This window comes from Actinomadura graeca (assembly GCF_019175365.1).
GTDB lineage: Bacteria > Actinomycetota > Actinomycetes > Streptosporangiales > Streptosporangiaceae > Spirillospora > Spirillospora graeca.
The window spans coordinates 330,664-387,920 of sequence record NZ_CP059572.1 but is presented as its reverse complement, the minus strand read 5'-3'; the positions used below and the strand labels follow the sequence as shown (position 1 = coordinate 387,920).

Sequence of the window (57,257 nt, the reverse complement as noted above, 5' to 3'; positions counted from 1 at the left end):
CGCCCTGCACCACCCGCACCCGGCGCCGCTCCCGGCCCCGCGCGCCCTCTGCCGGGGGGCACGCGCCACCAGCGGCGTGCGCCCTGCCTTCGGGGTCCGGGCACGCCGCGGACGCCACCCCGCCGCCAGGACGGTCAGGACGGTCAGGACGGTCAAGGCCGCCGCGGCGCGGGCCGTCCGGCGGCCGGCTCACGCGGCGCTCCGGGCGGGGCCGGGAGGCTCCCGGCCATCGGCCGCGTCCGCGGGGACGTCCGCGCGGACCACCACCAGGTCCTCGTGCCGCTGGCCCGGGCGCAGCAGCCCCCGCGCCTCCAGCGCCGCCGCCCGGGCCAGCATCACCGGCCCGAACGGCTCGCGGGCACGCGCGGCCACCGACACCCGCAGCCCCGCCCCCTCCAGCGCCTCCAGCGTCCGCTCCACCCCGCACAGCGACGACTGCATCAGCAGCAGCGTCCCGCGCCGCGTCAGGTGCTCCGGCGCCGCGGCGCAGATCCGGTCCAGCAGCCACCGGCCGTCCCGCCCGGCCTCCCACGCCCGCGCGCGGCCCCGCAGGCGCGCCGGGTCGGCGTCGCCCACCACGTACGGGGGGTTGGCGACGATCACATCGAAGCGCTCGCCCGCCACCGGATCGAACAGGTCACCGCGCCGCACCTGGACCGGCAGCCCCCGCACCCGGGTGTTCAGCCGTGCCGCCAGCACCGACCCGGCCGCCACATCGACCGCCACGACCTGCCGGGCCCCGCCCCGCGCGGCGGCCACCGCCACCGCGCCCGTCCCGGTCCCCAGCTCCAGTACCCGCGCCCCGGGTGCGACCGCCGAGCGCCGTAGCTCCCGTACGAGCATCGCGGTGTCTGATTGCGGCCGGTACACCCCGGGTGGCCTCACAAGAAACATGTCGCACATGTACCGCTATTACGACATTAGAAACACAGATCAGGCGGTATGTGCCGCCCGCACCGGGACCCCCGCCGGGGCGCCCGCGAGGCCGCCCGCGGGGCCGTCGTGAGAATCACCGCCGGGACCGCCCGCGGGGCCGTCGTGAGAATCACCGCCGGGACCGCCCGCGGGGCCGTCCTCCAGGGGGCGCCGCAGCGCCGACCGCGCCGGGTCCGCGCCCCAGCAGCCCAGCACGTGCGCCTCCAGCCGGTCCTCCAGCAGCACGGTCGCCCGCACCCCCAGCACCACGTCCCCCGCCAGGCCCGGCTCCCCGGCCAGCAGCCCCCCGATCACGTCCCGGCGCAGCACCTGCTCGTGGACGGCGTCGGCCTCGATGTGCTCGGTGTAGAACAGCACCGCCCGCGGCCCCGCCCCCGCCCGCTCCAGCGCCTGCGCCATCCGCCGCGCCGCCGGGGCCGTGGTGATCTCCGCCGCCGCGAAATGCCCCACCAGCGCGCCCCGCAGCGACCGCCGCAGCCCGAACAGCGACATCATGTTCACCGTCGCCAGCATCACCGCCGGCGCCGCGTCCACATGCGCGCCGTAGGAGGCGTCCACGCCCAGATCCTCCAGCAGCCCCGCGAACAGCGCCGAGTGCAGCATCTGCGGGCGCCCGCCGCCGAACTCGTCGTACTCCACCGCCACCAGCGCCGCCTTCGCCGCCCCACGCAGCCGGGGGATCACCCATGCGTGCGGGTCGGCCTCCTTCAGGTGGTACACCGAACGCAGCGCCGCGTGCTCGCGCAGCTGCCACCAGCGGCCCGCGTCGCGCAGATGATGGGTGACACCGGCGGCGCCCACCGGCTCGACCAGCAGCTCCTCCAGCACGCCCGCCACATCGGCCCCGCCCGCCCCGGTGACCGCACCTGTGCCGGTGTCGGCGCGCAGCGCGGCCAGGAACGCCGCCTCCATCGCGCCGCGCAGGGCCAGCAGCCCCGGATCCCACTCCCAGTCCGGATCCACCCCCGCGAACCCCCGGTAGTGCAGCTCGAAACACGTGTGCAGCGCCAGCTGCAGATCCTCCCCGTACGGATCGGCGGAGGCCACCGCCCCCGCCGGCACCGGCACCGGCTCCCCCGCGGGCGGCCCCGCGCGCAGCGCCTCCACCACGGCCCGCGACAGCGGGCCCCGCGGCCGCGGCAGCACCGGCTCCTGCCACACCGGCCCCGCCGGTCCCCGGCGTGCCGGTCCCGGCCGCCCGGCCTCCGCCCGCGCACCGGGCCCCGTCCGCGCACCGGCCCGCGCCTCCGGCGGCACCGGCCCGCTACCACGCTCAACGATCATGTCTCCTCCGTGCTCAGGCGGGCATCCGGCCGCGATACCCGCTCGCGCGCGCCCCACACCCCGTCGCGCAGCCCGTCCCACAGCCCGTGCCCGGCCGGACCGGCCGCGGGGGCCGCGAACCCGGCCCCCGGCGGCGCCGGGGGCGCGGGGACCGGGAGCGTCCCCGACTCGGTCTGCCGGGCCAGCGCCTCCACCAGCGAACGCCTGCCCCGCCGCGCCGCGCGGCGCTGCCGCCGCGCCCCGGTCCCCGCCAGCCGGACCCCCTCCACCAGCGCCGACACCTCCGCCAGGTCCCCGGTCTCCTCCAGCGCCGGCGCCAGCCGGGCGAGCAGGCCCTCCAGCAGCCGCCACGCCGGCACCGCGCGCCCGGCGGAGGGGTCCACCAGCGCGCCGTCCATCCCGTACCGGGCCGCGCTCCACAGCCCGGCCGCGCACAGCTGCGCGTCCACCGGCGGCGCCTCCCGGCCCGCCGCCAGATCCGCCAGCGCCACCCGCACCAGCGCCCGCACCAGCGCCGCCTGCAGCACCGCCTCGTCCGCGGTCGCCGCCGCGTCGGCCGCCCGCACCTCCACCGTCGGCCACCGCGGCGACGGCCGCGCCAGCCAGAACGTCATCGAGGCGTCCACCAGCACCCCCGACTCCACCAGCATCGCCACCCGCCGGTCGTACTCGGCCGCCGACGCCGCCCACGGCGGCGTCCCCGCGCCCGGGAACCGCGACACCTCCACCAGCCGCCGGCTGGCATAGCCGGAGTCGCGGCCGTGGTCGAAGGGGGAGTTGGCCGACAGCGCCAGCAGGACCCCCAGCCACGGCCGCAGGTGGTTCACCACCGCCACCGCCGTCTCCCGGTCGGCGACCCCGACGTGCACGTGGCAGCCGCACGCCTGGTAGTCCTCGATCAGCCCCCGGTACAGCGCCGCGATCCGCGTGAACCGCCCGCCCCGCGCCGGCGGCGGCGCGGCGCCGTCCATCACCGGCGTGCCCGAGGACACCAGCCGCAGCCCGCACGCGCGCGCCGCCTCCGCCAGCCGCGCCCGCGCGAACCGCACCTGCGCCCGCAGCCCCGCCAGGTCCCCGCACACCCCCGTCGCCGCCTCCACCTGGGAGGCCAGCAGCTCGTCCTGGAACGACCCGCCCGACCCCTCCCACCGGTGCCCGCCCGCCCGCGCCAGCACGGCCTCGGCCGCCGGGACGCACTCCCCCGACACCCCGTCGACCAGCAGGAACTCCTCCTCCACCCCCAGGGACACCCCGGAGACGGCGGCGCCCGCGCCCACCGCGGCACCGTCCATGGCCACCCCCCTCACCCAAACAAGCCCGTCATTTCCGGACATGCCCGAACGCGGGCCGCCCTCCCGTCCCAAACCAAGATCCTTTATGGGCGGGGCGGCCACGGCGGCGCCCGGCCCCGCCCGCCCCGCGCGTCGGCTGACCGGATCGTTCCGCTCCGCGCCGCGATGAGCCCTCCCGCGCACCCGCCCGGCCCGCCATCATCGACGCCATGAGCCGAGCGCTACTCGTCATCGACGTCCAGGAGTCCTTCCGCCGCCTGCCCCTGTGGCCGGCCGTCTCCGCCCCCGACATCGCCGCCCGCACCGCACGCCTCGCCGACGCCGCCCGCGACGCCGGCGACCTGGTCGTGTGGGTCCTGCACGCCGAGCACGGCAGCGGCGGCCCCTTCGACCCCGCCGGCGGGCACGTCCGCCTCATGGAGGGCCTGCGGGCCCGCGACGGCGAGCCCGTCCTGACCAAGACCTCCCGCAACGCCTTCACCACCACCAACCTCCAGCAGCTGCTCACCGCCCGCGGCATCGGCGAGGTGACCGTCTGCGGCATCCAGACCGAGCAGTGCTGCGAGACCACCGCCCGCCTGGCCGCCGACCTCGGCCTCACCGTCACCTTCGTCACCGACGCCACCGCCACCTTCCCCATCCCCCACCGCGACGCCCCCGCCGGCCGGTCCCTGGCCGACACCCTCGCCGACCCCGCCACCCTGCCCGCCGACCAGGTCATCGCCCGCACCGAATACGCCCTCGCCGGGCGCTTCGCCACCATCGCCACCCTCGCCTCCCTCACCGGGTAGGCTGACCGGATCGTGAACCAGATCGTCTTCCTGCTCGTCCCCGGCGTGCACCTGCTCGACCTCGCCGGACCCGCCCAGGTGTTCTCCACCGCCGCCGAGGCCGGCCACCCCTACCGCCTCGCCTACATCGCCGAGCAGGAGGACGTCCCCACCGCCCAGGGCCTGACCCTGCGCGCCGCCACCACCTGGCCCGCCCTCACCCCCGCCGACATCGTCCTGGTCCCCGGCTGGCACTGCGACCCCGCCGGCCCCCGCACCGCCCCCGTCAACGCCGGCACCGCCGCCCGCATCGCCCGCCACCACGCCACCGGCGGCCTGGTCGCCAGCGTCTGCGCCGGCGCGTTCGCCCTCGGCCACGCCGGGCTGCTCGACGGCCGCCGCTGCACCACCCACCACCGCCTCCAGGACGCCCTCGCCCGCCGCCACCGCCGCGCCACCGTCGTCCGCGACGTCCTCTACGTCACCGACGACCGCGTCATCACCTCCGCCGGCATCGCCAGCGGCATCGACCTCGCCCTGCACCTGACCGCCACCCGCCACGGCCCCGGCACCGCCGCCCGCATCGCCCGCGCCATGGTCGTCTACGCCCGCCGCAACGGCGACGAACCCCAGGCCAGCGCCATGCTCCGCCACCGCGCCCACCTCAGCGACGCCGTCCACCGCGCCCAGAACCTCATCGACACCGGCTACGCCCGCCCCCTGCCCCTGGCCGGCCTCGCCGCCGCCACCGGCGTCAGCGAACGCACCCTCACCCGCCGCTTCACCGCCGCCACCGGCCTCACCCCCCTGCGCTACCAGCAGGAACTGCGCCTGGAACGCGCCGAGCACCTCATCGGCCAGGGCGCCACCGCGCAGGCCGCCGCCCACGCCGTCGGCTTCACCGACGCCCGCATGCTCCGCCGCCTCCGCGCCGCCACACCCCCCGCCCGCCCCCCCGGCCCTGACACCGGCCCCGACACCGACCGGCAGCGCGACCGGCGGCGTGACCGGGAGCACCCCCTGGGACACATCCCCGGCCAGAGCCGACCGTCATCGGGCGGGACGGGCCACCTGACCTGAACCGGCGCCACAGGGCAACCAGGCGGAGGCGGGGACGGCCCCGGTCAGGGGACCGGCACCTCGACGAAACCCCGGGCGCCGCGGCTGACCCGCGCCCGGCCCGCGGTGACCCCCGCCGCCCACGCCTCGAACGCCTCCGCCTCCCCCACCGGCACCACCACGTCGGCCTCCACCCCCGCCCCGTACCGCACGTCCACCGGCGCCGGGCCCCGCCCGTGCAGGTCCCCCAGGAAACGTCCCGCCAGCGCGTGCTCCACCCCCACCGTCACCCGCACCACCGGCCGCAGCTCCACCAGCCCCACCGCGTCGAGCGTCTCGGCCACCACCTGCCCGTACGCGCGCACCAGCCCGCCCGCGCCCAGCTTCACACCACCGAAATGGCGCGTCACCACCGCCGCCGTCCCCGTCACCCCGCGCCGCAGCAGCACCTCCAGCATCGGGATCCCCGCCGTCCCCGCAGGCTCCCCGTCATCACTGCTCTTGGCGATCTCGCCGCGCTCACCCACCACATACGCGGTGCAGTTGTGCGACGCGTCCCGGTGCGCCCGCCGATGCGCACCCAGGAACTCCACCGCCTCCGCCTCACCGCCCACCCGCGCGAGCGTGCACACGAACCGCGACCGGCGGACCTCCAGCTCACCCGAGCCACCACGCCTGATCATCCGCACCGTCGCCCCTCCAGGAACCTCGACGGAGCCTCACCGTCCGCCGCCCGCACTCCGGCGTCCGGCGTCCCACGAGCCCGGCCCCAGCGTAGAGCGCGGCCGACACCCGGAACGGCCCGCACCGTCATCGGATAACGCCCGCCGAGCCTCAGGCATTGGCCATCACCAACGGCGCCTCCCGGCCCGCGTCCCCGCAGGGCGCCGTCACCGGCCGATCGCACACGCTCGTCCGACCGCATCACCGCCGTGTCGCCGGTCACCCTCCGAGCTGGCCTGGACGTCCGGCACCCGCCCTCGGCAGCGGCACGAGCGGCGCCGGGCGGACCCGCCCTCATCACCCACCTCGACAGCCCCCCGCCGCCCGCAGGGTCAGCCTCCCGGCCCGCCCCGGGACCGTCCGGACGGCCATGGCCGCGAGGCGGCGCGCGCGACCGCCCTCCACGGGCGCTTCCGCCGCACGCGCATCCGCGACGCGGACGTCTCCCCGGCTCGCCGGCACCCCGGCGGCCCGCCGCTCAGCGGCCCGGGAACGGCCACGGATTCGGACGGCACCCCTCCAGCGACTTGGTCTGCTGCACCATCACCGGCGCCGCCCGCCCCGCCCCCGGGCACCGCTCGTGCCCGTGCCCCAGCACGTGCCCCACCTCATGGTTGATCACATACTCCCGGTAGGACGCCAGATCCCCGCCATAGGTGACGGCGCCCTCCCCGTACCGGCGCGCGTTGATCACCGAGCGGTCGCCGCTGCGGCACGACAGCCCCCCGCCCGTCACCAGCGGCGCGCACATCCGGTCGGTCAGCGCCGGGCTCGACAGCGACACCCGGAACCGCACCGGCCCCCCGCCCACCCGCACGAACCGCAGCGAACCCCCGCGCCCCCAGCCGCGCGGATCGTTCAGCACCCGGTGCACCTCCGCGGCGAACCCCGCGCCCGGCACCGGCAGCCCCCGCTCCACCTCCACCGCGTACCGGACGAGGACACCGCCCGCCCCGCCGGCGGCCGCCGCCGTCCCCGGCACGCGCTCGTACCGCCCGCCCGCCCACTCCGGGACCGGGATCCGCGCCGGCTGCCGCCGCCCGTTCACCAGCGGCCCTCCGGCGGCCCGGGGACCCGCCCGGCCGGGCGCCGCCAGCGCCGCCGCCGGCCGCCCGCCCTGCGTCCCGCCCTGGCCGCCGCCGTCCCGGCCAGACCCCTCCGCCATCAGCGTCGCCGCGACCCCGCCCGCCCCCAGCGAGACCACGGCCGCGACCAGCGCCCCCGACGCCCGGCCGCGGCCGCGGCGCGGACCACCCCGCAGGGCCAGCCACAGGACGAGCCAGAGCCGGCACCGGGCGCGCCACGAACCGCGCCACGGCGGACGCGGCGCGGCGCAGGGATCGTCGGGCTCGTGCACGGCGCTCCGGATCGGCCTCGGGCACCGCAACCGCGCAGCGGGGCACGGCGCGGCCGCCCGCCGGCGCCCCGCGCCGCCCCGCCACGCCCTCCGGCCCCCGATGCGCCGCCGGTGCGATTGGATGAACTGCCGGGTTCGTAGCCGACCGGCGACCCCCCAAACATCCCCGAATCGCCCGGTGCCCCCGTAGCGGTCAGGCGCCCACCAGGCCGATCAGGTCGGCGATCGAGGGGACCACCCGCGACGGGCGGAACGGGAACCGCCCGATCTCCTCCTCGCGCGTCACCCCGGTCAGCACCAGGAACGTCTCCAGCCCCGCCTCCACGCCCGCGACGATGTCGGTGTCCATCCGGTCGCCGACCATCGCGGTGCGCTCGCTGTGCCCGCCCACCACGTTCAGCGCCGTCCGCATCATCAGCGGGTTCGGCTTGCCGACGAAGTACGGCTCCACCCCCGTCGCCCGCGTGATCATCGCGGCGACCGCGCCGCACGCCGGCAGCGACCCCTCCGGCGACGGCCCGACCGGGTCGGGGTTGGTCGCCACGAACCGCGCGCCGCCCTCCACCAGCCGGATCGCCCGCGTGATCTGCGAGAAGCTGTAGGTGCGGGTCTCGCCCAGCACCACATAGTCCGGGTCGATGTCGGTGAGCACGTAGTCGGCCTCGTGCAGCGCCGTCGTCAGCCCCGCCTCCCCGATCACATACGCCGCGCCCCCCGGCCGCTGGTCGGCCAGGAACCGCGCCGTCGCCAGCGCCGACGTCCAGATCGACGCGGCCGGGACCACCAGCCCCAGCGCCGCCAGCCGCGCCGACAGGTCCCGCCGCGTGTAGATCGAGTTGTTGGTCAGCACCAGGAACGGCCTGCCCGACGCCGACAGCGCCCGCACGAAGTCCTCCGCGCCCGGGACGGGCCGCCCCTCGTGCACCAGGACCCCGTCCATGTCGGTCAGCCAGTACTCGATCGGCCCGCGGTCGCTCATGCCCCCATTGTCGCAGCCCGGGATCATGACGGGCGCCGGCGTCCCCGCCCGCCCGGCCCGGTAGCGTGATCTTGTGACCGAACCCAGCACCCCGCGCGCCGGCACCGGCATCCGCGAGATCGACGCGCCCGCCGTCCCGCCCGGCCCCGGCTACAGCCACGCCGTCACCGCCGACCTGCCCGGGCGGCTCATCGTCCTCAGCGGCCAGATCGCCCTGGACGCCGCCGGGAACCTCGTCGGCCCCGGCGACCTGGAGGCCCAGGCCCGCCAGGTGTTCGCCAACCTGCACGCCGCGCTCAGCGCCGCCGGCGCCGGATGGGAGCACGTCGTGCGCCTCGGCTACTTCCTGCGCGACGCCCGCCAGGCCGGCGTCGTCCGCGCCGTCCGCGCCCAGATGCTGCCCGAGGGCCTGGCCCCCGCCGCCTCCCTGGTCGAGGTGTCCCGGCTCGTCCGCGACGACCTGCTCATCGAGATCGAGGCCATGGCCGTCGTCCCCGCCTGACCCCGCCCCCGGGGGCGCCCCCGCCGGACGTCCCCGCCCCGGCGCGCATCGCCCCGGCACACGCGGCGGGGCGCCCTGGACCACCGGTCCGGGACGCCCCGCGCACACGCCGCGCCCGCGCCCGCGGGCGTGCCCTCAGACGTTCACGCCGAAGTCAGACGTTCACGCCGAAGTCGGAGGCGATGCCCGCCAGACCCGAGGCGTAGCCCTGCCCCACCGCGCGGAACTTCCACTCCGCGCCGTTGCGGTACAGCTCGCCGAACACCATCGCCGTCTCGGTGGAGGCGTCCTCCGACAGGTCGTAGCGCGCGATCTCGTTGCCGTCGGCCTGGTTCACCACGCGGATGAACGCGTTGCGGACCTGCCCGAAGCTCTGCTGGCGGCCGTCGGCGTCATAGATGGAGACCGGGAAAACGATCTTGGATACCTCGGCCGGGACGCTCGACAGGCCCACCTTGATCTGCTCGTCGTCGCCCTCGCCCTCACCGGTGAGGTTGTCCCCGGTGTGCTCGACCGAGCCGTCGGGGCTCTTGAGGTTGTTGAAGAACACGAAGTGCTGGTCCGACAGCACCTTGTTCTCCGCCGAGCACAGCAGGGCACTGGCGTCGAGGTCGAAGTCGGTCCCGGTCGTGGTCCGCACGTCCCAGCCCAGACCCACCACGACGGCGGTCAGTCCGGGAGCCTCCTTCGTCAACGAGACGTTGCCGCCCTTGCTCAGACTGACTCCCACTGTGTCTACCTCCGTATCGGCCGGTGCGGATGCCTGTCACCCGCGCGGTCTGTAACGAGAACGGTAGCCACCCGGCGCGGGTTCCCCCGCATCCTCCGCCAACTCGCGGCGTGGCGTGGCCTTTTCCCCCGCATCAGGCCCCCGTGACCCGCCCTCCCGCCGGCCCCCGGGGGCGCCGGGGGCGCCGGGGGGATCCGCGGGGCCGGGAGGCGCGCCGGTGAAGGACGCCGGCGGCGCGGTGACCGCCGCGGGCAGCTCGAACGCCGCCGCCAGCTCCGCCGCGCGCGGCGCCAGCGCGTCGCACGCCCGCCGCCGCAGCGCCCACACCTCCTCCAGCACCCCCGGCGCCAGCACTCCCTCGTTCAGCAGGTCCCCCGCGCGGCGGTCCACCCAGTTCAGCGCGTGCAGCCCCAGCAGCCGGCGCAGCACCGCCGGGCCCGGCTCCGCCGCCGCCGCCAGGATCTCCAGTGTCATCCGGTCCGCACACGCCGCCGCCGCCCGCTCCGCCAGCACCAGGTTGTCGTTCCAGGCGGTGAAGGCGTCCGCGCCCGCCTCCAGCGCCGCCTGCACCCGGCCCGCGAGCCGGTCGCGCATCCGCAGCTCGGCCGTGCGCGCCAGCCACAGCCACATCCGCGGCGACGCCAGGTCCCCGCCGTCCGGGGGGACCGCCGCCGCGTCCGGCGGGACGTAGCCGTCCAGGCCCGCCATCGCCCGCGCCGTGTCGAACAGGATCAGCTGGTTGTCCCCGCCGGCGCTGGTGTAGGCGTGCGTCAGGCCCCGGTAGGCGTTCAGCCGCTCCACCGCCGCGAACCCCGGCGCGCCGCTGTGCGCCCGGCACAGCGACACCGTCTCCTGCGCCTGCGCGGTCGCCGCCGCCTTCAGCAGCGCCAGGTCCCGGTCGACCGCCGACCACGGCGCCCACGCCCCCGCCCCGCCCGGCCCGCCCGGATCCGGGGCGCCCGGCCCCCGTCCCGCGCCCGGCGGGCCCTGCCGCGCCTTGACGTGCGCGGCGACGGCCGTCAGCGCGTACGCCGACGCCAGCGCCCCCAGCACCGCCTCCCGCTGGTTGCGGTAGTCGGTCAGCGGACGGTGCGGCGCCAGCCGCCCCAGCGTGCCGCGGCCCGCCGAATGCGCCAGCAGCACCCCCGCCGACGCCCGGCACACCGCCGCCGACGCCGACACCACCGCCCGCCACACCGGCGGCGCGATCCCCATCGACCGCGTCAGCCGCGCCGCCGCCGACCCCGCCGGATCGTGGAACAACCCCCCGGCGTCGATGCGGGCGCCGTCGCGCAGCCACGACTCGTAGGGCACCCGCACGCCGTCCAGCATCACCGCCGCGTAGTCGACCGGCAGGCCCGAGGTCTCCGGCGCCGCGACCACCCGCACCCCCTCCGGGACGTCCCCGCCCGCGTCGCGCAGCGGCACCACGAACACGAACACCCCCCGCTCCGCGCCGCCGTGCACCAGCGTCGCGTACACCGCGGCCGTCTTGGGGACATCCGGATGCGCGGTGCTGGTGGGGAACTTGGCGGCCGCCGCGTCGGGGGTGACCAGCACGAACCCGCCGCCTACGGGATCGTGGCGCGCCACGGTCCGCGGCGACAGATGACTGTTGCTGCGCCCCGCCTCGGTCATCAGCAGCGTCCCGAACGACTCCATCGACTCCAGCGCCGCGCGCTCGGCCCGCGGGCCCTCCTGCCCCGCCCCGAACCGCACGATCGGCCCCAGCGCCAGCGTGTAGTGCAGCAGCATGAGGTGGAACAGCGCCGGATCGGCGACCGCCGCGCGCTCCAGCAGCCCGCACAGCGCCGCCGGATCCTCCAGCAGCACCGCCGCGGGCGGCGCCGCCCGCCCCGCCCGCCGCAGCCGCGCGTAGGTGAGCGCCTGCCGCTCCCGCGCGGTCAGCCCGCCGGGATAGCCGAAGCAGTCCTGCGGGACGGCCTCGGCCAGCCACGCCCGCGCACGGCCGTCCAGGCCGGGACCGCGCACGAAATCCAGCAGCCCCTCCTCCACCACCACCCCGGGGCCGCCCGCCGGACCGGCTCCGGAACCGGTCTCCGGACCGGAGCCGGGGGCGGGGCCGGGGCGGCGGGCTCGTCCCGCCCGCGATCCCCTCCGCCGCCGTCGCGCCCGCCGTCGCGCCCGCTGTCACCGGCGGGGTCAGTGGCCATCATGGTCCTCCTGTTCACCAGCGGTGTCCGGGGCGATGCCCGCCGCGGACTTCCCGGGCACCGGCGCGTCCCCCGCGCCCTGCGGCGCATCTCCCCGCGCGTCCCCCGGCGCGTCCCCCGGTGCCTCCCGCCGCGGACGGGACCGCAGCGGCGCCAGCGTCCGCGCGCCGGGCACCGACAGCCGCGCGCACTCGCACAGCGCGGTGCCCGGCCCGGCCTCGGTGAACACCGTCACGCCCGCCGCGCGGACGGCCCGCAGCGCCTGCGGCAGCCGCACCGGCTTGACGATGCAGTCGGCCAGCGCCCGGTGCAGGTCGTCGCCGTCGGCGTAGGCGCCGCCGCGCACCGGCGAGTGCACCCGCACCTCCAGCGCCCGCCGGGGGAACCCGCGGATCATCTCGTACCACTCCTGGTCGGCGCCGGCCATCGCCGGATGGTGCGACAGGTAGGGCACCGCGAGCCGCGCGGCCCGCACCCCCCGGCGCCCGGCCTCGGCCAGCACCGCCTCCAGCGGCCCCGACGGCCCGCTGACCACCGTCGCCGACGGCGCGTTCAGGCACGCCACCACCACCTCGGGCGCACCGGCCGCCGCGATGCACGCGCGCGCGCCGTCCTCACCGGCCTCCAGCATCCCCATCCCGCCGCCCGCGCCGCGGCGCGCCAGCACCCCCACCAGCCCGGCCGCCATCCGCGCGCCGTCGGCGACCGTGAACGCGCCCGCGCACACCAGCGCGGCGATCTCCCCGAAACTCTGCCCGACCGCGTGGGCCGGATGGACCCCCGACGCCCGCAGCGCCCGGTCGACCGCGACCGACGCCGCGTACCCGCACAGCTGCGCGACGCCGGGGACACGGGCCGCCTCGCGGTACCCGCCCGGATCGTCCAGCAGCACCGCGCGCAGCGACGGCCAGCGGGCAGGCAGGCCCTCCTGCACCGCGTCCAGGACGTCGGCGACGGCGCGCGCGGCCGCCGGACCCCACCGCGACGCCGACGCCAGGTCGGGCACCCCCGCCGAGCCGGTGCCCGCGAACAGGAAGGCACAGACGTCGTCGGGCTTGAGCTCCTCGGCCGGACGGAACGATAAGAACACGCCGGGACTCCTTACCTGGACGGAAGGCTCTCTTTTCTTTTCGGCAGAAGGCCGTTGAACACGCAGTTATAGAACAAAAACATCGAAATGGGATTATTCATTCAAGGGATCGGTCCGGCAACCACCGGCCGCGCGAGCAGCGGCCGAGCGGCGCGGACCACGACCACCGGCCCCCGCGCCGGCGGAGGGAGCGACCCATGACCTGGCGACCGGCGGACCGGCGGCGGACGGCGCGGACCACGGCGCGCCGCACGGCGCCGCACCGGGCCCCGCACCCGCGGACCGGCTGGGCGATCACGGGCACCGGCTCCTACCTGCCGTCCCGGCGCGTGCCGAGCAGCGACCTCGCCCGCTCGATGGGCCTGGACCCCGGCTGGATCGAGGACCGCACCGGCATCCGCGGCCGGCACGTCGCCGCCGAGGAGGAGGCCGCCTCCGACCTCGCCGCGGCCGCCGGCCGGCGCGCGCTGGAGCGGGCCGGGCTCACCCCCGCCGACCTCGGCCTCATCGTGCTCGGCACCTCCACGCCCGACGAGCTCGGCCCCGCCACCGCCTGCCGCGTCCAGGCGCTGCTGGGCGCCGCCGGCGCCGCCGCGTTCGACGTCGCCGCCGCCTGCACCGGGTTCCTGTTCGGGCTGCAGGCCGCGGTGGGCTGGCTGGCCACCCAGCGCGGCGCCGCCCCCTACGCGCTGGTCATCGGCGTCGAGGTGTACTCCAGGTTCCTGGACCCCGGCGACCGCGCGACCGCCGCCCTGTTCGGCGACGGCGCCGCCGCGGCGGTCGTCGGGCCCGTCACGGGACCCTACGGGATCGGCCCGGTCACGCTCGGCTCGGACGGCACGCGCGCCGGCGACGTCCTCATCCCCGCCGGCGGCAGCCGCGCGCCCGCAGGCCCCGGCACGCTGTCGGCGCTCGGCCACACCATCCACATGGACGCGCGGGCCGTCCGCGACTTCATCGCCCGCATCTTCCCCCGGCTGGTCGCCGACGCCTCCGACGCCGCCGGGATCAAACCCGCCGACCTGGCGCTGGTGGTCCCCCACCAGCCCAACCCGCGGCTGGTCGCCTCGCTGGCCGCCGAGGCCGGCCTGGAACCGGCGCAGCTGGCCATCGCCGGACGCGACGTGGGCAACATCGGCGCCGCCAGCCTCCCCTACGCCCTCGACACCGCCGTGCGCACCCGCGGCATCCGGCCCGGCGAGCTGGTCCTGCTCGCCGGGTTCGGCGCCGGCCTGACCTGGGCGCACACCCTCATCACCTGGCCCCCGCCCTGAGACCGCCCCGCTACATTTCTTGCCAGTTATATACGGAGGGGGTTATGTTGACGGGGTGCGGCCGCCCCGCCGGTGGCCGGGCACCGACACGACCCACCGGAAGGCAGGCGACGGCCATGGGCACCGACGACGGCACGGCCACCTACCAGGACGGGCGGGCGCTGATGCGCTTCGAGCGCGGCCTGCGCCACCCGCCCGCCCGGGTCTGGCGCGCCCTCACCGACCCCGCCGAGCTGTCGGCGTGGCTCGCCGACGCCGACCTCGAACCGGCCGCCGGCGGCCGGTTCGAGCTGCGCTGGCTCAACACCGGCCCCGGCGGCGAGACCGCGGTCGCCCGCGGCACCGTCACCGTGTTCGACCCGCCGCGGCTGCTGGAACTGGACTCCGACATCCACGGCCGGCTCCGCTGGGAGCTGACCCCGGACGCCGGCGGCACCCGGCTGGTGTTCACCAGCGAGGTGCAGATGCCGCGCCGGTTCCTCCCGCAGACCCTCGCCGGATGGCACGTCCACCTGTCCTACCTGCGCGAGGCGCTCGAAGGCGCCCGCGTCGACTGGCCGAACTGGACCACTGCGGACTGGCAGGCCCACCACGACCGCTACGCCGCCCGGCTCGCCGGGCAGGAACGCGCGGGCGCGGGCGGCTGAACACGGCCGGGCGCCCGGAACCCCGTCGAGGGCCCGGGCGCCCGGCCGTGCCGGCGCCGGTCAGCGGCGCAGCGCGCGCAGCAGCCCGCGCGTCTCGGGACGGCGGTCCCAGGCGATCGCGGCGAACACCAGCGCCAGCACCGCCGGCACCACCGCCAGCGGCGGGTCCAGCGCCAGCAGCTGCGCCAGCACCGCGCCGGCCATCACCCCGATCAGCCCCGTCGCGGCGACCCCCGCCAGCCGCGGCACCACCAGCCCCACCGCCCCGGCCGCCTCCACGACCCCCGTCACGTACCGGAACCACTGCCCCCAGCCGATCCTGGCGAAGCTCTCCACCGCGTCGGACTGCCCGGCGAGCTTGGGCATCGCCGACACGAAGAACAAGAACACCCCCAGCAGGATCTGCGCGCCCCACAGCACCTTGCGGCGCGTGCTGAGCCGGGCGGCGGTGGCGGTGTCGGCGGTGGTGTCGGCGGTGACGCTGTGGTTCGTGCTCATGACGGCGGCCCTTCCATGCGGCAGGTGACATCGGCCTCTCATCGGCCCTCACTAACGCGTCGCACGGCCGCCGCCCGGATCGACATCCGCCCCGGATTTCTTCGAGGTTTTTTTCTGGGCCCGCCTCACCACTCCGACAGCACCAGCGCCTGGACGGCCAGCGCCGTCACCGCCTGCGCGGCCAGCCACCACCGCCCCGCCCGCCCTCCCGGCCATCCCAGCGGCACCGCCGCCGGAAGCCACGCCGCGAACGGCAGCCAGATCCGCTCCACCTCGCCCTTGACCACCCCCGACACGTCCAGCGCGAGGATTCCCGCCAGCGCCGCGCACACCGGCACCGCCACGCCCGCCCCCGCCGGAACCACCCGCCGCCCCCGCCCCGCAGCCGCCCGCGCAGCCGCCCGCACGGACCGTCCCGCCACCGCGAGCGTCCCCGGCATCGCAAAGGCGACGGCGGGACCGGCCAGCAGCCCCAGCACCGCCAGATCCGCGAACACGAAGTAGGAGTAGGACCGCCGCGCCGACCCGCGGCTGACCAGATAGGTCTCCAGCGTGGCGCGCACCCCGTCCGGCCACCAGAAACCCGCCGCCGTCAGCACCGCCGGGACCACCACCAGCCCCGCCGCCAGCGCCACGAGCACGGCGGCCCGCGGACGGCACAGCACCAGCACCGCCAGCGGCACCGCGGACAACGGCAGCAGCCCGTAGCTCAGATAGGGCAGGCACCCCAGCAGCAGCCCGCCCGCCGCGGCGGCGGCCACCGCCGTGACCGCCGCCGCGGCGCCTGTAGTGCCCGCCGTTCCCGGCCCGGCGCCGCGCACACCGGCACCGCCACGCCCGCGCACACCGGAACCACCCGCCGATCCCGCCGCACGGCCCGCACGGACCGTCCCGCCACCGCGAGCGTCCCCGGCATCGCGCAGGCGACGGCGGGACGGGCGCGACGCCAGCGCCACCAGCGCCGTCCCCCACGCGCCCACCCCGAGGAACAACGCGTCCATCGACGTCGCGATCCACAGCGCCGTCGGCGCCAGCGCCACGAACGGCACCGCCGCGCGCGCCGCGCCCTCACCGGCCACGCACCGCAGCGTCACGACGATCGCCGCCGCCGCCGACGAGCCCGCCGCCACCACCAGCGCCGCCGCCCACCCCGTCCCGCCCAGGCCCGCCTCCTCCAGCAGCCACAGCACCAGCGTCGGCAGCGGCGGATGCCCCCGCACGTGCGTGGTGTAGCCGCCCAGGCGCTCGGTGAACGTCCGCACCCACTCCAGGGGGTCGGGCCGCACCTGCGCCAGGCCCGCCGGGTACTCCGTCGGCGCCTCCAGCGGCCCCGCCAGCGCGCCCGGCCCGTCGCTCACCGCCAGCGCCGCCGCCCACGCCGCCGACACCGCCCATGCCAGCGGCGGCAGCCACCGCCACGCGAGCCGCGCCGCCGCCGCCGGCAGCGCCGCCACCGCGACCGCCGCCACCCCCGCCGCAGGGAGCAGCCCCCACGTCAGCGGGCGCCCCCGCGGCCGCGCGTGCAGCGGCGGAAGCGCGTCCTCGGTGGCCAGCCCCGCCCGCCGCAGATGCCAGCCCACCGCGAACGCCGCCGCGATCCCCGCGGCCCACACCGCCACCGCGGCCCACCCCGGCCACCACCGCCGCGCCGCCACCACGCCCCGGGCCTGCGCCGCCCGCGCATCGGCCACCGTCATCCCCGCGTCCCCCCGTCACCGCGCCGCGGCGCCTTCCGCGCCCGCCGCCCGGACCCGCGGAGCCGTACGCGGCGCCCGGCACGGCGGGCCGCGCCCGCCCGCACCGCGCCCGCCAGCACCGCGGCCACCGCGATCACCGCCAGCACGACCGCCAGGTTGCGGCCGTAGGGCAGCGGCAGCTGCGACGGGACGTCCGCGCGGCGCCCGTACCCCAGCACCAGCGGCAGCGACACCAGGCTCACGCACCCCCCGGCGATCAGCGCCGCCCGCACCGGACGCCGCCACGCCGCCGGGAGACGGCCCGTCGCCACCCCCGCGGCCAGCACCACCGGGACCAGGACGGCGTCGTGCGCCACCACCGCCCCCGCGAACCACACCGCCCACCCCGCCACGCCCACGTCCGCGTCCACCACCACGCCGCGCAGTCCCACCCCGATGAGCACCAGGCCCGCCGCGTACATCACCGCCCGGCCCTTCACAGGACCACCAGCCGGTGCACCCACTTGGTCTGCATCACCCCGGGACGGTCCGGCGCGATCAGCCGGCACGGATACCCGTGGTCCAGGTCGAGGGGCTCGCCGTTCAGCCGCAGCGCCAGCAGCGTCAGCGGATCACGCCAGTGCGGCGGGTCCACCAGCGACGTCCGGTACCGCCCGCCGCGCTCCAGCGACTCCACCCGCACCCGCGCGCCGCCGTCCGCGCCCGCCGCCTCCAGCACGTCGCGCAGCCGCACGCCCTCCCACACCGCCTCGGCGCTCCAGCCCTCCACGCACGCGATCGGCAGCCGCGCCGCGTGCGAGGGCAGCGCCCGCAGCTCCGGCAGCGACCACGCCAGCTCCCGTGTCACGCGCCCGGTCACCGTCAGCCGGAACCCCGGATCGCGCGCCGCGGCGCCCACCCCGGCGCCGGCCGCGGACTTGTTGACCGGCAGCCCCTGCGACCCCACCCCCGGACGGCGCGGCGCCAGCACCGCCAGCCGCGCCAGCGGCGAGAACGCCTCCCCCACCGTGGTCGCCACGATCACCCCGGACGCCGCGGCCACCCCCAGCAGGAACCCCCGCCGCCCGGCCGCGTCCCCCGGGCCGGTCATCACCGCCCCCGTCAGGACCGTCCGGCGCACCTTGTGCCACTCGTTCGCGACGTGGATCAGCAGCGCCCCGACCAGGACATACGCCGTCCAGTAGTGCGCGGTGGTGAAGAAGAACGGGAACGCATACCAGTAGGAGATGTTCAGCACCCCGGTGACCAGCTGGAACAGCGCCCCGCCCACCAGCAGCAACACCAGCGGCCGCCCCGCGGCCTCGGCCACCGACCGCGCCGGCGGCCACCGCAGCAGCCGCGGGTAGACCGTCCACAGCTTGGCCAGCAGCAGCGGCACCGCCGCCAGCCCGCACATCACGTGCAGCCCCTGCGTGACCCGGTACAGGTTCACCGGACGCGACGGCCACCGCGCCCACCCCGGCGGATGCTGCATGAAATGGCTGAACAGCCCCGTCGCGAACGCCGTCAGGACGCACACGCCCAGCGCCAGGCCCAGCCACGCCGCCACCCGCTCGTCGTGCAGGCGGCTGGTGAACCGCCCCGGCACCGCCGCCGGCACCTCCAGCGCCCTGCGCAGCGCTCCCTCCACCGCCCTCCGCGACGCCCTCCACCACGCCCTCAGCAGGGCGCGCGGCGGCCCGAGCACCGACGCGGCCACCGACGCGATCACGGACGAAACGCGACGAACCACCGGCCCGCCTCCTCCCAGAACCCGGTCACGGTCGCCGCGCACGCGGCGGCCAGCCCCGCGGCCGCGTCCGCCGGGACGTGCGCCCAGGCGAACCACTCCCCGACCGAACGGCCCGACCGCAGCCGCAGCGGCTCCACGCGCGCCCTGCCGCCCGGCGGGTCCACCTCCGCCAGCACCCGCCCGTCCCGCCCCGGCAGCGCCAGCACGCGCCGCAGCAGCGCCTCCGGGTCACCGCCGATGCCGATGTTGCCGTCGGCCAGCAGCACCGTGTCCCACCGGCCCGCGCCCGGCACCCGCCCGAACACATCACGGCACAGCGCCGGCGCGCCCGCCGCGACCGTCAGCGCCACCGCGGACGGGGCGACGTCGATGCCCAGCACCGGCGCCCCGCGGCGGGCCAGCGCCACCGTCAGCCGCCCCGGCCCCGACCCCACGTCCAGCGTCGCACCCGCGCACCGCGCCAGCAGCCCCCCGTCGCCCGGACGCAGCCGCAGCCAGTCCCGCACCGGCAGCGGACGGCGGCGCCCGTCGGCGTGCTCGACCTCCACCGGCGCACCGCCGCGCAGCGCCTCCTCGTACAGCTCACCGAACACGAAGGCCCCCGCCCCCGCCGCACCCGCCGCCGCATGCGCTCTCGCCCATGCCGCCGCCCATGCCGCCGCCCATGCCGCCGCCCATGCCGCCGCTCATGCCGCCGCTCATGCCGACACCGCCCGCGCGCCCAGGGCCCGCACCGCCGCCGCGAACCGGCCCTCCGGCGCCGCCGCCGCGACCGCCGCCGCGTCGGCCGCGGTGTCGACGTCGGCCAGCACCGGCAGCGTCCCCACCCGCAGGCCCGCCGCCAGCAGCCGCCGCAGCTGCGCCGCACCCGTGCCCGCGCACGACATCGGCACCCCCCGCAGCAGCGCCGCGTCCGGGCGGCGCAGCCCCAGCAGCCAGAACCCGCCGTCGGCCGCCGGGCCGAACACCGCGCCGCAGCACGCCAGCCCCCGGCACGCCCGCCCCAGCAGCGCCGGCGTCACCTGCGGGGTGTCCATCCCGATCAGCACCAGCGGCCGCCCCGCGTAGGCGTCGGCGAACGCGTGCGCGAGCCGCTCGTCCAGCCCCCCGCCGCGCTGGGCGAGCACCGCGAACCCCTCCGGCAGCCACCGCCCCGGCGCGCCCTCCAGCACCAGCGTCCGCCGCGCCGCCCCCGCCGCCGCGACCGCCGCGAGCGTGTCGCGCAGGCACGCCTCGGCCAGCACCGCCGCCTCGCCGGGCGTGTAGGCCGGGGTCAGGCGCGTCTTGACCCGCCCCGCGACGGGCTCCTTGGCGATCACCACCAGGTCGGCGGCCGGTCCGCCGGTCACCGCGCCACCTCCGCCAGCACCCGCCGCATGTCGCGGACGGCGCGGACCGTCCCGCCCAGCGTCCCGGTCACCTTCGACGTCCCCACCCGCGGCCGGTAGGCCACCTCCACCTCCCCGATCCGCCAGCCCGCCCGGGCCGCGCGCAGCACCATCTCCAGCGGGTAGCCGAACCGCCGGTCCACCAGGCCCAGCGCCAGCAGGTCCGCCCGCCGCGCGGCCCGCATCGGGCCCAGGTCGCGCAGCCGCGTCCCGGCCCGCCGGTTCAGCGACCGCGCCAGGACCGCGTTGCCGAGCCGGGCGTGCGGCGGCCACGCGCCCCGCCCCACCGGCCGGCGCCGCCCCAGCACCAGCGCCGGCCCGCCCGCGGCCTCCAGCCCGCGCAGCGCCTCCACCAGCCGCGGCAGCTCGGCCGGGTCCAGCGAGGCGTCGGCGTCCATCACGCACACGACCTCGGTGCCGGCCGCCAGCAGCCCGGCGTGGCAGGCGGCGCCGAACCCGCGCGTCGCCGCCGGCACCACGCGCGCGCCCAGCCCCGCCGCCACCCGCGCGGATCCGTCGGTGGAGGCGTTGTCGACCACCAGCGCCCGGAAACCGTCCGGCATCCGCGCCAGCACCCACGGCAACGCCTCGGCCTCGTCGAGGCACGGAAGAACCACATCGATCACAGCCATGACGCTACTTTCGGTGACGGGCGGGCGACCCTTACGAACTGGTGACGGGCCGCCGCGCGAACTCGGCCATGCCGTCGGCGAACACCACCGACGCCTCGAAACCCAGCTCACGGCGCGCACGGCCGGGACGGGCGACGATGTGCCGCACGTCCCCGAGCCGGTAACCGCCGGTGACGCGCGGCGCCGGGCCGCCGAACGCCTCCGCCAGCGCCGCCGCCAGGTCCCCGATGCCGCGCGGCTCGCCGCTGGCGATGTTGTAGGCGCGCGACCCGCCGCGCCCCACCGGCCCGCCCGGCGCGGCCAGCCGCTCCAGCGCCAGCACGTTGGCGCGCGCGACGTCGCGGACGTGCACGAAGTCGCGGCGCTGCGCCCCGTCCTCGAACACCAGCGGCGGCAGCCCGGCCAGCAGCCGCGACCGGAACAGCGCCGCGACGCCCGCGTAGGGGGTGTCGCGCGGCATCCGCGGCCCGTACACGTTGTGGTAGCGCAGCGCCGCCACCGACCCGCCGGTCATCCGCGCCCACGACGCGGCCAGATGCTCCTGCGCGAGCTTGGTGTCGGCGTAGACGTTGCGGGGATCGGCCGCCGCCTCCTCACCGACGGCGCCCGGCCGCAGCGGCTCACCGCACCGCGGGCAGTCCGGCTCGAACCGCCCCGCCCGCAGCGCCTCCTCCGGCCGCGGCCCCGGGCGGACCGCGCCGTGCCGGGCGCAGGTGTAGGCGCCCTCCCCGTACACCACCATCGACGACGCCAGCACCAGCGCGCCCACCCCCGCGCGGGCCATCTCCGCCAGCAGCACCGCGGTGCCCTGCACGTTCACCGCCGCGTACCGGGGCAGGTCGGACACGTCCACGCCCAGGCCCACCACCGCGGCCTGATGGCACACCGCGTCCGCGCCCTCCAGCCGCCGCGCGACCTCCGCGGCGTCCAGGACGTCGGCGGGCCCGCCGTCCAGCCCGTCCGGCCGGGTGTCCAGCCCGCGGACCCGGTGCCCGGCGGCCGCCAGCGCGGCGGCGATGTGCGAGCCGATGAACCCGGCCGATCCGGTGAGCAGCACGTCCATGCGACGACCGTAGGCCGCCGCGCGCCCCCGCGAGGGCGCTGGAGGGCCGGTCAGGGCTCCTTGTTCGAACCTTGTAAGAACTACGACCCGCAGCCGGGACGGCACCCCCGGGGCGGCACCCGGGACGGCGCCGTCAGGACGCCGCGGCCAGGATCGGGGACAGCGCGGCGAGCGCCCGGTCCACGTCGTCCTCGGTGGTGGACAGGTGGAACGAGCACCGCAGCCGCCCGGCGCGGACCGCGGCGATCACCCCCGCGCGGCGCAGCGCCTCCGCGGTGCCGCCCGGCACCGGGACCGACACGATCGCCGAGTCGCCCGGCGGCAGCCCGAGCCCGTCGCGGAAGCGGCGGGCCAGGGCGATGTCGTGGTCGTGGACGGCGCCGGCGCCCACCCCCGCCAGCAGCTCCAGCGCGGGCGCCTGGCCCGCCCAGCACTGCCACGCCGGGGACATGTCGAACCGCCGGGCGTCGGCGGCCAGCCGCAGCGGCAGCCCGTAGATCGAGTCCCAGACGTCCTCGCCCGCGTACCAGCCCGCGGCGAGCGGCGCGAGCCCGGCGAGCGCCTCCGGCGTGCCGGTGAGGAAACAGGTGCCGCGCGGCCCCATCAGCCACTTGTAGCCGCTGCACACCAGCCAGTCCACGTGCTCGGCGGGCAGCGGAAGCCACCCCGCCGCCTGCGTCGCGTCCAGCAGGATCCGCGCCCCGTGCTCCCGCGCCGCCGCGACCAGCTCCCGCAGGGGGCCACCCGGCCGTCCGACGACTGCACCGCCGACACCGCCACCACGTCCACGTCCCCGCGGACCGCCTCGGCGATCCGCTCCAGCGGCACCGGCCGCACCACCAGCCCCGGGCGGGCCGCGAACGGGAACAGCAGCGAGGTGAAGTCCCCGTCGGCGACCAGCACGGTCGCGCCCTCGGGCAGCGACGCCGCCACCAGGCCCACGAAGTAGGACGCCTGCGGCCCGCACGCCACCCGCGCGGCCGGCACTCCCAGCAGCCGCGCGAACGCCGCGCGGGAACGGGCCACCGCGCCGTCCAGCGCGGCGGGGTCCATCAGCCCCGCGGCCCTGTCCCGCTCGGCCGCCAGCACCGCCTCGTGCGCCGCGCGCGGCGGCAGCCCGTAGGTGGCGGTGTTGAGGAAGGCGACGTCGCCGCCGAACTCGCGCTGCGCCTCCCGGATCGAGATGTCCATGCCCCGATCATCGGCGACCGGCAAGGCCCAGGACAAAGCCGCCCACCTCGGGCTGCGCATGCGGGTACCGGGGGGCGGTCACTGCGCGGGTCGGCGGGCGAGGCCGTTCCCCGGTCTACGCGACACCGGGACGTCGACACGCCGGGACGTCCCGCCGCGCACCGGCGCCGTACCGCTAGCTCCCGGGGAGGTGCCGGTGCAGCTCCGTGAGACGGCCCGCCGCCGCCAGCACCGCCTCGGCCAGGTCCGGCATGCGGTCCGCGCCGAACCGCACCGACGGGCCCTGCAGCGCCACCGCCGCGAACACCCGGCCCGACCCGTCGCGCACCGGCGCCGCCACCGCCCGCACACCGGCCAGGCACTCCTCCTCGTTGAGGGAGAACCCCCGCTCCCGCACGCGCGCCAGGTCGGCCTCCAGCTCGGCGCGGGTGGTCAGGGTGGCGGGGGTGTAACGGCGGAACGGCTCCCGCAGCGCCGCGGCGCCGTCCTCGAACGCCAGCAGCGCCTTGCCCATCGCGCACCCGTGGATCGGGTTGCGCGCACCCGGCGGCTGGTCATAGCGCAGCGGATGCGCCGAGGGCAGGTGCAGCAGCACCGCCACCTCGTCGCCGGCCCGCACTCCCAGGCTCACCGCCTCGCCCGTGCCGTCCCGCAGCGCGCTCAGCTCCGGCTGCAGCAGCGTGGCGCCCATCCGCTCCAGCGCCAGCCGGCCCAGGATCGCGGTGGTCGGGCCGAGGAAGTACCGCTCGGTCAGCGCGTCGCGCCCCAGCATCCCGGTGTCGTGCAGGGCGCGGACGATCCGGTGCGCCGTGCTGACCGACAGCCCCAGCCGGTGCGCCACCTCCGTCGGCGTCTGCCGCGCCGCGCCCTCGAACGACCGCAGGACCGCGATGGCGCGGTCCACCGACTGCGTCCCCGGCTTGGGCCGCCCCGCCGCCCCGTCTCCGCCGATCTCCTCAGTCACGGCTCCCATCCTCGCACCGGAACCGCTCCGCCCGGCCCGGCGGCCACCCCCGCCGGAGGCGGCGCCCGTCTCCGGCGGGCGGGCAGCGTGGGCAGGGACCGCCGAGACACCGCTCCACGTCCCGATACGACGGGGCCGACGCTGCCAGGAGAGACTGACAGCTCCCGTCAGGTGCATCCGCCCGCGGGCCGGATCACCCCGCCCGTGGTCATCGCGCCGCCCCGCCGGAGGCGCGCAGGAGGCGGCGGCCCACCTCGGCGAGGCGCCCGGCCAGCTCGGGCGGCTCGCGGACCTCGAAGTCCAGCTCCAGGAACGCGATCCGCAGCGCCGTCCACTCCAGCGAGTCGGGCGCGGTGCGCACGATGCAGGTGCGCTCGTCGACGGGCTCGACCTCCTCACCGGTCACCCGGAACCGCTCGGCCAGCTCCTCGGCCGAGGCGTGCACGGTCAGCACCGCCGGACGCACCGGGCGCGCACCCGCCAGCGACCGGGTCACGAACGCGGCGGCGTCGGCGGCGGGCAGCTCGCGCGGCGGGCACCGGACACCGGTCGGACGCGGATCCACCAGCCGGTCTACGCGGAACGTCCGCCAGTCCTCCCGCCCCGCGTCCCAGGCCACCAGGTACCAGCGGCGCCCCGCCGAGACCAGCCCGTAGGGCTCCACCAGCCGGCCGGTCCCGGCGCCCTCGCGGTCCCGGTACCCGAACCGCAGCCGCTCGCGGTCGCGGCAGGCCACCGCCAGCATCGCCAGCGCCTCGGGGTCCACGGCCGGCCCGGCGGGCGGCCCGGTCAGCGGCGTGGTCGCCGCGTGCAGCGCGTTCACCCGGCGGCGCAGCCGGCCGGGCAGCACCTGCTCCAGCTTGGCCAGCGCCCGGACCGAGGACTCCCCGATGCCCGCCACCGCGCCGCCGGCCGCGCCCCGCAGCCCGACCGCGATGGCGACGGCCTCCTCGTCGTCCAGCAGCAGCGGCGGCATCGCGGCCCCGGCCTCCAGCCGGTAGCCGCCGGTGGCGCCCAGGGACGCCCGGACGGGATAGCCGAGGCCGCGCAGCCGCTCCACATCCCGGCGGACGGTCCGGGCGCTCACCCCGAGCCGCTCGCATAGCTCGGGCCCCGGCCACTCCCCGCGCGCCTGCAGCAGGGACAGCAGCCGCAGCAGCCGTCCCGAGGTGGTGTCGGTCACGTCCCCAGTATGGCCGCCAATGAGGCCAGGAACCGACCTCATTGCCGCCTAGCGTGGGCGGCATGAGCACACGCGACACCGACGCCGGCAGCATCGTCGTCACCGGGGCCAGGGAGAACAACCTCAAGGACGTCTCCCTGCGCATCCCCAAGGAGCGGCTCGTCGTGTTCACCGGGGTCTCGGGCTCGGGCAAGTCCTCGATGGTGTTCGGCACCGTCGCCGTGGAATCCCAGCGGCAGCTCAACGAGACCTTCACCTGGCACGTCCGCGACCGGCTGCCCAAGCACGAGCGCCCCGACGCCGACGCCATCGACCACCTCGCCCCCGCCGTCGTCGTCGACCAGAGGCCCCTCGGCGGCAACGCCCGCTCGACCGTCGGCACCATCACCGACATCTACTCGATCATGCGGGTGCTGTTCTCCCGCCACGGGACGCCCAGCGCCGGGGAGGCCGGCGCCTACTCCTTCAACGACCCCCAGGGCATGTGCCCCCGATGCGACGGCCTCGGCCGCGTCGTCCGGCTCGACCTCGGCAAGTTCTTCGACACCGGCAAGTCCCTCAACGAGGGCGCGGTGAACTTCCCGCCGTTCGGCGTCGGGACGTTCGCGTGGCAGCTGTACGCCGAGTCCGGGCTGTTCGACCCCGACAAGCCGCTGCGCGAGTTCACCGGCCGGGAATGGGACACGCTGCTGCACGGCAAGGGGTTCCGCGTCCCCCGCCGCAACCGCACCGGGTCGATGGGCCACAACGCCTACGAGGGCCTCGTCGAGCGGTTCGACCGCCTCTACATCAGACGCGGCCCCGGCGCCCTGACGGGCCGCACCGGGGAGGCGGCCCGCGCCGTCGTCAGCGAGCAGACCTGCCCCGAATGCGGCGGCGCCCGCCTCAACCGCGCGGCGCTCGCGTCCAGGATCGGCGGCCGCGGCATCGCCGAGCTGGCCCGCATGGAGGTCCCCGACCTGCTCGCGGCGCTCGGCGAGATCACCGACCCCGTCGCCGCCGCGGTCGCCGCCGCGGCGGTGACACGCCTGCGGCGCCTGGACGACATCGGCCTCGGCCACCTCAGCCTGGACCGCGAGACCCGCACCCTGTCGGGCGGCGAGGCGCAGCGGCTCAAGGTCGTCCGGCACCTGGGCTCCAGCCTCACCGGCCTGACCTACATCTTCGACGAGCCCAGCGCCGGGCTGCACCCCCGCGACGTGGACCGCCTCAACCGCCTGCTGCTCCGGCTGCGCGACAAGGGCAACACCGTCCTGGTCGTCGAGCACGACCCCGGCGTCATCGGCGTCGCCGACCACGTCATCGACATGGGCCCCGGCGCCGGCGCCCGCGGCGGCCGGGTCGTCTACACCGGCACCGTCGACGGGCTGCGCGCCGCCGACACCCCCACCGGACGCTGCCTGCGCCGCGCCACCCCACTCAAGGGCGCCGTCCGGCGGCCCGGCGGCTGGATGGGCGTGACCGGCGCCCGCACCCACAACCTCAAGGACGTCACCGTCCGGCTGCCCACCGGCGTGCTCACCGCCGTCACCGGCGTCGCCGGATCCGGCAAGAGCACCCTGGTCATGGACGAGTTCGCCGCCCGGCACCCCGGCGCCGTCGTCGCCGCCCAGACCGGCATCGCCGCCACCCGCCGCTCCACCCCCCTCACCTTCATCGGCGCCATGGACCCTGTCCGCCGCCTGTTCGCCGGCGCCTGCGGCGCGGACCCCGGCCTGTTCAGCCACAACTCCACCGGCGCCTGCCCCGGCTGCGGCGGCAACGGCGTCATCGTCACCGACCTGGCGTTCATGGACCCCGTCACCACCACCTGCGAGCGGTGCCGCGGCCGCCGCTACCGCCCCGAGGCCCTCGCGCACACCCTGCGCGGCGCCACGATCGCCGACGTCCTGGAGATGACCGCCGAGCAGGCCCTGGCCTTCTTCACCGGCGGCGGCGCCGAACGGGCCATCGCCGCCCGCATACGCGCCCTCAGCGACGTCGGCCTGCATTACCTCACCCTCGGACGCGCCCTCACCGGCCTGTCCGGCGGCGAACGCCAGCGCATCAAGCTCGCCGGGGAACTGCACCGCACCGGCGCCGTCTACATCCTGGACGAGCCCACCACCGGCCTGCACATGGCCGACGTCGCCGGCCTGCTCGCCCTGCTGGACCGGCTCGTGGACGCCGGGAACACCGTCATCGTCATCGAACACGACCTGGAGGTGGTCAAGCACGCCGACTGGGTCGTCGACCTCGGCCCCGGCGGCGGCCGCCACGGCGGCGAGGTCGTCTTCACCGGCACCCCCGCCGCGCTGCTGGACCACCCCACCTCGCTCACCGCCGGGTCCCTCCGCGCCGACCTCGGCCACTGAACCGCCCCCAAGCCGCCCCGGCCCTCTCCCACCGGCCGCGACCCGCCGCCGGCGGCCCCGTAGGCTCGGCGACCATGGACGACGCGACCCGCGCGGGCGGCGGCGAGGACGGCGGGGGGCCGCCCCCCGCCGGCCCCGCCGCCTACCTGTCCGAGCTGTTCTCGCTGGAAGGCCGGGTCGCCGTGGTGACCGGCGGCAGCTCCGGCATCGGCCGCGCCATCGCCGCCGCACTGGCCCGGTCCGGCGCGTCCGTCGTGATCGTCGCGCGCCGCGAAGCCGCGCTCGCCGCCACCGCCGCGCGGCTGCGCGAGCTCGGCCGCCGCGCCGCCTGGGTCAGCGCCGACCTCGCCACCCGCGACGGTGTCCGCGCCGCCGCCGAGGACGCCGCCGCGGCGTTCGGGGAACCCGACATCCTCGTCAACGCCGCCGGGATCAACCTGCGGCCCCCGATGGACGACCTCGGCGAGGACGTCTGGGACGCGACCATGGCCGTCAACCTCGACGCGCCGTTCCTGCTCGGCCAGCGGTTCGCCCCCGGCATGGCCGCGCGCGGCCACGGGCGGCTCATCCACATCGCCTCCCAGCAGGCGTTCCGCGCGTTCGTCACCAGCGGCGCCTACGGGGTCTCCAAGGCCGGGCTGGTCGCGCTCGCCCGCTCCCAGGCCGAGGCGTGGTCGGGCCGCGGCGTCACCGCCAACACCCTCGTGCCCGGCGTCGTGCTCACCCCGCTCAACGCCCGGATCTCCGCCGACCCCGCCCGCGCGGACGCGCTCGCCGCGCGCACCATGACCGGACGCAACGGCCTGGCCGAGGACTTCGCCGGCGCCGCGGTGTTCCTGGCGGGCCCCTCCTCCGCCTACGTCACCGGCCAGGCGATCTTCGTGGACGGCGGCTTCTCCGTGCACTGACCCGCACCCCACTGCCCCGCACCCCGGCGGCACCGGCCCTCACGGCCACAGGCCCGTCATCGCGACCGCCTCCCGCGGGTCGCGCGCGTGCAGGACACCGCCGGGCGGGCGCCCCTGCTCGTCGCGGACCGTCCAGCCGCCCAGCTGCACCACCGGCACCCGGCCCCGCCGCATGGCCAGCGCCAGCTCCGACAGCGTCCCCCACGACCCGCCCACCACGATCACCGCGTCGGCGGCGTTCACGATCACATGGTTGCGGGCCTGCCCCAGGCCCGTTGGCAGCGCGACCGTCAGATCCGGGCCCGCCCCCGACCGGTCGGCCGCCGACAGCACCCCCACCACGACCCCGCCCGCCGAACGCGCCCCGGCCGCCACCGCCGCCATCACCCCGCCGTACCCGCCGCACAGCACCACCGCCGAGCGCAGCGCCAGCAGCCGGCCGGTCTCCTGCGCCCGCCGCCACTCCGCCGCCGAGCACCGGCCCGGCCCGCACACCGCCACCTGGACGGCCACGGCCGCCTACTCCGCGCCGTGCTCGCCGGCGAGCTCGTCGATCCTGCCCGCCAGATCGAAGTCCCGGCCCGTCAGCCCGCCCGCGCTGTGGGTGGTGAGCGCGAACCGCACCGTCCGCCACCGGATGTCGATGTCGGGATGGTGATCGGCGTCCTCGGCGGCCCGGGCCACCGCCGCGACCAGGTCGATCCCCGCCAGGAACGAAGGCGCCGTCACCTGCCTGCGGATCTCCCCGCCCTCACGCGCCCAGCCGGGCAGCGCGCGCAGGCGCTCGGCCACCGCGGTGTCGTCGAGCGTGTCGGCCATCTGGCTCACTCCCGTGTCGTCGGCGTGATGACCACTGCCCTCCGAGTACATCACGCGCCGCCCCTCACCCCGCCCCCGGCGTCAGGTCGTACAGGGTCGTGCCGCCGACCGCCGTCGCGGTGAACGACGCCTGCACCCACGCGGTGATCCGCCGCGCGGCGTCGCTGCCGCTCGCGGCGCGCATGCCCGTCCCGCCGCCCCCGGCGATGAAGTACCCGATCCGCCCCCCGCGGACGAGCCGCTGGAACTCCGCGAGTGTCGGCGCCGGGTCGGTGCCGTTGAACCCGCCCACCGCCATCACCGGCCGGCCGGTGGCCAGCTGGTACCCGGCGGCGGCGTTGGACCCCACCGCCGCCGCGGCCCACGTGGACGACGCGGCGCCCGCCTTCAGCACGGCGGTCACCTCGGCACCGGGCCTCCCCGCGTCGAGCAGCCCACCCGGACCGCCGCCACCCGGCCCCCCGCCGCGCGGCCCGCCACCCGGCAGACCGGCCGCGCTCCCCGGCACGCCACCGGGCAGGCCACCAGGCGGGCCGCCGGACGGGCTACCGGGCATCACGCCGGGACGGGCACCCCCCGCCCGTCCCGCCGCCGGACCCCACGGACCCGGCCCACCGCGGACGCCGCGCCCCGGCCCGGACCCGCCCGCCGTCCTCGGCCCCGCCGTCACGATCGCCCCCGAATGCGGGGTCCGCGCGGTGTCCGCCGCGTACGCGGCCGGACCCGCCAGGCACGCCGCCAGCGCCACCACGACCACACCCGCCAGGACCCGCGCCCCCAGCAGCCGCGCCGCCGCCAGCCCCGCCGCCCCGGCCAGCCCGCACACCAGCACCACCGGGCCCAGCCACGGATGCCAGCCCGGCGCCCGCCCCAGCAGCACGAACGCCCACACCGACGTCACCGCCACCACCGCCGCCAGCACCACGGCCGCCGCCGCCGTCCGCCGCCGCTCCCACAGCACCGCCGCGCCCATGCCCGCCAGCGCCGCGACCGCCGGGGCCAGCGCCACCGTGTAGTACTCGTGGAAGATCCCCCGCATGAAGCTGAACACCGCCGCGGTGACCAGCAGCCACCCGCCCCACAGCGCGAACGCCGCCCGCGCCGGATCGGTGCGCGGCGCCCGCCGCGTCGCCCACAGCCCCGCCACCAGCAGCACCAGCGCGGCGGGCAGCAGCCACGACACCTGACCGCCGATCACCGGGCCGAACATCCGCGCCCACCCCGCGTCCCCGTCGAGGTTGCCCAGCCCGCCCGTCTCCTCCCCGCTGAGCCGCCCCAGCCCGTTGTAGCCCAGCGCCAGCTCCAGGACCGAGTCGTGCTGCGAGCCGCCGATGTAGGGCCGCGACGACGCCGGCACCAGCGCCACCGCCGCCACCCACCACCCCGCGGCGGCCACCAGCGCCGCACCGGCCGCCAGCAACCGCCACAGCCTGCGCCCGACCGTCCCCGGCGCCGCGACCAGGTAGACCAGCGCGAACACCGGCACCACCAGGAACGCCTGGAGCATCTTGGCCAGGAACCCCGCCCCCACGCACGCCCCGGCGAACACCAGCCACCCGGCGCCCGCCCCCTCCTGGGCGCGGACCATCCCGTAGGCGCCCAGCGTCAGCAGCAGCACCAGCAGCGCGTCGGGATTGTTGAAGCGGAACATCAGCGCGGCCACCGGCGTGAGCGCCAGCACCGCCCCGGCCAGCAGCGCCGCCCACGCCGGGGACCGGCGCCGCACCGCCGCGTGCAGCACACCGACCGTGGCCACGCCCATCAGCGCCTGCGGGACCAGGACGCTCCAGGGGTTCACCCCGAAGATCCGCGCCGACAGCGCCATCGGCCACAGCGCGCCGGGCGCCTTGTCGACGGTGATCGCCCCGGCGGCGTCGGACGCGCCGAAGAAGAACGCCTTCCAGCTCACCGCCCCCGCCTGGGCCGCCGCCGAGTAGAACGCGTTCGCCCACCCCGACGCGCCCAGCCCCCACGTGTACAGCACGCCCGCCGCCGCCAGCAGCGCCAGCAGCGCCGGCCGGGCCCAGGACGGGTCGTCCGCCCGGCCGCGCCACAGCCGCGCCGCCGCGCCCCCGGCCCTCACGAGCCGCCCAGCCTGTACAGCCGCGCGCCCGACGACCCCGACGCGGCGGCGCCGCCGTACTCGGCCGCGTCGACGAGGGTCCCGTTCTCCTGCACCCAGGCGCCGACATCGGAGCCGCCGCCGTCGGGGCCCATGCCGCGCCCGCCCACCAGGACGTAGCGGAGCCTGCCGTCCGCGACGTACCGCTGGAGCGCGGCGACCGTCATGGCCGGGTCGCGGCCGGTGAACCCGCCCATGGCGATGACCGCCCGCCCCGTCCGCAGGATGATCGAGGACGCCTCCTGGGCGCTGGACACCGCGACCAGCCACGTCGCCGAACCCTGGTTCCGCTCCAGATAGCCGATCATCTGCGCGGTGACGCCCCCGCCGGGCCCACCCCCCGGCCCGCCGCCCGCCTGACCGCCCGCCTGACCAACCGCCTGACCACCGGGAATGACGCCGGGGACGGTACCGGGCCGGATCCCGGCGCCGGGCATGCCGGCAGGCCCGCCCGCCCCGGACGGGCCACCGCGTCCCATCGGACCGCCCCCGGGACCCCCGGCCCGGCCACCGGCCACCGGACCGGCCAGCGGGTTGGTCCCGCCGGACACGGCCGACGCCGCCGACACCGCGTACGCGCCCGGCCCCGACAAGCCCGCCACCAGCGCGAACGCCAGCCCCGCGGCGATCACCCCGGGCCGGGCGCGGCGGCTGGCCCGGCCCGCCGCCGGCGCCGCCACCGCCAGCACGGCCACCGCCAGCACCGTGGCGGCGGCGACCAGCCACCGCAGCCACGGATGCCACGACGGCGTCCGCGCCAGCAGCGCGAACGCCCACGCGCCCGTCACCGCCACCCCGGCCGGCAGCACCCACGCCCACGCCGCCGACCGCCGGTACGCCCCGTACAGCAGGACGGCGCCGCCGCCGGTCAGCGCCGCGACCGCCGGGGCCATCGCGGTGGTGTAGTACGGGTGGAAGGTGCCCTGCGCGAAGCTGAACACGGCGTAGTGCACCGCCAGCCAGCCGCCCCACAGCACCAGCGCGGCGCGCGCGGGGTCGGTGCGGGGCTGGCGGCGCAGCAGGACCAGCGCCGCCACCAGCGCGATCACGGCGAACGGCAGCAGCCAGGAGATCTGCCCGCCCAGGACGTCGTTGAACAGCCGCCCCGCCCCCGGCCGGCCGCCGAACCCGCCGCCCATGCCGCCGCCGGGCCCGCCGCGGCCGCCGCCGGGGCCGCCGTCCTCGCCGAACACCCGGCCGAGGCCGTTGTAGCCGATCACCAGGTCCCACACGCTGCCGTCGGTGCTGCCGCCGATGAACGGGCGGCTTCCGGACGGGACGGCGTCCACCGCCACCATCCACCACGCGCTCGACACCGCCAGCACCGCGCCCGCCGCCACCAGGTGCACGACCCTGCGGACCAGCCCCGCCCGCGCCGCCACCAGATAGGCCAGCCCGAACGCCGGGACGACCAGGAACGCCTGGAGCATCTTGGTGTTGAACCCGCAGCCGACCAGGAACGCCGCCAGCAGCAGGGGCCGCACGCGCCCGCCCTCCACGGCCCGCTGGCACGCCCACGCGGCCAGCACCAGCAGCAGCACCAGCAGCGTGTCGGGGTTGTTGTCGCGGTCGATGGCGACGGTGATCGGCGTCAGCGCCAGCACCGCCGCGGCGATCACCGCCGCGCGGGCGCCGAACGCGCGCCGCACCGCCGCGTACACCACCGCGACCGCCGCGACGCCCGCCAGCACCTGCGGCAGCAGCAGGCTCCACGTCCCGAACCCCATGACCCGCGCGAACAGCCCCATCACCCACAGCGCCATCGGCGGCTTGTCGACGGTGATGAACGACCCGGAGTCCAGCGCGCCGAAGAAGAACGCCTTCCAGCTGTGCGTGCCGCTCTCGACGGCGGCCGAGTAGTAGGAATTGGCGTACCCCGCCTTCGGCAGGCCCCACGCGTACAGCGCGGACGCCAGCACCAGCAGCGCCCACAGCGCGGGCCGGGCCCAGCGCGGGTCGCCGGGCGGGCCGAGGAGCAGCCGCCGCGCCCGGCCCCCGCGGGCGGGCCGGTCCCGCCCCCCGGGCGGCGCGGCCGTGGTCTGGGTGACGGTCATGACGGTGTTCCTCCGGTCTCCTCAAGGGACGATGCGGGCGCGGCGGCCCCGGCGGGCGCCGCCGGGGCCGCGGACGCGGGCGCGGGGCCCCGCCCGGCGCCGCGGGGACGCAGGCGGCGCGGATGGAAGATCCACGCCCGCATGAGCAGGAACCGCACCAGCGTCGCCACGCCGTTGGCGGCGACGAGCGCGGCGACCTCCACCGCGCGGGACGCGCCGGGCGCGGCGGCGTGCAGCAGCGCCAGGCCGCCCGTGCTCAGCGCCAGGCCGAGCAGGAACGCCGCCCCGCCCTCCAGCTGCTGCCGGAACGCGCGCCCGGCGCCGGTCACCCCGAAGGTGAAGCGCCGGTTGGCGGCGGTGTTGGCGACCGTGGTGGCCCCCAGCGACAGCGCGTTCGCCCACAGCGGCCCCATGGCCGTCCGCAGCAGGACGAACAGGACCAGCTGCGCGGCGGTGCTGAGCACGCCGATGACGGCGAAGGCGGGCAGCTGCCGGGCCATCCCGGCGGGCAGCCCCGGCCGCGCCCGGCCGCCGACCGGCGCGCGGAACGCCCCCGTCAGCATCCGCCGCGCGACGCGGGCCATCCCGCGCAGGTCGTCGCGGGCGGTGCGCAGCACGTCCACCCGGCTGTCGGGGTCGTCCACCCAGTCCACCGGCACCTCGTGGATGCGCAGCCCGTTGCGCTCGGCCAGCAGGAGCAGCTCGGTGTCGAAGAACCACTCCTCGTCCTCCACCGACGGCAGCAGCGCCTGGACGATCTCGGTGCGCGCGGCCTTGAACCCGCACTGCGCGTCGGTGAACCGCGCGGCCAGGGTGGTGCGCAGCAGCAGGTTGTAGCAGCGCGAGACGACCTCCCGGCGGGGGCCCCGCACGACCGCCGAGCCGCGGGTCAGGCGGCTGCCGATGGCCAGGTCGCTGTGCCCCGACAGCAGCGGGGCGACCAGCGGCAGGAACGCGTCCAGGTCGGTGGACAGGTCCACGTCCATGTAGGCGACCACGTCGGCGTCGCTGGTGCTCCACACGTGCCGCAGCGCCCGCCCGCGTCCCTTGAGGTCCAGCCGGACGGCCCGCACACGCGGCAGCGCGGCCATCAGCTCCTCGGCGGCCCACCAGGTCGCGTCCGTGCTGGCGTTGTCGGCGATCGTGATCCGGAACGGGTAGGGGAAGGTTTCGCCGAGGTAGGCGTGCAGCCGCCGCACGCTCGCCGCCAGCACCCTCTCCTCGTTGTGGACGGGCACGACCACCTCCACCAGCCGGCCCCGCCCGCCGCCGTCCGGCGAGGGCGGGGGCGGCCCGGCGGGCGTGCCCCGTTCGGTGGCAAGGTGACTCATGGGGACCAGGCTCACCGGCGGGCGTGGGAAGCCCCTGAGCCGTTCATGAACGCCACATGAGAAACCGCCCGCCCGACCCCGGCCCGCCCCGGCCTGGGTGGGTGCGGCAGGGCCACCTTGAGGGGCGCCGCACCGCGAAGCCCGCGCTTAGGGTGAGGCCATGGACAGCGAGAACCGCCTCGGCGGCTTCCTGCGGGCACGCCGCGACCTGGTGCGGCCCGAGGACGCCGGGCTCCCCCCGGGCGTCCGCCGCCGCGTGCCCGGGCTGCGGCGCGAGGAGGTGGCGGCGCTGGCGGGGGTCAGCACCGACTACTACGTCCGGATCGAGCAGGGACGCGAGCGCCACCCCTCCCCGCAGGTGCTGGAGGCCCTGGTCCGGGCCCTGCGCCTGGGCGCCGAGGAGGCCGCCCACGCGCACCGGCTGGCCTACCCGATGCCCGAGCGCCCCGCCCGGCCGCCCGACGAGCAGGTCTCCCCGGGGCTGCTGCGCATGATGCGGGCATGGCCGCACACCCCGGCGGTCGTGCTGGGGCCGCTGCTGACCGTCCTGGCCCACAACCTGCTGGGCGGCGCCCTGTTCGACGGCCACGCCCACAGCCGCGACCTGATGCGCCTGGTGTTCCTGGACCCCGGCGCGCGCGACTTCTACCCCGACTGGGACCGGGTGGCCCTCAACACCGTCGCGGGACTGCGGGAGTCGGCCGGCACCGGCGCCCCCGACCCCCGCCTGCGCGCGCTGGTGGCCGAGCTGTCGGCGCACAGCGCCGCGTTCCGCGGTCTGTGGGAACGCCACGACATCCGGCAGAAGACCCGCGAGACCAAGCGCTTCCGCCATCCGCTGGCCGGCGAGATCACCCTGGAATACGAGTCGCTGACGATCAACAGCGCCCCCGGGCAGCAGCTCGTCGTCTACCAGGCCGAGCCGGGCAGCCCGTCGGCGCACGCGCTGACCCTGCTGGGCAGCCTGGCGGCGTCCGGCACCGGCGGCGGCGTCCCAGAACACGCCCGGTCCCCGCTCACGACCGACTGACCGCCCCCGCGGGACCGGACGACCGGCCCCGCCCACCCCCGCCCCACCCGGCGGCGGCCCGCCCTCGGGGCCGTCCGCCCTCCTCACCACGCCCTGCCGTCCCACGAAAGGCGCGTCCCCCATGACCCGCGACGACTCCCCCGTCTGGTTCATCACCGGCTGCTCCACCGGGCTGGGCCGGGCCCTCGCCACGGCGGCCCTCCGGCGCGGCCACCGCGTGGCCGTGACCGCCCGCGACCCGCGCCAGGTCGCCGGCCTGGCCGCCGCGCACGGCGACCGGGCCGCGGCCCTGCCCCTGGACGTCACCGACCCCGCCCAGGTCCGCGCCGCCGTCGACCTGGCCGAGGCGGTGTTCGGCCGCATCGACGTCCTGGTCAACAACGCCGGATACGGCTACCTCGCCGCGGTGGAGGAGGGCGAGGACGACCAGATCCGCGCCCTGTTCGACACCAACGTGTTCGGGCTCGCCGACGTCACCCGCGCCGTCCTGCCGGGGATGCGCGCCCGCCGCAGCGGCCACGTCGTCACCGTCTCCTCGCTGGGCGGCCTGGCCGCCTTCGGCGCCACCGGCTACTACCACGCCACCAAGTTCGCCGTCGAAGGACTGTCGGAGTCCCTGGCCGCCGAGGTCAGGCCGCTCGGCATCAAGGTCACCATCGTCGAGCCCGCCGCGTTCCGCACCAACTGGCCCGGCCCGTCCATGCGCCAGTCCGCCGTCCGCATCCCCGACTACGACGAGACCGCCGGGACCCGCCGCGCCGCGACCCTGGCCACCTACGGGCACCAGCCCGGCGACCCCGAACGCGCCGCACAGGCGATCATCGCCGTCACCGAGGCGGACGAGCCGCCGCTGCGCCTCCTGCTCGGCAAGGCCGCGCTGGACATCGTCCAGGCCCGCATGGACTCCATGAAGGCGCTGTGCGAGACCTGGCGGGACACCACCCTGTCGGCCGACTACCCCCAGCACCCCCAGACCTGACCCCGCGGCCGCCACGGCCGGCCGCGCTAGCCGGCCGGGTCCGGCGCCCCCGGCAGGTCCACGCGGGCCAGGGTCCCGCCGCCGGGCGCCGCCTCCAGCGCGACACGCCCGCCGCACTCCTCCACGACCCGCGCGACGATCGACAGGCCCAGCCCCGAGCCGGGCAGGCTCCGCGCCGACGGCGAGCGCCAGAACCGCTCGAACACGTGCGGGAGATCCCCGCCGGGGATCCCGGGGCCGTGGTCGCGGACGGTCAGCCCGCCGTCCCGCAGGCCGACCTCGACCGTCCCGCCCGGCGGGCTGAACTTGACCGCGTTGTCCAGCAGGTTCACCACGGCGCGTTCCAGCGACGCCGCGTCGCCCATCACGTACCACGGCTCCGTCGAGGCCCGGACGGTCAGCCCCGGCCCGCGCAGCCGCGCGCGCTCGACGGCGCGGCCCACCACCTCGTGCAGCGCGACCGGCTCGCGGACCGGCTCGGCCTCGGCGGGACGCGCCAGCTCCAGCAGGTCCCCCACGAGGCTGGACAGCTCCCGCATCTGCGCCTTCACGCTGTCCAGCAGCCGGTGCCGGGTGTCGCCGGGCAGCTCACGGCCGCTGGCCTCGGCGCGCAGCAGCAGGTCGATGTTGGTGCGCAGGCTCGTCAGCGGCGTCCGCAGCTCGTGCCCGGCGTCGGCGATCAGCTGCCGCTGCCGCTCGCGGGACGCCGCGAGCGCGGCGGTCATGGTGTTGAAGGAGCGGCTCAGCCGCGCGATCTCGTCGGTCCCCTCCTCGGGGATGCGGGTGCCGAGGTCCTCGGTGCGCGCGACGTGCTCGACGGCGCCGGTCAGCTCGTCCACCGGCCGCAGCGCCGCCCGGGCGATCATCAGCCCGGCGCCCGCCGACACCACCACCCCCAGCGCGGTGACCGCCACCAGCAGCAGCGCCAGGTTCCCCAGCGGGCCCTCGGCCTCCTTCAGCGAGATCGCGAACGACACCGCGAACGGCTCGCCCCCCGGCGTCCGCAGCGACCGCGTCAGCACCCGCACGTCGATGTGGTCGCCCGCGGCGGTGACGCCGCGCCCGTCGTGCACGGCGCGTTCCCGCGCGCCCCTGGCGACCGCGGCGTCGGCGCCGGTCACCTCCAGCGTCCCGGCGCCGGGCAGCGTGCACGCCCGGCCCCGCGCGTCCACCACCTGCGTGATCTCCGCGGGCCCCGGCGGGAACTGCCCGGTCCCGGTCCCAGGCCGGGCGCCGGGCCGGCAGTCCGCCAGCGCCGCGCCCAGGTCGCGCTCGAAACGCTGCATCCGCGGCGGCACCCCGCCGCCCGGCCCCGGCGGCCCGCTCATCGCGCCCAGCCGGCGGTCCAGCTCCCGGTAGAGCTGGTTGCGGGTCAGGTACCAGCCGGCCGTCGCGCACGCCGCCACCGCCAGCGCCACCGCCGCCGCGACCAGCAGCGCCAGCCGCGCGCGCAGCGTCAGCCGCCCGGCCACGCGGCGCCGCCCCGTCACGGCGGCGCCGCCTGCCGCAGGACGTACCCGACGCCCCGGACGGTGTGCAGCACCCGCGGCATCCCCTCCGCCTCGGTCTTGCGCCGCAGGTACATCACGTACACGTCCAGCGAGTTGGAGGCGGGCTCGAAGTCGAACCCCCACACCGTCTCCAGGATCTGCTCGCGGGTCAGGACCTGCCGGGGGTGCGCCAGGAACATCTCCAGCAGCATGTACTCGGTGCGGGTCAGCTCCAGGGGCCGCCCCGCCCGGACGACCTCGCGGGTCAGGGTGTCCATCCGCAGGTCGCCGAACACCAGCACGTCCTCGCGGCGCGGCGCGGCGGCCATCGCCCCGCGCCGCAGCAGCGCCCGCACCCGCGCGAGCAGCTCGTCCAGCTCGAAGGGCTTGGCGAGGTAGTCGTCGGCGCCGGCGTCCAGGCCCGTGACGCGGTCGCCGACCATGTCGCGGGCGGTCAGCATCAGCACCGGCATGGTGGCGCCGAGCGCGCGCAGCCGCCGGCACGTGGTCAGGCCGTCCATCCGCGGCATCAGCACGTCCAGCACGACCAGGTCCGGGGGCTCGGCCCCGGCCCGCTCCAGCGCGATCACCCCGTCGGCGGCCTCGGCGACCTCGTACCCCTCGAACGCCAGGCTGCTCGACAGCGACTCCCGGACGGCGGGCTCGTCGTCCACGACCAGTATCCGCGCGGGCGACGCCCCCCGCCTGCCGGGCTCCATGCACACACCGTAACCACCACCGGCGGCCGCTCCGCCCGCCAGGCGGCGTTTCTCATCGTCCTCTCAGGAACTTCTGAGACCGGGCTCAGCGGCGGGACCACCGGGCGCGGGCCGGGTCGCGGTGATCCACGTGGTCTTCATGACGTCGACGACCACGTCCCGCGCCACCTCCAGCATCAGCTCCCGCAGCGCGTCCTTCATCGCCAGCCGCAGCGCCTCGCGCATCAGCCCGGCCATCACCGCCTCGATCGCGGTGGCGGCGGTCCGGGCGGCCAGCCGCACCGCCAGCTCCGCCGCGGCGCGGGCGACGGCGCTGCCCGCCGCGGCGGCGACCAGGTCACCGGCCGACCGCGCGGCCTCGCTGCCGGCGGCGCGCGTGGCCAGGCCCGCCGCGGCCGTCGCCAGCGGCGCCAGCTCCGGCGACGCCGCCGCGTCCCGCGCCCGCTCGCGCAGCGCCCCGCCCAGCCCGGCCGCGGCCTCGGCGGCGGCCTCCCGGACGGCCCGGACCATCAGCGGCCGCGCCACGTCCACCGCCGCCTCGACCGCGACGTCGGCGACGGCGTCGAAGGCGGTGTCGACCACGGCCCTCGTCGCCGCCTGCACGGCCGGCGCGGACACGGTGCGCCCCGCCACGTCCAGCGCCGTGGCGGTCGCGGCGCGGGCGAGGGGGCTGCCGGTGGCGAGGCGGCGCGCGGCGGCGGCCATCGGATGCCGCGCCGCCTGCTCCGCCAGCGTCATCGCGGCCGCGGTGACCTCGAACGCGGTGCCGGTGACGGCGTTGGACCCGGCGGCGGCACGGGCCTCCAGCACCACCCGCTCGGCCGCCGCCGTCGCGATCCCGACGGCGGCGTCGCGGGCCGCGCGCTCGACGACCCGCATCGCCGGCGTCCCCGCCAGCTGCTCGACGAACCGGGCCGCGGCGACGGACGCGGCGTCGCGCGCGGCCTGCCGGACGGGCTCGCCCACGGCCCCGGCGAGCCGCGCGGCGCCCGCCGCCGCCGGTGCCAGGCCGTCGGCGAACCCCTCGATGCGCTCGGCCGCCGCCCGGTCGGCCCGCTCCACCCGGGCCGCCAGGCCGGTCCCGTCCCGGCCCCGCCGGGCCGGGACCCGCCCGCCCGGCTCCTCGACCTTCTCGTCCACGACCACGCCCCTATCACGGTCCCGTCTCTCAAATCACCATAACTTCCCTTTGCCGTCTTCCGTGCCCGCGCGACCCCGGAACCCGCCCCCGCAGGGCGCGCGGATAACCGGTGGCCGCCGCCGGGGGCGGCCGGTATCCTCGGGCCCGGAACGTGAAGGAGGTGGGGACGATGGCCGTCACCGCGGTCGCTGCCGCGCGCAGCACCCAGCCCGTCCTCATCTCCCGGGCCACCGGCTGACCCGACCGCCCGCAGGCGCGGCGCCCACGCCGGGGCCCCTTCACGCAAGGGTTCCGATCCGTTGTCCTTCACATCCACCGGGCCGTCCCCTCTCGCCGCCTACGGCTGGGACGAGACCCTGGAGAACGACTTCACCCCGCATCGCGCCGCCGGGCTGGTACCGGCCCGCGTCATCGCGGTCGACCGCGGGCTGTGCGACGTCGTCACCGAGACCGGCCCGCTGCGGGCCGGGACGGGGCCGGTCGCCTCACCCGACCCCGCCGCCGCGCCGTGCACCGGCGACTGGGCCGCGCTGCGGCCCGCCGGCGCGCAGGCCGGAGGGCCGGTCGTGGCGGAGCTGCTGCCCCGCCGGACCGCGATCGTCCGGTCCACCGTCTCGCGCGAGTCGCGCGGGCAGGTCCTGGCCGCCAACGTCGACACCGTCGCCATCGCCGTCTCCCTGGCCGACCACCTCGACCTCGGACGCGTCGAGCGGCTGCTGGCCCTGGCCTGGGAGAGCGGCGCCCGGCCCGTCGTCGTGCTCACCAAGGCCGACTCCCTGCCCGGCACCGCCGAGGCCGAGGCCGCCGTCGCCGCCGCCGCGCCCGGCGTCGACGTCGTCGCGTGCAGCGCCGCCACCGGGGACGGCGTGGACGCGGTTGCGGCGGTCCTGGACGGCACCGTCGTGCTGCTCGGCCCGTCCGGCGCGGGCAAGTCCACGCTGGGCAACGCCCTGCTGGGCGCCGAGACCCTCGCGACCGGCGCCGTCCGGGAACGCGACGGCAAGGGACGCCACACCACCGTCCGCCGCGACCTGCTGCCGCTGCCGGGCGGCGGCGTCCTCATCGACACCCCCGGCCTGCGCCGCGTCGGGCTGTGGGACGCCGCCGAGGGCCTCCAGCAGACCTTCGCCGAGATCGAGGAGCTCGCCGCCGCGTGCCGGTTCGGCGACTGCGCCCACGGCGGCGAACCCGGCTGCGCCGTCCTCGCCGCCGTCCAGGACGGCACCCTGCCCGCCCGCCGCCTCGAGAGCTACCGCAGGCTGCTGCGCGAGAACGCCTGGATCGCGGCGCGCAGCGACGCCCGGCTCCGCGCCGAGCAGCGCGACCGGTGGAAGGCCGTCACCAAGGCCCAGCGGCAGATGTACAGGGACCGGGGGAGGGACCGGTGACCGCCACCGCGCACTCCTGGAGGACACGGCCGGAGACCACCGCGGACGCGCAGGCGGTGCGCCGCGTCCTGCTGGCGGCGTTCCCGACACCGCAGGAGGCCGACCTGGTCGACGCGCTGCGCGCCGGCCCGGCCTGGCTGCCGGGCCTGTCCCGCGTCGCCGAGACACCCGGCGGGCAGGTCGCCGGGTACGCGCTGCTGACCCGCTGCCGGGTCGGCGGCGACGCCGCGCTCGCCCTGGCGCCCGTGGCGGTCCTGCCGTCCCGCCAGCGCACCGGGGCGGGCGGCGCCGCCGTCCGGGCGGTCCTGGACGCCGCGGCGGGACGCGGCGAGCGGCTGGTGGTCGTCCTCGGGCACCCGGACTACTACCCGAGGTTCGGGTTCGGGCGCGCGTCGCGGCTCGGGATCACCACCTCCTTCGAGGTGCCCGACGAGGCGCTGATGGCCCTGGTGCTCGGCGGCCCCGGGCCCGTCCCGTCCGGGACGGTGGAGTACCCCGCGCCGTTCGGCGTCTGACAGGCGAGGCCACGGCGGCACCCGATGTGACACCCGCACCCGGTCCGCGGTCTCCGGCGCACCCGCGCCGGGGACCGCGGACCCCCGGGTCACCGGCCGCGGCGCTGGTGGGTGCGGATCGACAACGGCACGAACACCGCCAGCAGCACCGCCGACCACAGCAGCGACGCGGCGACCGGATGCGCGACCGGCCACGCCGCGTCCCCGGCGGGCGCGGCCGCGTTGCCGAACAGCCGCCGGCACGCGGCGGTGAGCGCGCTGACCGGGTTCCACTCGGCGATCACCCGCAGCACCGCCGGCATCCCGCCGGTCGGCACGAACGAGTTCGACAGCATCGTCACCGGGAAGACCAGCGGGATGAGCTGGTCGGCGGTCTGCTCGTTCTTCACCACCAGCCCGAGATAGCAGCCCGCCCACGCCAGCGCGTACCGCATCAGCCCCAGCAGCAGGAACGCCTCGGCGGTCGAAACCAGTCCGCGGTGCGCCCGCCAGCCCACCGCCAGGCCCGTCACCGCCATGATGGCCAGCCCGAGCACGCCGTTGAGCATCTCGGCGCCGGTCTGCCCGAACGGGACCGCCGACCGCGCCATCGGCATGGACCGGAACCGGTCCATCACCCCGCGCGAGGCGTCGGTCGCCACCCGCATCGTGACCGCCATCACCGAGGTGAAGGTGACCATCGCGAACAGCCCGGGCATCAGGTACTCGCGGTACCCGCCGCCGCCCGGGACCCTGATCGCGCTGCCGAACACGTACCCGAACAGCACGACCATGATCGCGGGGAAGATCAGCGCGGCGACGAGCTCCCCGGGCCGCCGCCGCAGCCGGCCCAGCTCACGGCCGATCAGCGTGAGGCCGTCGGCGAACGTCCACCGCAGCCGCCCCGCCCACGACGGCCGGGACGGGACGAGGGCGGGCGCGGTCATCGCACGGCCTCCTCGCGCCGCGCGGCGGCCCCGTCCGCCTCCGCGCCGCCGGAGCCGGTCGCGGCGTCGCCCTCGCCGGCCTCCGCGGGGCGGCCGGTGAGGCGCAGGAACACCTCGTCGAGGGTGGGCCGCCGGAGCCCGACGTCGCCGACGGCGACCCCGGCGCGGTCCAGCTCGCGGACGAGGTCGGCGATCCGGACGCTCCCGTGGGCGAGCGCGACCGACAGGCGGTCGCCGTCGAGCGCCGGATACGCGCCCGCCAGGCGGTGCAGGACGCCCGCGGCGCCGGACGCGGCCGCCGCGTCCTCCAGTACGACGTCCAGCCGGTCCCCGATCGAGGACTTCAGTTCGTCGGGGGTGCCGGTGGCGATGACACGGCCGTGGTCGACGACGGCGATGTCGTCGGCGAGCCGGTCCGCCTCGTCCAGGTACTGGGTGGTGAGCAGCACGGTGGTGCCGTCGGCGACCAGCTCGCGGACGCTGTCCCAGATCTCGCCGCGGCTGCGCGGGTCCAGCCCGGTGGTCGGCTCGTCCAGGAACAGCACCTGGGGCCGCAGGATGAGGCTGGCGATCAGGTCCAGGCGGCGGCGCATCCCCCCGGAGTAGCCGCCCACGGGCCGGTCGGCGGCCTCGGCGAGCCCGAACCGCTCCAGCAGCTCGTCCGCACGGTGGCGGGCGGCGGCGCGCGAGAGGTGGTAGAGGCGGCCGAACAGCCGCAGGTTCGCGCGGCCGGTGAGGTTCTCGTCGACCGCGGCGTGCTGCCCGGCCAGCCCGATCCGGGCCCGCACCCGGTCGGGCTCCCGCGCGACGTCGTGCCCGGCGACGCGGGCGTGCCCGGAGTCGGCGTCGGCGAGCGTCGCCAGGATCCGCACCGCGGTCGTCTTCCCCGCCCCATTGGGGCCGAGGAGCCCGCACACCGTCCCGGCAGGGACGGCCAGGTCCAGCCCGTCCAGGGCCTGGGTGGCGCCGAAGCGCTTGCGCAGCGCCTCGGCGGCCACCATCGGTTCGTCCGCCATCACACCTCCATTGGGTACACCGTACGCATCCGGCGCGGTCCAGGGTAGGCAACTGGGTACGATGTACGCAACTAGGATCTCTGGGAGGTGGGGTCGCTCGGCCCCGGTCGAGCGAGGGGGTGCCGTGTCGGGCGGCGAGCACGTCAGCATCTGGTCGGTTCCCGAGCGCCAGGGCCGCGGGCCCCGGCCCGCCTACAGCCGCGCCCAGATCACCGAGGCGGCCGTGCGGATCGCCGACGCCGACGGCCTGGAGGCCGCGTCGATGCGGCGCATCGCCGCCGAGCTCGGCACCGGCGCGATGTCGCTGTACCGGTACGTGCCGAGCCGCGACGACCTCATCGAGCTGATGTACGACCACGTCGTGGCCGTCCCCGGCCTCCCGGAGCGTCCCACCGGCGACTGGCGCGCCGACCTGGCGCTGGTGGCCCGCGCCTCCCGCGCGACGCTGCTGGCCCACCCGTGGGTGGCCGGGCTGAACCGGAGCCGCCTGACCTACGGCCCGAACCAGCTGCGGCTGCTGGAGTTCGCGCTCGGCGCCCTGGACGTCGGCATCCCGGTCGATGAGATGCTCACGCTGGTCGGGATGCTCAACGGCTACGTCGAGCTGGACGTGCGCCGCGAGCTGGAGTGGCGGCGCGAGTACCGGCGCAGCGGGCTCACGCCCGAGGACTGGATGATGCGGACCGGCCCGCGCGTGCGGGAGCTGATGGAGAGCGGCGACTACCCGATGTTCACCCGGGTCATCGTCGACGCCCGCATCCCCCACATGACCGGCGACGAGCAGTTCGAGTACGGCCTTGGCCGCGTCCTGGACTGCATCGCCTCCGCCCTCCCCGGCCCGCCCGCCGGGACCGCGCCGCGCGGGTGACCGCGTGCTGCGGGGGCGACAGGGACACCGGGACGCGATCGGGCGGCTGATCGACGGCGCCCGCGAAGGGCGCGGCGGCGCCCTGGTCCTGCGCGGCGAGGCGGGCATCGGCAAGACCGCGCTGCTGGACGAGGCCGCCGCCACGGCGGAGGGCGTGCGGGTGCTGCGCGCCACCGGGGTGGAGGCCGAGACCGCGCTGCCGTTCGCCGCGCTGCAGATGCTGCTGCGCCCCGCTCCCCGGACGCAGGCGCTCCCGCCCGCGCAGGCGCGGGCCCTGCACGCCGCCCTCGGCCTGCCCGCCCCGGACCCGGCCACCACGGACCCCGACGACCCCGACGACCCCGACGACTCGGACGGCCAAGGCGGCCGAGGCGGCGCGGGCCGGTTCCTGACCGCGCTCGCGGTCCTGAACGTGCTGTCGGACCTGGCGTCGGACCGGCCGGTGCTGTGCCTGGTCGACGACGCGCACTGGCTCGACCCCGCGTCGGCGGACGCGCTGCTGTTCGCCGCCCGCCGCCTGGACGCCGAGGGCGCCGCGATCGTGTTCGCGGCCCGCGAGGGCTTCGCCGCCCCCGGCCTCCCCGCGCTGCCGCTGGACGGGCTGGACCGCCCGGCCGCCGCCGCGCTGCTCGCCGAACGGTCCCCCGGCCTGGACGACGCGGTCCGCGACCGGATCCTCGACGAGGCGTCCGGCAACCCGCTCGCCCTGCTCGAACTGCCCGCCGCCCTCAGCGCGGCGGAGCGGGCGGGACACCGCCCTCCCCCGCCCGCGCTGCCGGTCACCGGCCGCGTGATCGCCGCGTTCGGGACCAGGATCGAACGGCTGCCGCAGGGGCCGCGGCTGGCCCTGTCGGTCGCCGCCGCCGAGGGCACCGGCGACCTGGCGGCGGTGCTGCGCGCCGCGCGGCTCCTGGGCGCGGCGCCCGGCGACCTCGACGCAGCCGTGCGGGCCGGGCTGCTGCGGATCACCGGGACACGCGCGCGGTTCCGGCACCCCCTCGTCCGCGCGGCCGCCTACCAGCTCATGCCGCTGACCACGCGGCTCGCCGTGCACGGCGCGCTCGCCGAGGTGTCGGACGGCGCCCGCCGGGCCCTGCACCGCGCGGCGGCCTCGCCCGAGCCCGACGAGGACGTGGCGGCCGAGCTGGAGGAGTCCGCCGCCGCGGCGCGCGAACGCGGCGCGCCCGCGGCCGCCGCGGGCCTGTACGAGCACGCCGCCCGGCTCAGCCCCGCCGAGGCCGACCGGACGCGGCGGCTGATCCGCGCCGCCCAGGCGGCGATCACCGGGGGGCGCACCGGCCACGCGGCGGACCTGGCCGGGCGGGCGGCCGCGATGCCGCTCGGGCCCGTGCCGCTCGCCGAGGTCGCCATGGTCCGCGCGACCGCCGAGTTCGAGCGGGGCGCACCGCCCGGCACGGCCCGGCACCTGGCCGACAGCGCCGTCCCGGTCGCCGGGACCGACCCGGGCCTGGCGCTGACCCTGCTGGTCATGGCGGCCGGGAACGCCTGGTCGGCGGGCGAGGACGGCGAGGTGCGCCGGATCGCCGGGCTCGCGGCCGGGATCGGCGCCGCCGCCGTCGGGACCTGCGTCACCCGCGCCGCCGGGGAGACCGCCTCGGCCGCCGCCGCGCTGGTGGGGCTCGGCCGCGTCGCCGCCGGGGACGCCGCGTCCGGGCTGCCGCTGCTGCGGGACGTGGTGGAGGCCGCGCGCGTCGACCCGCCCGGCAGCCTCATCGCGCGGCTGCTGGTGCTGTCCCTGGCGCTGCTGCTCGGCGACGACGGGACGGCCGCGCAGCTGGCCGCCGCCGACGCCGCGCACGCCCGCCACCGCGGCCTGGCCGGCGCGCTGCCCGCGACGTTGCAGGTCCTCGCGCAGACGCAGGCGGCGGCCGGGCTGCACCGGGACGCCGCGGCGACCGCCGCCGAGGCCCTCGCCCTCGCCCGCGAGACCGGCCAGCGCCACCGCGAGGCGCGGCTCGCCGCCGTCACCGCCCGGATCGCCGCGATCGAGGGCGACCGGGACCGGTGCCGCGCCCTGGCCGCCGCGACCGCGGGATCGGTGGCGGAGGCGGCCGCGGCGGGCGCCTGCGCGCTCGGACTGCTGGACCTCGGCCTCGGACGGCACCACGACGCGCTGCGCGTCCTGGAGGAGGCCGCGGCCGGGCCCGCCCGCCGCACCGCCGCCGTGGCGTACGCGGCCGCCGACCTGGCCGAGGCGGCGGTGGGCGCCGGGGACCCCCAACGCGCGCGGGTCGCGGCCGGGCGGCTCACCGCGTGGGCCGCCGCCCTCGACCGCCCGTGGGTCTCGGCGGTCGCGCTGCGCTGCCGGGCACTGCTGGACCCCTCCGAGGAGACGTTCCAGGCGGCGATGCGGCTGCACGCGGCCGGCGGGCCGCCGTTCGAGCACGCCCGGACCGCGCTGCTCCACGGCGCGTGGCTGCGCCGCGAGCGGCGCCGTGCGGACGCCCGCGGCCCCCTCCGCCTCGCCCTGTCGGTCTTCGAGCGGCTCGGCGCCGCGCCGTGGGCGGACCGGGCCCGCGGCGAGCTGCGCGCCACCGGGGGGACCGTGCCCGCGCCGGACGGCGGCCCGGACCCGCTGGACCGGCTCACCCCGCAGGAGCTCCAGATCGTCCGGCTCGCCGCGTCCGGTGCCGGGAACCGCGAGATCGCGGCGCGGCTGTTCCTCAGCCACCGGACGGTCGAGTACCACCTGTACAAGGCGTTCCCCAAGCTCGGCGTCACCTCGCGCACCGAGCTGGCACGCTTCGCCTGACGCCCTCCCCCGGCCGCCCGGCGCCCTCCTGGCGCGCAGCGGCTTCCCCGCACGGGCGGTGACTACGGTGGTGCCACGGATTCGGCCCCGTGCCGTCCCCGCCTAGCTTCGTGATCGTCGACAGTGACGACCAGGGAGCCGGTGATGAGCAGAGTGATCGTCTTCGATGGGCCGGGCGGGCCCGAGGCGCTGCGCCTCGCGGAGGTCGCCGAGCCCCGCCCCGGGCCCGGCCAGGTGCGGGTGCGCGTCAGGGCGGCCGGTGTCCAGCCGTTCGACGTCGCCGTGGTCGGGGGCTGGCTGCCCGCCGGCGCGGACGCCGCCTACCCCCGCACCCCGGGCAACGAGTTCGCCGGAGTGATCGACTCCCTCGGCGAGGGCGTGACGGGGCCCGCCGCCGGTGACGAGGTGCTGGGCTTCACCCTCCTCAACGCCTACCGCGAGCATCTGGTGGTCCCCGCCGCGCAGGTCACCGCGAAGCCGCCCGCGATGCCGTGGGAGGTGGCCGGCGGGTTCACCGCCCCCGCGCAGACCGCCTACAACTCCCTGGAGGAACTGCAGGCCGGCCGGGGCGACACCCTCCTGGTGCACGGCGCGGCGGGTGCGGTCGGCACGGTCGCGGTGCAGCTCGGACGGCTGTGGGGGGCGACGGTGATCGGCGCCGCCCGCGAGGGCCAGCACGCCTACCTCCGGTCGCTGGGCGCCCTCCCGGTCGCCTATGGCGACGGGTTCGCCGACCGGGTGCGCGGCCTGGCGCCGGACGGGACCGTGACCGCCTCCCTCGACGGCGTCGGCGGCGCCGCCCTGGACGCCACGCTGGACCTGGTCCGGGACCGCTCCCGCATCATCACCCTGCACGACCACGACCGCGCCGCCGCCCTCGGCGTCCGCCTGTCCCCCGCCCGGCGCACCGCCGCGCGGCTGGCCGAGATGGCCGGGCTGTACGCCCGCGGCGACCTGACATGGCACGTGCACGCCGCGTTCCCGCTGGAGCGGGTCGCCGACGCCCACCGCGCCTACCGGGCGGGCGGCATCCGCGGCAAGATCGTCCTGACGGTGGACTGAGCCGGGCCCGGACATGGAATCAGGGCCGGTGCCGCCTGAGAGCGGAGGTCAGCACCGGCCCTGAGCTCTGGTTACTTCAGGGGATCAGCGTCGGGGACGGTCATTTCAGGCCGTCGTCCACCGCCTTGGTCAAGACGCCGGGGTCGCCCGACATCTCCCAGATCATGGCGCCGAGCAGGCCCTTGCTCTTCAGCCACGCCATCTTCTTGCCGATCGACCAGGCGTCGTCGAAGGTCCACCACTGGCCGTTGTTGCCGGTGTAGCAGGTCGTGGCGACCGCCTGTTCGTCATGGTTGATCGTGCAGTTCGGCACGCTGGCGAGCAGGTTGCTGTACCCGCGTGTCCCGGCCTCCTCCGGGAACTGGCCGGGGGCCGCGCCCTTGGCGTCCTGCCAGTCGCCCTTCTTGCCGCCGTCGGTCACGTTCTGCCAGCCGCGGCCGTAATAGGCGAGCCCGACGGTGATCTTGCGTGGGTTCACCCCGGCGTCCAGGTAGGCCTTCACCGCGTTCTCGACGCTGAAGTGGAACGGGTACGGGTCGTCGGTGTCGGTGTAGAGGTTGCCCTGGTGACCGGTCCGGTTCGGCTCCCAGGAGTTGTCGCTGCCCGCGCCGTGGAAGTCATAGCCCTGGACGTTGAACATGTCCATGGACTTGGCGACCTCGGCGAGCTCCCAGCCGGCCTCGATCTTCGCGGGGTCGGCGGGGGTGAACGCGGACAGCTCGTAGCGCTTGCCGGTGGACTTGGTCATCTCGTCCAGCTGGCGGCGGAACTCGGCGATCAGCAGCGTGTTGTTCTTCTTGTCGTCCTTGCCGATGTGGTTCCCGGCGTGGCCCTCGGCGCCCGGCCACTCCCAGTCCAGGTCGATGCCGTCGAAGATCCCGGCGGCCGTGCCCGGCCCGCCCGCGCCGTTGTAGACCGGCAGGTTGCCCTTGATGTAGATGTCCAGGCAGGACGCGACGAACTTCTTGCGGCTGGCGTCGGTGGCCGCGACGTCGGAGAAGTACTTGGAGTACGTCCAGCCGCCGATCGACATCAGGATCTTCAGCTTCGGGTACTTGGCCTTGAGCTTCTTCAGCTGGTTGTAGTTGCCGCGCAGCTTCTCGTAGCCGGTGTCGGCCTGACCGTCCACCGACTGGGCGGCGGCGAACGGACGGCTGTAGTCGGCCTCGGCGTCGCCCGCGCCGTCACCCTGGCTCGGGTCCTGCGGGTCGGCCGTGGTGCCCTTGGTGACGCCGTGCAGGCACGTCAGGTTCTTGGGGTCGATGTTGCCGAAGGCGTAGAGGATGTGGGTCAGCTTGGCGGCGTTGCCGGTCGTGTCGAGGTTCTTCACGAAGTACTGGCGGCCGTAGATGCCCCACTGGACGAAGTAGCCGACGCGGGCGTACCCGTTGGCGACCACGTCGTCGGTGGTGACCTTCACCGGCGCACTGGCGGCCGAGACGTTGTCGTAGATGTCGCGGGCCTGGACGGTGAAGGAGTAGGCGGTGGAGGGGGACAGCCCCGCCACGGTCGCCGTCGTCCCGGCCGCCGTCGTGGCGACCTTCCCGTCCACCAGCACGTCGTAGTTGGCCACGCCCGACTTGTCGGTCGAGGCGGTCCACGCGAGCTTGACGCTGGCCGAGTCCTTGCCGGTGCTGCGCAGCCCGCCCGGGACCGACGGCGCCTCGGTGTCGTCGGCCGGGTTGTTGGTCTTGACCGAGAGCGGCTCGCTGGCGGGCGACAGCCCGCCCTTGCGGTCCCTGGCCTTGACCGTGAACGAGTAGTCGGTGTTGGGCGTCAGGCCCGTGACGGTGGCGCTGGTCTCGGGCACCGTCGTGGCCAGCGTCGAGCCGTTGTACACCTCGTACGCGGTGATCGGCAGGCTGCCCTGCTTGGCGGCGTCCCACGTCAGCGAGATGGTCTTGGTCGTCTTCACCGGGGACTTCAGGCCGCCCGGCGCGCTCGGCGCGGTGTCGGCGGAGCCGTCACAGTTGACGTCGTTGACGCGGCAGCTCGACGGCTGCGCACCCGACTGGCTCACGGTGAACGTCGGGCTGTAGGGCTCGGTGTTGCGGCCCGCGCCGACCGTGGCATTGAAATAGGCGGGGCTCAACGTCACCGTGCGGCCGCTCTGGGCGATCGAGCCGTTGTCGGCGTTGCTGGCGTTGACGCCCGCGGGAAGCTCGAACACCACCGACCACGTGCTGATCGTCGCCGAGGTGTTGTTGGCGATGATGAACTTGGCGCGGGTCCCTTCGATCGAATAGGTCGCGGTGACGCCGTCCGCGGACGACGGCGCCTGACCGGTCTGGCGGTTGGCCGCACGCGCCGGCGCGGTGGCCAGCGCGGCGATGACGACGAGGGTGAGCAAAGCACTGATCAATCGGCGCATGCCTACACCTACCTCTGGGATGGATTGTGCTGGGAGCGGGGGCCGAGGATCGTCAGCATCCGCGTGATCTGCGCCGACCGGGAGCGGTCGACGTTCTCGGCCAGCCGACGGGTCCACGCGTCCTGGCCGCCGCCTGCCTCCATCCGCGCCATCTGGACGGCGTCGTCCTGATGGGCGATCAGGAGGTTGAGGAAAGCGCGTTCGAACCGGTCGGCGGGGGTCCGGTCCAGCGCGTCCAGCTCGGCCTGGGCGGTCACGGGCATCCCGCCGTGCGCGGCGTGCGCGTGCGCCGGGGCGGCCGGCGGACGGTGCCACGTCCGCAGGCGGGCCGCCATGTCCGAGACCTCCCTGAGCTGCGTGCTCTCGATGGCCGCGGCGAGCGTCGCGACCTCGGGCCGGACGGGACGCCCGCGGGCCAGCCGCACCAGGCGCACACCCTGCCCCTGGTGCGGGACCATCATCTGCAGGAACATCACGTCCGTGGCGTTGAACCCGCGCCCGCCGCGCTCGGCGGCGGAGCCGGGCGGCGGGCCGCCGGACGCCCCGCACTGGACGACCAGCAGCAGGACGCCCGCGGCGAGCAGGGCCAATGCGCCGTACTTCATCGCGCCGCGCTCAGGCCGTCCGCCAGAGGGCGGCGGTCGACGCCGGCTCCCAGCCGGAGATCGCGGTGTGCGGCTGCAGGCACTCGTACGTCACGCCGCCGTAGGTCACCTTGTCGCCCGCGCTGTAGGCCGTCCCGGTCGTCCACGTGCCGCTCGCCGGCGGGGTGGTGGGCGGCGGCGACGCCGGCGGGGCGGTGGGCGGGGCCGTCGGCGGGGTGGTCGGCGGGGTGGGGGTGCCGGTGCCGCCGAAGTCCACGTCCGAGCAGGTGTAGAACGCCTCGTTGCTGCCCATGACCCGCTGCCAGATCGAGTAGATCAGGTGCCGGCCGGTCCGCTGCGGCAGGTTCAGCGTCCACTTGGTGAACGTCGTCGGGTTCTGCTTGGTGAAGGTCTGCAGGTGCACCAGGTCCGCCCAGCGCAGCGGCTGCGTGGGGTCCCACCCGTCACGGGTGATGTAGTACTCGAAGTCGCTCGCCGCGTGCGGGGCCGTCGCGTGGTAGGTGATCGTCAGGGGGCCCGGCGTGACCTGCTTGGCGGGCCAGTCGGCGCGCTGCAGGTCCAGGCCGCGGTACTTGGCCCGCCCCGCGCTGCACAGCTGGCCGTCCGGGATGAGCTCCCGGTGCCGGCCGCCGGCGTCCAGGATCGACACCCCGTTCCAGTCGTAGAACGCCTGCGTGCCGGCGACCGCGATGGCCGCCTTGCACGCCTCGGAGCTGGGCTTCTCCGGCCCCTCCTCCTTGCAGACGTAGACGCGGCTCGGCGGGTCGGACATCGAGCCGTGCGCGCTGGCGGGCGCGGCGGGGGCCAGCACCGCGACCGCGGACGCGGCGGGCACGGCCGCCGCCGCGACGGCGACCTTCGCTCGTGGTGATCGCATGGGCTTCCTTCCGGTGGGGGTGGGACGCTCCGCCGTGCCCCTCGGCGGGCTCACGGCAGCGCCTTGAGGAACGGCTCGTGGGCCTTCATGAACTCCCAGTTGAAGTAGCGGTCCCAGTTGATGGACCAGGTCATCAGGCCGCGCAGCGCCGGGGACGTCCCGCCGCGCAGCGTGTACGACCCGCATCCCTGCCCCTTGGCCAGGCAGGTGACCGCCTGCTGCACCTGCGCCGGCGAGGTGTGCCCGTTGCCCGCGCTGACCGCGGCGGGCACCCCGAAGGCGATCTGGTCGGGACGCAGCCCCGGGAACGTGTGGCCGGTGTTGGCGACCGGGAAACCGGCCTTCACCATGTCGGTCATCGCGATGTGGAACTCGGCGCCGCCCATCGTGTGGTACACGCCGTCCAGCCCCATCACCGGGCCGGAGTTGTAGTCCTGCACGTGCAGCACCGTCAGCGCGTCGCGCATCGCGTGGATCACCGGCAGGTAGGAGCCGGTGCGGTTGTCCGCGCCGCCGTTGCCGCCGTAGAACTGGTGGCCGACCTGCACGAAGAACGTCTCCGGCGCCATCGTCAGGACGAACTTCTCCCCGTACTTGGCCTTGAGCGTCTTCAACGCCGAGATCAGGTTGACGATCACCGGGGTGGTGGGGTTGCGGAAGTCGGTGTCGCCGGAGTTCAGGTACAGCGAGTGGCCCTCGAAGTCGACGTCCAGGCCGTCCAGGCCGTACCGGTCGATGATCTCCCCCACCGACCGGACGAACGCGTCCCGCGCGCCCGCCGTGGTGAGCTGCACCTGCCCGTTCTGCCCGCCGATCGAGATCAGCACCTTCTTGCCCTGCGCCTGCTTCGCGCGGATCGCCGCGATGAAGTCGGCGTCGCTCTCCACGTTCGGGCACTCGCTCACCGGGCACCGGTTGAAGCGGATGTCTCCGGAGGTCACCGACGTCGGCTCGCCGAACGACAGGTTGATGACGTCCCACGCCGCCGGGACGTCGGCCATCTTGATGTAGCCCGAGCCGTTGGCGAAGCTGGCGTGCAGGTACCCGATCAGCGCGTGCTTGGGCAGCCCGGGGTCGGCGCAGCCGCCGGTGGTGCCGCTGACGGGATCGGATTTCGCCGACTCGCCCGCGTCGTTGTACGCCGCGACGGTGTAGCCGTGGGTGGAGCACTTCCGCAGCCCGCTCAGCGTGGCCGCGGTCCCGGTGACGGCCGCCCGCACCTCCTGGCCCTCGTACACGCGGTAGCCGGCCGCTCCGCCGGGCGCCGCCGCCCACGACAGGGAGATCGAGTCGTCGGTGACCGTCCCCAGCTTCGGCGTGTCGGGACGGCCCGGGACACCGGGCTGGGAACCGCCGGGTCCGTCCAGCTCAACGTCGTCGGCGTGGTACGTTCCGGCGCCGAACCACCCGTGCAGGAAGATCTGCGCCGAGGTCTGCCCCGCCCCCGTCGTGAACGACACCGACAGCCTGCTGTAGGCGGGCGACGAGGGCGTCCAGGTGGAGGCGCCGCCGGTCACGCCCAGATACACGTACGTGCCGCGCACCCAGGCCGACAGGGTGTACGCCGTGTTCGGCCGGACCCCGACCGTCTGCGTGCACTGCCCGTTATCGCCCGCGCCGACGGCACCGGCCAGGGCGTACGAGCCCGTCCGCACCGGCGTGCCGACCACCGACCCGCCGCCCGAGCAGGACCAGCCGCTCAGCGTCCCGCTCTCGAACCCGGCGTTGGACAGCACGTTCTCCGCGTTCGCGGGGCCGCCGGCCCCGACCAGCATCCCGGCGGCCAGGACCGCCAGGACCCAGATCTTCCTCATGTCGGCCCCTCTACGGCAGGGTGTTCAGGTGCGGGCGGATGGTCCTGGCGAACCCGTTGCCGTTGGTGACGTCCCAGTTGATCGACCAGGTCATCGCACCGCGGATGTCGGGGTAGGTGCGCGCCGGCTTGTACGAGCCGCACCCGGTGCCCTTGGCCAGGCAGTCCAGCGCGTTGTTGACCATCGCCGGCTGGACGACGCCGCCGCCCGCCGCGCCCGCGCCGGCCGGCAGGCCCAGCGCGACCTGGTCGGGCCGCAGCCCGTTCTCCAGCTGGATGCACGCCAGTCCGGTCATGAAGTCGACCGTGCCCTGCGAGTAGACCTTCTGGTCGCAGCCGAGCATCGCGCCGGAGTTGTAGTACTGCATGTGGACGACGGTGAGGATGTCCTTGATCTTCAGCGCGAGCTGGAAGTAGGAGCCGCCCGTGGACTGCATGTCGATGGTCTGCGGCGCCATCGTGATGATCAGGTCGGCGTCGGCCTTGGACCGCAGGTCGCGCAGCGCCTGCCCCATGTAGGTCGGGTTGAGGCCGTTCTCCAGGTCGATGTCGACGCCGTCGAAGCCGTACTGGGTCATCAGCGCGTGCACCGACGTGGCGAACGCGGTCGCCGAGGAGCCGCTGGAGACCTGGATGGAGCCCTTCTCGCCGCCGACCGACAGGATGACCTTCTTGCCCTTGGCGTGCAGCGCCGCCACGTCGGCCTTGAACTGCTCGTTGGTGTACCCGCCGAGGGACTTCGACAGCCCGGGGTCGACCGCGAAGGAGACCTCGCCGGCCCGGGAGGTCGCCTCGCCGAACGCCACCGCGACCAGGTCGTAGTCGTTCGGGACGTCCGCGAGCTTCAGCTCCCGCGCCGGGTTGTCGAAGTTGTGCCAGTACCCGGTGAGGAAGTGCTTGGGCAGCGGCCCGGCCGCGCAGCCGCCGGTCGTCCCGGTGACGGCGGTGCTGGCCGCCGACTCGGCGTCCTCGCCGTAGGACCTGACGGTGTAGCTGTGGGTGGAGCACTTCTCCAGCCCGCCGAGCGTCGCGGTGGTGCCGGTGACGGTCGCCCGCAGGTCGGTGCCCTCGTACACGCGGTAGCCGGACGGCGTCCCGCTGCCCGCCGACCAGGTCAGGGTGAGGGAGGTGTCCGTCCGGCCCGTCACGCTCGGCGCGCCGGGGGCGCCCAGGCCGCCGGGCTCATCCGGGCCGCCCGCGCAGGGCCGCCCGTTGAACTTGCAGTTCTCGGGGGCTCCCGGCCCGGTGCCGGTGAACCCGAACGTCACCGCCTTGCCGGGTGCGAGCGAGGCGTTGTACTCGCGGTTGCGGAAGGTGTGGTGGGAGCCGTCCTTGGTGAGCAGGGCGTCCCAGTACGCGCCGACGTTCGTGCCGGACGGGAGGTCGAACTCGACCGTCCACCCGTCGACCGCCGAGCCGGTGGCGTTGGCGAGGGTGAACCTGCCCTCCCACCCGGCTCCCCAGTCGGCGGACTTGGCGAACGTAGCGGTGGGCGTGTCCGCGCGCGCGCCGAGCGGCAGCAGCAGGACGATCAGCAGGGCGGCGAGGACGCTGAGAACGGTGCGGGGACGCAACACTCACTCCATGGCACGGTAGGGAAGCTGGCGGAATTCCCCCGAACCCCGAGTCAGGCGCGAAATGAACAGTAAGGTTTCCTATAAATTTGAGAGCACGTTAACCAGCGGCTCCGCGCCCGGCAAGACCCCTGGCCCTTCCATTGGACCGCCCTCCGGCAACCACCGCAGGTGGCACGCCGAACCAGCCCCGCCGCGCGGGAATCTTGGCACGATTGACCAAGAAATCCGTGCCACGACGGCACATCAGACCCAACCGGGCCCCGCCTCCCCGCCCTCACCAGCACCGACGCCGCGCCGCGGGGAGCGGCGGCTCACGCGTACTCCGCCGTCCCCTCCGCGCCCTGTCACCGTCCCCGCGCCAGGGCAGGAGCAGCGACGTCGCGATGAGGAGGATCCCCGCCACCGCGATCGCGATCCGGGGGGAGGTGACCGCGGCGAGCAGGCCCCACAGGACCGTGGCCGCGGCGATGGCCGCGCGGGTGCTGACGGTCCAGGCGGTCAGGACGCGGGCCAGCCGCCCGTCGTCGGTGCGCCGCAGCCGTTCGGTGGCGTACACCGGGTTGAACACCCCGACGCAGGTGATCATGCCCATCTCGACCGCCATGATGAGCAGCAGCGCCGGCAGGCCCGTCGCCGGGATCGACAGGCCGACGAGCCAGAGCGCCCTGGCGACGCCGAAGCCGAGCAGGATCCCGCGCGTCCCGAACCGCCGGACGAGCCGCCGCGACGCGCGGGCGCCCGCGATGCCGCCCAGGCACGGCACACCGAACGCCAGCCCGTACTGCAACGGGGAGAAGCCGAGGTCGCCGAGCATCCGGTAGGTCAGCAGCGGCGCCGTCGCCATGATGAGCGCGGACACGAGGACGGTGTTGGCGAACAGCAGGCGCAGGGTCGCGTCCGCGGCTATCGCGCGCCATCCCTCCCCGATCCCGGCGTCCCGCGGCCCCCGGACGGGCGGCGGCGGCTCGGGCGCCCGGATCGCGCGTATCCCCCACGCGGACAGCACGTAGCTCACCGCGTCCAGGCACACCGTGACCACCGGCCCGAGCAGCCCGATCAGCGCGCCTCCCGCCGGAGGGCCCACGGCCGTCGACATCCAGGCGACGGTCTCGAACCGGCCGTTGGCGTCCATCAGGCGCCGCCGCGGGACGAGCCCCTTGAGATGCGCGCCGCTGGCACCTCTGAAGACGACGTCGGCGACGGCCACCACCATCGCGGCGAGCAGCAGGTGCGCGAAGGTCAGCCCGTCCAGCGCATAGGCCACGGGAACCGTCAGCAGCGCGGCGAACCGCACGAGGTCGGCCCGCACCATGAGCCGCCGCTTGGGCTGGAACTCCACCCACGGGCCCAGCGG

The 57,257-nt window shown here is 76.7% G+C and carries 52 protein-coding genes (2 of these 52 only partly in view); 14 read left to right on the top strand and 38 right to left on the bottom strand.

The genetic code is table 11. The features are described 5' to 3' along the window. The 4 genes from AGRA3207_RS40175 to AGRA3207_RS01955 form a co-directional block, all read right to left on the bottom strand. Positions 1-193: the start of a CDGSH iron-sulfur domain-containing protein gene (locus AGRA3207_RS40175; RefSeq protein WP_420830857.1), read on the bottom strand. Its footprint begins 197 nt before the window's first position; 193 of the gene's 390 nt are visible here — the first part of the coding sequence; the start codon lies at positions 191-193; its stop codon lies beyond the left edge, outside the window. Further along, a complete protein-coding gene (locus AGRA3207_RS01965; RefSeq protein ID WP_231332827.1) occupies positions 190-843 on the bottom strand; it encodes a HemK2/MTQ2 family protein methyltransferase in 654 nt (217 codons plus the stop codon). The genes AGRA3207_RS40175 and AGRA3207_RS01965 overlap by 4 nt, the downstream gene beginning before the upstream one ends. A gap of 90 nt (positions 844-933) precedes the next feature. Continuing rightward, complete coding sequence (locus tag AGRA3207_RS01960) at positions 934-2,220, bottom strand: iron-containing redox enzyme family protein (RefSeq protein WP_231332826.1); 1,287 nt, start codon at positions 2,218-2,220, stop codon at positions 934-936. After that, positions 2,217-3,512: a carboxylate-amine ligase gene (locus AGRA3207_RS01955; RefSeq protein ID WP_231332825.1), complete on the bottom strand. Its 1,296-nt coding sequence runs from the start codon at positions 3,510-3,512 to the stop codon at positions 2,217-2,219. Before AGRA3207_RS01955 ends, AGRA3207_RS01960 begins: the two co-directional genes overlap by 4 nt. Positions 3,513-3,721: 209 nt before the next feature. Between AGRA3207_RS01955 and AGRA3207_RS01950 the strand changes: the two genes are divergently transcribed. Together AGRA3207_RS01950 and AGRA3207_RS39705 are read left to right on the top strand one after the other, a co-directional pair. Further along, complete coding sequence (locus AGRA3207_RS01950; RefSeq protein ID WP_231332824.1) at positions 3,722-4,303, top strand: isochorismatase family protein; 582 nt, start codon at positions 3,722-3,724, stop codon at positions 4,301-4,303. Positions 4,304-4,315: 12 nt separating this feature from the next. Beyond that, positions 4,316-5,362 carry a GlxA family transcriptional regulator gene (locus AGRA3207_RS39705; RefSeq protein WP_273699991.1) on the top strand — a complete coding sequence of 349 codons (1,047 nt, stop codon included), beginning with the start codon at positions 4,316-4,318 and terminating at the stop codon, positions 5,360-5,362. A gap of 44 nt (positions 5,363-5,406) precedes the next feature. On the opposite strand, the gene AGRA3207_RS01935 is transcribed toward AGRA3207_RS39705, so the two are convergent. From AGRA3207_RS01935 to AGRA3207_RS01925, 3 genes are all read right to left on the bottom strand, one after another. After that, positions 5,407-6,030: an IMPACT family protein gene (locus tag AGRA3207_RS01935; protein ID WP_231332823.1), complete on the bottom strand. Its 624-nt coding sequence runs from the start codon at positions 6,028-6,030 to the stop codon at positions 5,407-5,409. A 512-nt stretch (positions 6,031-6,542) separates the two neighbouring features. Beyond that, entirely contained in the window at positions 6,543-7,421 is an 879-nt protein-coding gene (locus AGRA3207_RS01930) for a DUF3152 domain-containing protein (protein ID WP_231332822.1), read from the bottom strand. A 193-nt stretch (positions 7,422-7,614) separates the two neighbouring features. After that, positions 7,615-8,400 carry an HAD-IIA family hydrolase gene (locus tag AGRA3207_RS01925; RefSeq protein ID WP_231332821.1) on the bottom strand — a complete coding sequence of 262 codons (786 nt, stop codon included), beginning with the start codon at positions 8,398-8,400 and terminating at the stop codon, positions 7,615-7,617. Positions 8,401-8,473: 73 nt separating this feature from the next. Here AGRA3207_RS01925 and AGRA3207_RS01920 point away from each other — a divergent pair, with 73 nt between their 5' ends. Next, positions 8,474-8,902 carry a RidA family protein gene (locus AGRA3207_RS01920; RefSeq protein WP_231332820.1) on the top strand — a complete coding sequence of 143 codons (429 nt, stop codon included), beginning with the start codon at positions 8,474-8,476 and terminating at the stop codon, positions 8,900-8,902. Between the two features lie 154 nt (positions 8,903-9,056). On the opposite strand, the gene AGRA3207_RS01915 is transcribed toward AGRA3207_RS01920, so the two are convergent. From AGRA3207_RS01915 to AGRA3207_RS01905, 3 genes are all read right to left on the bottom strand, one after another. Further along, on the bottom strand, positions 9,057-9,632 hold the full coding sequence (locus tag AGRA3207_RS01915; protein ID WP_231332819.1) for a TerD family protein: 576 nt from the start codon (positions 9,630-9,632) through the stop codon (positions 9,057-9,059). Positions 9,633-9,668: 36 nt separating this feature from the next. Further along, entirely contained in the window at positions 9,669-11,654 is a 1,986-nt protein-coding gene (locus AGRA3207_RS01910; RefSeq protein ID WP_231332818.1) for an acyl-CoA dehydrogenase, read from the bottom strand. A 141-nt stretch (positions 11,655-11,795) separates the two neighbouring features. Next, positions 11,796-12,896 carry an ACP S-malonyltransferase gene (locus AGRA3207_RS01905; protein ID WP_231332817.1) on the bottom strand — a complete coding sequence of 367 codons (1,101 nt, stop codon included), beginning with the start codon at positions 12,894-12,896 and terminating at the stop codon, positions 11,796-11,798. 197 nt (positions 12,897-13,093) lie between these two features. Here AGRA3207_RS01905 and AGRA3207_RS01900 point away from each other — a divergent pair, with 197 nt between their 5' ends. Further along, positions 13,094-14,170 carry a 3-oxoacyl-ACP synthase III family protein gene (locus tag AGRA3207_RS01900; RefSeq protein WP_231332816.1) on the top strand — a complete coding sequence of 359 codons (1,077 nt, stop codon included), beginning with the start codon at positions 13,094-13,096 and terminating at the stop codon, positions 14,168-14,170. 116 nt (positions 14,171-14,286) lie between these two features. Beyond that, entirely contained in the window at positions 14,287-14,817 is a 531-nt protein-coding gene (locus tag AGRA3207_RS01895) for an SRPBCC family protein (protein WP_231332815.1), read from the top strand. A 60-nt stretch (positions 14,818-14,877) separates the two neighbouring features. On the opposite strand, the gene AGRA3207_RS01890 is transcribed toward AGRA3207_RS01895, so the two are convergent. The 12 genes from AGRA3207_RS01890 to AGRA3207_RS01840 all read right to left on the bottom strand — a co-directional run bounded on the left by AGRA3207_RS01890 (position 14,878) and on the right by AGRA3207_RS01840 (position 25,165). Then, entirely contained in the window at positions 14,878-15,315 is a 438-nt protein-coding gene (locus AGRA3207_RS01890) for a DoxX family protein (protein WP_231332814.1), read from the bottom strand. Positions 15,316-15,440: 125 nt separating this feature from the next. Continuing rightward, on the bottom strand, positions 15,441-17,012 hold the full coding sequence (locus AGRA3207_RS01885) for a hypothetical protein (protein WP_231336544.1): 1,572 nt from the start codon (positions 17,010-17,012) through the stop codon (positions 15,441-15,443). Next, positions 17,009-17,491 (bottom strand): hypothetical protein, encoded by a 483-nt coding sequence (locus tag AGRA3207_RS01880; RefSeq protein ID WP_231332813.1) that lies wholly within the window; start codon positions 17,489-17,491, stop codon positions 17,009-17,011. The genes AGRA3207_RS01885 and AGRA3207_RS01880 overlap by 4 nt, the downstream gene beginning before the upstream one ends. Further along, positions 17,488-18,723 carry a molybdopterin-dependent oxidoreductase gene (locus tag AGRA3207_RS01875; protein WP_231332812.1) on the bottom strand — a complete coding sequence of 412 codons (1,236 nt, stop codon included), beginning with the start codon at positions 18,721-18,723 and terminating at the stop codon, positions 17,488-17,490. The genes AGRA3207_RS01880 and AGRA3207_RS01875 overlap by 4 nt, the downstream gene beginning before the upstream one ends. Continuing rightward, the gene (locus AGRA3207_RS01870; RefSeq protein ID WP_231332811.1) at positions 18,720-19,337 is read right to left on the bottom strand and encodes a class I SAM-dependent methyltransferase; all 618 of its coding nucleotides are present in this window, start codon (positions 19,335-19,337) and stop codon (positions 18,720-18,722) included. Before AGRA3207_RS01870 ends, AGRA3207_RS01875 begins: the two co-directional genes overlap by 4 nt. Positions 19,338-19,442: 105 nt before the next feature. After that, entirely contained in the window at positions 19,443-20,093 is a 651-nt protein-coding gene (locus AGRA3207_RS01865; protein WP_231332810.1) for a TIGR04282 family arsenosugar biosynthesis glycosyltransferase, read from the bottom strand. Further along, a complete protein-coding gene (locus AGRA3207_RS01860) occupies positions 20,090-20,764 on the bottom strand; it encodes a glycosyltransferase family 2 protein (RefSeq protein WP_420830856.1) in 675 nt (224 codons plus the stop codon). Before AGRA3207_RS01860 ends, AGRA3207_RS01865 begins: the two co-directional genes overlap by 4 nt. 31 nt (positions 20,765-20,795) lie before the next feature. After that, complete coding sequence (locus AGRA3207_RS01855) at positions 20,796-21,827, bottom strand: NAD-dependent epimerase/dehydratase family protein (RefSeq protein WP_231332808.1); 1,032 nt, start codon at positions 21,825-21,827, stop codon at positions 20,796-20,798. A gap of 133 nt (positions 21,828-21,960) precedes the next feature. Beyond that, positions 21,961-22,515 carry an aminotransferase class V-fold PLP-dependent enzyme gene (locus AGRA3207_RS40065; RefSeq protein WP_338028296.1) on the bottom strand — a complete coding sequence of 185 codons (555 nt, stop codon included), beginning with the start codon at positions 22,513-22,515 and terminating at the stop codon, positions 21,961-21,963. After that, positions 22,431-23,018 (bottom strand): hypothetical protein, encoded by a 588-nt coding sequence (locus AGRA3207_RS40060; protein ID WP_338028309.1) that lies wholly within the window; start codon positions 23,016-23,018, stop codon positions 22,431-22,433. The genes AGRA3207_RS40065 and AGRA3207_RS40060 overlap by 85 nt, the downstream gene beginning before the upstream one ends. A gap of 175 nt (positions 23,019-23,193) precedes the next feature. Beyond that, positions 23,194-23,982: an IclR family transcriptional regulator gene (locus tag AGRA3207_RS01845; RefSeq protein ID WP_231332807.1), complete on the bottom strand. Its 789-nt coding sequence runs from the start codon at positions 23,980-23,982 to the stop codon at positions 23,194-23,196. A 208-nt stretch (positions 23,983-24,190) separates the two neighbouring features. Next, positions 24,191-25,165, bottom strand: coding sequence for a helix-turn-helix transcriptional regulator (locus AGRA3207_RS01840; protein ID WP_231332806.1), 975 nt, complete (start codon positions 25,163-25,165; stop codon positions 24,191-24,193). A gap of 62 nt (positions 25,166-25,227) precedes the next feature. Here AGRA3207_RS01840 and AGRA3207_RS01835 point away from each other — a divergent pair, with 62 nt between their 5' ends. Continuing rightward, on the top strand, positions 25,228-27,519 hold the full coding sequence (locus AGRA3207_RS01835; protein ID WP_231332805.1) for an ATP-binding cassette domain-containing protein: 2,292 nt from the start codon (positions 25,228-25,230) through the stop codon (positions 27,517-27,519). Between the two features lie 74 nt (positions 27,520-27,593). Then, positions 27,594-28,427 carry an SDR family NAD(P)-dependent oxidoreductase gene (locus AGRA3207_RS01830; protein WP_231332804.1) on the top strand — a complete coding sequence of 278 codons (834 nt, stop codon included), beginning with the start codon at positions 27,594-27,596 and terminating at the stop codon, positions 28,425-28,427. A gap of 39 nt (positions 28,428-28,466) precedes the next feature. Here the strand turns inward: AGRA3207_RS01830 and AGRA3207_RS01825 are convergent, their stop codons facing one another. Genes AGRA3207_RS01825 through AGRA3207_RS01805 form a run of 5 tightly spaced genes read right to left on the bottom strand, consistent with a single transcriptional unit; the run spans position 28,467 to position 34,753 of the window. Beyond that, on the bottom strand, positions 28,467-28,940 hold the full coding sequence (locus AGRA3207_RS01825) for a TIGR00725 family protein (RefSeq protein WP_231332803.1): 474 nt from the start codon (positions 28,938-28,940) through the stop codon (positions 28,467-28,469). Between the two features lie 6 nt (positions 28,941-28,946). After that, a complete protein-coding gene (locus AGRA3207_RS01820; RefSeq protein WP_338028295.1) occupies positions 28,947-29,297 on the bottom strand; it encodes a 4a-hydroxytetrahydrobiopterin dehydratase in 351 nt (116 codons plus the stop codon). 13 nt (positions 29,298-29,310) lie between these two features. Then, complete coding sequence (locus tag AGRA3207_RS39700; RefSeq protein ID WP_273699990.1) at positions 29,311-31,329, bottom strand: ArnT family glycosyltransferase; 2,019 nt, start codon at positions 31,327-31,329, stop codon at positions 29,311-29,313. Next, a complete protein-coding gene (locus AGRA3207_RS39695; RefSeq protein WP_273699989.1) occupies positions 31,326-33,422 on the bottom strand; it encodes a glycosyltransferase family 39 protein in 2,097 nt (698 codons plus the stop codon). Before AGRA3207_RS39695 ends, AGRA3207_RS39700 begins: the two co-directional genes overlap by 4 nt. After that, a complete protein-coding gene (locus AGRA3207_RS01805; RefSeq protein WP_231332802.1) occupies positions 33,419-34,753 on the bottom strand; it encodes a bifunctional glycosyltransferase family 2/GtrA family protein in 1,335 nt (444 codons plus the stop codon). The genes AGRA3207_RS39695 and AGRA3207_RS01805 overlap by 4 nt, the downstream gene beginning before the upstream one ends. Positions 34,754-34,913: 160 nt before the next feature. Between AGRA3207_RS01805 and AGRA3207_RS01800 the strand changes: the two genes are divergently transcribed. Further along, positions 34,914-35,783, top strand: a complete 870-nt coding sequence (locus AGRA3207_RS01800) for a helix-turn-helix domain-containing protein (protein WP_231332801.1) — start codon at positions 34,914-34,916, stop codon at positions 35,781-35,783. A 121-nt stretch (positions 35,784-35,904) separates the two neighbouring features. After that, positions 35,905-36,762, top strand: a complete 858-nt coding sequence (locus AGRA3207_RS01795) for an oxidoreductase (RefSeq protein WP_231332800.1) — start codon at positions 35,905-35,907, stop codon at positions 36,760-36,762. 26 nt (positions 36,763-36,788) lie between these two features. On the opposite strand, the gene AGRA3207_RS01790 is transcribed toward AGRA3207_RS01795, so the two are convergent. From AGRA3207_RS01790 to AGRA3207_RS01780, 3 genes are all read right to left on the bottom strand, one after another. Beyond that, the gene (locus tag AGRA3207_RS01790; protein WP_231332799.1) at positions 36,789-38,252 is read right to left on the bottom strand and encodes a sensor histidine kinase; all 1,464 of its coding nucleotides are present in this window, start codon (positions 38,250-38,252) and stop codon (positions 36,789-36,791) included. Then, positions 38,249-38,971, bottom strand: coding sequence for a response regulator transcription factor (locus AGRA3207_RS01785; protein ID WP_231332798.1), 723 nt, complete (start codon positions 38,969-38,971; stop codon positions 38,249-38,251). Before AGRA3207_RS01785 ends, AGRA3207_RS01790 begins: the two co-directional genes overlap by 4 nt. Positions 38,972-39,034: 63 nt before the next feature. Beyond that, positions 39,035-40,111 carry a hypothetical protein gene (locus AGRA3207_RS01780; RefSeq protein ID WP_231332797.1) on the bottom strand — a complete coding sequence of 359 codons (1,077 nt, stop codon included), beginning with the start codon at positions 40,109-40,111 and terminating at the stop codon, positions 39,035-39,037. Between the two features lie 300 nt (positions 40,112-40,411). Here AGRA3207_RS01780 and rsgA point away from each other — a divergent pair, with 300 nt between their 5' ends. Both rsgA and AGRA3207_RS01770 read left to right on the top strand, forming a co-directional pair. After that, on the top strand, positions 40,412-41,500 hold the full coding sequence (gene rsgA, locus AGRA3207_RS01775) for a ribosome small subunit-dependent GTPase A (RefSeq protein ID WP_231332796.1): 1,089 nt from the start codon (positions 40,412-40,414) through the stop codon (positions 41,498-41,500). Further along, on the top strand, positions 41,497-42,015 hold the full coding sequence (locus AGRA3207_RS01770; RefSeq protein ID WP_231332795.1) for a GNAT family N-acetyltransferase: 519 nt from the start codon (positions 41,497-41,499) through the stop codon (positions 42,013-42,015). The genes rsgA and AGRA3207_RS01770 overlap by 4 nt, the downstream gene beginning before the upstream one ends. An 89-nt stretch (positions 42,016-42,104) precedes the next feature. On the opposite strand, the gene AGRA3207_RS01765 is transcribed toward AGRA3207_RS01770, so the two are convergent. Both AGRA3207_RS01765 and AGRA3207_RS01760 read right to left on the bottom strand, forming a co-directional pair. Beyond that, the gene (locus AGRA3207_RS01765) at positions 42,105-42,941 is read right to left on the bottom strand and encodes an ABC transporter permease (protein WP_231332794.1); all 837 of its coding nucleotides are present in this window, start codon (positions 42,939-42,941) and stop codon (positions 42,105-42,107) included. Beyond that, positions 42,938-43,957, bottom strand: coding sequence for an ATP-binding cassette domain-containing protein (locus AGRA3207_RS01760; protein ID WP_231332793.1), 1,020 nt, complete (start codon positions 43,955-43,957; stop codon positions 42,938-42,940). The genes AGRA3207_RS01765 and AGRA3207_RS01760 overlap by 4 nt, the downstream gene beginning before the upstream one ends. 124 nt (positions 43,958-44,081) lie before the next feature. On the opposite strand from AGRA3207_RS01760, the gene AGRA3207_RS01755 reads away from it, so the two are divergent. From AGRA3207_RS01755 to AGRA3207_RS01745, 3 genes are all read left to right on the top strand, one after another. Beyond that, the gene (locus AGRA3207_RS01755) at positions 44,082-44,825 is read left to right on the top strand and encodes a TetR/AcrR family transcriptional regulator (protein ID WP_231332792.1); all 744 of its coding nucleotides are present in this window, start codon (positions 44,082-44,084) and stop codon (positions 44,823-44,825) included. Positions 44,826-44,829: 4 nt separating this feature from the next. Beyond that, positions 44,830-47,598 carry an AAA family ATPase gene (locus AGRA3207_RS01750; protein ID WP_231332791.1) on the top strand — a complete coding sequence of 923 codons (2,769 nt, stop codon included), beginning with the start codon at positions 44,830-44,832 and terminating at the stop codon, positions 47,596-47,598. 144 nt (positions 47,599-47,742) lie between these two features. After that, complete coding sequence (locus AGRA3207_RS01745; RefSeq protein WP_231332790.1) at positions 47,743-48,660, top strand: NADP-dependent oxidoreductase; 918 nt, start codon at positions 47,743-47,745, stop codon at positions 48,658-48,660. Between the two features lie 100 nt (positions 48,661-48,760). Here AGRA3207_RS01745 and AGRA3207_RS01740 read toward each other — a convergent pair whose 3' ends face one another. The 6 genes from AGRA3207_RS01740 to AGRA3207_RS01715 form a co-directional block, all read right to left on the bottom strand. Beyond that, positions 48,761-51,031, bottom strand: a complete 2,271-nt coding sequence (locus AGRA3207_RS01740) for a glycosyl hydrolase family 18 protein (RefSeq protein WP_231332789.1) — start codon at positions 51,029-51,031, stop codon at positions 48,761-48,763. An 8-nt stretch (positions 51,032-51,039) separates the two neighbouring features. Further along, on the bottom strand, positions 51,040-51,636 hold the full coding sequence (locus AGRA3207_RS01735) for a DUF305 domain-containing protein (RefSeq protein WP_231332788.1): 597 nt from the start codon (positions 51,634-51,636) through the stop codon (positions 51,040-51,042). Between the two features lie 10 nt (positions 51,637-51,646). Next, positions 51,647-52,513, bottom strand: coding sequence for a lytic polysaccharide monooxygenase auxiliary activity family 9 protein (locus AGRA3207_RS01730; protein ID WP_231332787.1), 867 nt, complete (start codon positions 52,511-52,513; stop codon positions 51,647-51,649). Positions 52,514-52,563: 50 nt separating this feature from the next. Beyond that, entirely contained in the window at positions 52,564-54,327 is a 1,764-nt protein-coding gene (locus AGRA3207_RS01725; protein WP_231332786.1) for a chitinase, read from the bottom strand. A gap of 10 nt (positions 54,328-54,337) precedes the next feature. Further along, complete coding sequence (locus tag AGRA3207_RS01720) at positions 54,338-55,903, bottom strand: chitinase (protein WP_420830854.1); 1,566 nt, start codon at positions 55,901-55,903, stop codon at positions 54,338-54,340. 274 nt (positions 55,904-56,177) lie between these two features. Continuing rightward, positions 56,178-57,257 carry the 3' portion of an MFS transporter gene (locus tag AGRA3207_RS01715; protein WP_231332784.1) on the bottom strand. Its footprint extends 252 nt past the window's final position, so 1,080 of the gene's 1,332 nt are visible here — the last part of the coding sequence; the start codon falls outside the window, past its right edge; its stop codon occupies positions 56,178-56,180.

Coding starts and splice junctions, on each gene's coding strand:
- AGRA3207_RS01830 (WP_231332804.1), top strand. CDS start 27,594: ATGGACGACGCGACCCGCGCGGGCGGCGGCGAGGACGGCGGGGGGCCG.
- AGRA3207_RS01745 (WP_231332790.1), top strand. CDS start 47,743: ATGAGCAGAGTGATCGTCTTCGATGGGCCGGGCGGGCCCGAGGCGCTG.
- AGRA3207_RS01765 (WP_231332794.1), bottom strand. CDS start 42,941: ATGACCGCGCCCGCCCTCGTCCCGTCCCGGCCGTCGTGGGCGGGGCGG.
- AGRA3207_RS01835 (WP_231332805.1), top strand. CDS start 25,228: ATGAGCACACGCGACACCGACGCCGGCAGCATCGTCGTCACCGGGGCC.
- AGRA3207_RS01855 (WP_231332808.1), bottom strand. CDS start 21,827: ATGGACGTGCTGCTCACCGGATCGGCCGGGTTCATCGGCTCGCACATC.
- AGRA3207_RS01730 (WP_231332787.1), bottom strand. CDS start 52,513: ATGCGATCACCACGAGCGAAGGTCGCCGTCGCGGCGGCGGCCGTGCCC.
- AGRA3207_RS01885 (WP_231336544.1), bottom strand. CDS start 17,012: ATGACGGTGGCCGATGCGCGGGCGGCGCAGGCCCGGGGCGTGGTGGCG.
- AGRA3207_RS01900 (WP_231332816.1), top strand. CDS start 13,094: ATGACCTGGCGACCGGCGGACCGGCGGCGGACGGCGCGGACCACGGCG.
- AGRA3207_RS39695 (WP_273699989.1), bottom strand. CDS start 33,422: ATGACCGTCACCCAGACCACGGCCGCGCCGCCCGGGGGGCGGGACCGG.
- AGRA3207_RS01960 (WP_231332826.1), bottom strand. CDS start 2,220: ATGATCGTTGAGCGTGGTAGCGGGCCGGTGCCGCCGGAGGCGCGGGCC.
- AGRA3207_RS01785 (WP_231332798.1), bottom strand. CDS start 38,971: ATGGAGCCCGGCAGGCGGGGGGCGTCGCCCGCGCGGATACTGGTCGTG.
- AGRA3207_RS01760 (WP_231332793.1), bottom strand. CDS start 43,957: ATGGCGGACGAACCGATGGTGGCCGCCGAGGCGCTGCGCAAGCGCTTC.
- AGRA3207_RS01965 (WP_231332827.1), bottom strand. CDS start 843: ATGCTCGTACGGGAGCTACGGCGCTCGGCGGTCGCACCCGGGGCGCGG.
- AGRA3207_RS01955 (WP_231332825.1), bottom strand. CDS start 3,512: ATGGACGGTGCCGCGGTGGGCGCGGGCGCCGCCGTCTCCGGGGTGTCC.
- AGRA3207_RS01820 (WP_338028295.1), bottom strand. CDS start 29,297: ATGTACTCGGAGGGCAGTGGTCATCACGCCGACGACACGGGAGTGAGC.
- AGRA3207_RS40060 (WP_338028309.1), bottom strand. CDS start 23,018: ATGGACATCTCGATCCGGGAGGCGCAGCGCGAGTTCGGCGGCGACGTC.
- AGRA3207_RS01735 (WP_231332788.1), bottom strand. CDS start 51,636: ATGAAGTACGGCGCATTGGCCCTGCTCGCCGCGGGCGTCCTGCTGCTG.
- AGRA3207_RS01950 (WP_231332824.1), top strand. CDS start 3,722: ATGAGCCGAGCGCTACTCGTCATCGACGTCCAGGAGTCCTTCCGCCGC.
- AGRA3207_RS01890 (WP_231332814.1), bottom strand. CDS start 15,315: ATGAGCACGAACCACAGCGTCACCGCCGACACCACCGCCGACACCGCC.
- AGRA3207_RS01795 (WP_231332800.1), top strand. CDS start 35,905: ATGACCCGCGACGACTCCCCCGTCTGGTTCATCACCGGCTGCTCCACC.
- AGRA3207_RS01725 (WP_231332786.1), bottom strand. CDS start 54,327: ATGAGGAAGATCTGGGTCCTGGCGGTCCTGGCCGCCGGGATGCTGGTC.
- AGRA3207_RS01740 (WP_231332789.1), bottom strand. CDS start 51,031: ATGCGCCGATTGATCAGTGCTTTGCTCACCCTCGTCGTCATCGCCGCG.
- AGRA3207_RS01895 (WP_231332815.1), top strand. CDS start 14,287: ATGGGCACCGACGACGGCACGGCCACCTACCAGGACGGGCGGGCGCTG.
- AGRA3207_RS01805 (WP_231332802.1), bottom strand. CDS start 34,753: ATGAGTCACCTTGCCACCGAACGGGGCACGCCCGCCGGGCCGCCCCCG.
- AGRA3207_RS01860 (WP_420830856.1), bottom strand. CDS start 20,764: ATGGCTGTGATCGATGTGGTTCTTCCGTGCCTCGACGAGGCCGAGGCG.
- AGRA3207_RS01800 (WP_231332801.1), top strand. CDS start 34,914: ATGGACAGCGAGAACCGCCTCGGCGGCTTCCTGCGGGCACGCCGCGAC.
- AGRA3207_RS01925 (WP_231332821.1), bottom strand. CDS start 8,400: ATGAGCGACCGCGGGCCGATCGAGTACTGGCTGACCGACATGGACGGG.